Here is a 57671-nt window from a genome sequence, read left to right on the forward strand (position 1 = left end):
AAATCGCCAAAGAATATAATGTGCCGGTAATCGCCCTAGCTGGATATGTTGATGATAAAAGCTTTCTTACCCATGAAGCAGGAATTGATGCTATCTTCTCGATTATCAATTACCCAATTACAGTTGAACAAGCAATGGAACCAACGACAGCAAAGATGTTCCTAACCAAAAATGCTGAAGAAATCTTTAGATTGATAAAATTAATTACAGATAAACATGAGGATGAGTGAATGAAAATGGCGATAATTACAGATGAACAAAAACAAATGTGGTTAAAAGCATAAAAGTGGGCACTTTACAAAATACAATTCATAATAAAACAAATAGGGCTATCAAGCAGCCCTATTATTTTTTAATAATATGTCCTCAATATTTTTATTTTTGATTTTGTCTGTATCTCATAATTCTTGATCGTCGTAGGAACTAGTAAAGTGTCTCCAGCTTGTAATGCAATAGTTTCAATTTCTTGACCTGCAATCAATGTCCCTTCACCTTCAGCAATAATCAATACATCAGGATTTCCTTCCTTTCCTAATTGCAGTTGATATGCGGTATTTTCAAGTATTATTTTCTCTATCACAAAGTAATCGCTTTTAACCAACTGTTCATGTGAAATGGAATCCGTGGCAACTATTGAATGCCTCGTTTCGTCCTGTGTCGTTTGATCAGTATAGTTTATTACATCAGCTGCTTTTTCAATATGTAACTCTCGGCCTTTACCATTTTTATCGACACGATCCCAATCATACACTCGATAAGTAATATCTGAAGTTTGTTGGACTTCAATTAAGATTGTCCCAGATAATAAAGCATGGATCGTTCCTGATGGAATATAGAGCAATTGATCCTCTTCAATCTTTTGATAATTTAAAAAGTCTTTTATTTGTTTATTTTCAATAGCAGACTTATATTCTTCTTTATTCTTAAAATGATGGCCAAAGATAACTTGACCATTTTCTTTCGCACCCAGAATGTACCACGCTTCCGTCTTACCATAATCCCCTTCTACTTTTAAGGCATAATTATCATCTGGGTGTACCTGAACCGATAAATCATCATTAGCTTCAATAAACTTAATTAATAACGGGAAACGATCTTGTGGTGAATTACCCAAAAAAACTTCTGGATATTGTTTTGTTAGGTCGACCAAACTTTTACCCTTTAATTCACCATTTACAACTATACTTGTACCATTTGGATGACCAGAGAGAACCCAGTACTCGCCAATCGGCTCCTCACTTTTTTCTTTGAAAAGTGCCTTTAACTTATTCCCACCCCAGATCCTTTCTTTGGGTATTGCTGCAAATTTTACTGGATAAAAAAGCACACATATCTCCTCCAACTATAACCTACTCATTTTTTTCATACACAAAGTCATATCGATCAAATTTTGATTATAAGCTTATTTTATCGCAAACATTATTTCACCTTCAGCCACAAGTTTATCACCAACAAAAGCCGTTGCTTTACCTTTACCCATTGGTCCTTTAATTCTGATCACTTCTACTGTTAAAGTTAGCGTATCCCCGGGTTTAACTTGAGCTTTAAATCTAAATTTATCTATTCCAGTGAAAAAAGCCAACTTACCTTTATTTTCTTCTTTGATTAACATTGCCACGGCTCCAACCTGTGCTAAAGCTTCTACGATCAACACACCTGGCATAACCGGATACTCAGGAAAATGCCCTTGAAAAAACGGTTCATTCATCGTCACATTTTTTATACCTACTGCCTTTTTTCCTTCCTCTAGCTCAATTATCTTATCAACTAATAAAAAAGGGTAACGATGGGGAATAATTTTCTTAATTTCATTTATATCTAACATAATTCGACTCCTTTCTATTTTCATCATGCTTTTAATGCCGCTCTATCTCATCTTATATCACATATTTTATTTTACCTACCTTCTCATTTCAACCTCCCTTTTCCGATGATTCTGAACAAATATGTCCATCAATCATCTAAAGCAGAGCATTGGCGAGTACATTAATCAATAGAGCGCAGGGGACTTTAGAGTAGAATTTTCATTGTTTGAGCCATTGGCGAGTTTTGAAAATTCCTAAAGTCTTCGAGCTCATTCAAATAAGCTTGTCTGAGACATGCATTGCGTTGATGATGATGGACAACATATTATTGTCAAAACATGCATTGCGTTGATGATGATGGACAACATATTATTGTCAAAACATGCATTGCGTTGATGATGATGGACAACGCATATTACAAAAATAAATTACTAATACTAAGAATAGACTGTCTAAATCATACAGTAAAGGAGTTAGTTCCATTGAGACAATTTGAACATTACGAGCTTGAAAAGGATGGCGACGAATATACGCTTGTGATCTACCTTGATAATTTCCATCAAGAATTTAGTAAAGATTTGGATAAAAGAACGGAAATAACAAATAACAATTTATTTAAAGATATTAAAAATTTTATTAAAGAAAAATTCCCTAATTTAAAAATCAAAGCTGTTAAATTGATGATCGGAGCCACACTGATTAGTGCTATTCCTTTAGGCTCCGTTCTTGCAGCTACTGACAACACTTCTAGCAGTTATACTGTTCAGTCGGGAGATTCGTTATGGAAAATTGCTAATCGTTTTGGAGTTTCTGTCAGTGAGCTGAAGAACTATAATCGATTAACATCTGATACTCTATATGTTGGACAAACGATAAGAATTCCAACCACCTCTTCCATGGACGTCACCATTAACATAAATGGCCAAGTCAAGGAAATTGTTCCCGAACCGATGATTATCGATGGAACAACTTATATCCCCATTAGGGCGATTGCCAATTCCTTAGGGGCTACAGTATGGTGGAACGAATCATCAAATACAGTTGGAATTAATCGTGATGACATAAAAATAGCTTTTGTCATTGGTTCTAATACTGCAAGGGTAAATGGAAACAAAATCACCATATCACCAGCTAAGATTATGAATGGTACCACTTACGTCCCAATTCGCTTTATCTCCGAAACATTTGGTTATAATGTTAATTGGGATGCTAAGACAAGAACTGTTAATATCACGACACCAAAGCAGACAACCTATACCGTCGTTTCTGGAGACACCCTTTGGAAAATAGCTAGTCGTTTTGGTACGTCAGTTTTAGCCCTTAAACAGATTAACAATTTAACATCAGATAGGATCCATGTAGGACAAAAACTAACGATTCCCACAGTAGAAAATACAGCTACTCAAAACAAAGGAACTCAAGAAACTTACACCAAGCCAACTGTGACATATATTACTCATACTGTTTCCAAAGGAGATAACCTATGGGATTTAAGCATAAGGTATGGAATTCCTTTCACAGAATTATTATCAGTTAATAAACTTACTCAAAACAGCACCCTTACTTTAGGACAAAAACTAACGATTCCAGTCCATCATATTCCCGTTAAACCTGTTGTTTCCGAGAAACATGGGGAGCTTTTGGACTGGTGGACTGAAGCCCAATATGTCTTTCCAATTGGAAAAGTGGCTAAGGTTACCGATTTTCAAACCGGAAGAACATGGTATGTTAAACGGACAATCGGGGCTAATCACGCTGATAGTGAACCCTTAACTGCAAAGGATGCTGCAATTATTAAAGAGGTTTGGGGAGGCACATATAACTGGAATAAACGGGCAATAATCATTGAGGTTGACGGAAGAAGAATAGCGGCTTCAATGACTTCAATGCCTCATGATATTCAATATATTAAAGACAATAATTATAACGGCCACTTTGATATTCATTTCCTCAATAGCACTCGACATAAAGATGGAAAAATGACCGAAAGTCATCAAAAACAGGTTCGAATAGCAGCTGGTGTAGAATCACTTTAGTTCGTAATATTTTCCTGCATAAATTAAGGTTTCCGATTTAGAATATATAGTGTCCCCACTACCACCTTGGGTGGAATAGGGTTAACATAAAGGAGCACAGCCAACTTAACGCTGGTTGTGCTCCCTTACTATAATCCTTAACTTTAAATTTCTAGTTCCTTATTAGCTCTTCTAACTTCAATCAAGTAAACCATAGATGTGAGGAATGAAAAAGCTACAACGAAGGATAAAAACTCAATATCATAAGGTAATTGAAAAGTAATCATTAAAATCGCTATGTAAAAGAGAACCGTTGTTGATTTACCAAGTTTGTTAGCAGGTACAGTTTTTTTGCCCTTGACATGAAAAAAAATCGCACTGAAGATCATTCCTATTTCTCTAAAAAAAACTAATCCAGCCACAAACCAAGGGATCTTACCTACAATTAATAATGAAATGATTGCCGTTAACATCATTAACTTATCTGCTAAAGGATCTAACAATTTCCCCATCTCGGTAACTAAATCATACTTTCTAGCTATGTAACCATCAACTATATCGGTTAAACCGGCTAATAAAAACACCACAAAGGCAACGATCTCATACTCTAGAAAAAAAAATACAAATAAAAAAATAGGTATCAGAAAAAAACGACTGATGGTTAAGATATTCGGTAAATTCAAGGCTGAATACCTCCTAACTTTGCAACGACCTAATACTAAAATATATGTCCTTAATCCTCGTTTTACTCCAAATACTTATAAAAGAAATAGTCATCCTCAATTTAAGGGAAGATGACTGATTTTTTTAGCCAAATATCAAATTATACACGTGTAACCATGTATTTATATCAAAAACTTCCATCCCATTCCTCTTACCCAGTACTCCATAACCAATCATCAAACCTACGATAAACATGATAATTGAAATAGCTAACACAAAAAGAAACACAGAAAGGGAACTTCTCTTTCTTCTAGATGAAGTACGTCTCTTTTGGGAACTGTTTTTAGTACTAGAACTTCTTTGACTTCTTGATTTTATAGCAATTTGCTTAGAACTCATTTGTCTCAACCCTTTTTCATCGGTTATTCAATTACAATAATCATCTTTATAATAATATTAATTGACTAACCTTTCAAGTTATTAGCTATTCCCATCATTTGGTCAGAAATTGATAACCCCCTTGAAAGAAATTGATAAGCCCGTTGTGTATCAGTTAATTGAGTCATTTCTTTAACAAGATCTACGTTTGATCCTTCAAGACTTCCTTGAACGATTGAGTATTTATTGGCGTAGTTTTCTTCAAGTATATCAAACTCTTCATCCACCACTATTACGTCCCGCTCAATTAACTCTTTAGGTATTTGATACTGATTGTTACCGACTGTTTCTAGGACTTTTGGATTTATCATCCTAGTTATTTTAAGATAACCTAACTCTTCTATTTCACCATCAGGATATTGGATTGTTATCCTACCCTGCTTGTCCACATTAAAGGTCGTATTCTCTGGGATTTGTATCTTTTCATCGTCAGTGTTCAATACGTAATCTCCAGTACTCGTAAGCAAATAACCATAAGCATCTAACTGGAAATGTCCGTCCCGTGTGTATCGTACATCGTTAGATTCAATAGGATCACCATCAGCTGGTATCACAGTAAAGAAGATGTCCTCACCACGCAACATAAAATCAGTTGCTAAGCCAGTATCCAATTGTGTTCCTTGTGTGAAGTTTGCTAGTGTTAAGTTTATCTTGGCACCAAATCCCTGTTCTAACCCTAGATTCGTCTTTCTACCTGAAGAAGAAAACTCCTTCGGTTGGTTTAACTTTTGGGACATGATCTCAGAAAAAAATACTTCCTTCCCCTTATACCCTACTGTATTAATATTCGCTATATTATTAGCAATTGTGTCGATTTTCTTTTGTAACGTTTGCATACTAACCAATGAGCTGATCATCGAGTTATTCATCAGTACTCTCCTCTTTCAATCCAATTATCTCTCTACTAATGTCTTATACCCTACCGACTTCATTTACCGCTTTTTCTAAAGTTCGATCAATTGCTTGAATTACTTTTTGATTTGATTCATAAATTCTTAAAGCAGTCATCATCTCAACCAAAGTTTGAGTAGGATCTACATTGGATCGTTCAAGTTTTCCTTGTAATAATCTATAATTTTCTTCCTCATAGTTATCTTCAAAATCTAAATCAATTATCTCTTCATCATCTATTTTAAAAACCCCATTATCTTGTTTTACCAGCTTATAAGGATCCTTTACTTTGGTTAATTGAATCCTTACTTCTTCTCCATCAGAGAAGAGGATTTTTCCCTTCTCATCTATGGTAAATTCTCTACCTTTCACTTGGATTGGATTATCCATATCATCTAACAACATATATCCCTTTGGGGTTACTAATTGTCCCGATGCATCTTCGGTAAACAAACCACTTCTTGTGTATAAGATGTTATCATTTTCATCCTTTATAGTAAAAAATATTTGCGGTTTTTTTCCTGTCTCTTCGTCAACTTGCAAATCTGTATCCCAGATTGCTATATGATTAGACAAGCCGGTATCGATTATATCACCTTGTGAAAAAATTGGCACACTTTCTTCAACAAAAACTCCCTGATGAATTGAGCCGATTCTCTTAGTCTTCCCTCCAGATGATTGATTGATAGCTTGAAGCAAAACTTCCGGAAAAGCCCTAATTGTTCCCTGATATGACTTATACCCTGGAGTATTAATGTTTGCCAAATTATTGGTTAAGATAGTTTGACGTTGTTGTTGAGTAATCATACCTGACGCCGCAGTATATAATCCTCTGATCATCGTTTTTCTCCTTCAATCCGTTATTTTCAACAATATTTTTTAAAATCAACTTATCTTTTTTTAGTTAATTTATCTAAATTCTCAAGCATAATTCCTGTTCCCTTTACAACACAAGTCATCGGGTCGTCTGCTATCAATACGGGAACTCTTAATTCTTCAGATAGCAGCTGATCAATTCCGTGAAGGTAAGCTCCACCGCCTGTTAAGATGATCCCTTTATCAATGATATCTGCTGAAAGCTCGGGAGGAGTCTTTTCTAAAACAGACTTGGCAGCAGTGATGATTGCAGAGATTGGCTCTTTAAGTGCCTCACATACTTCATCAGAAGTTACAGTAATCGAGATAGGTAATCCTGTAACCAGATCCCGTCCACGAATATCCATCGATTCATTCCTACTACCTTTAAATACCGTACCAATGTTTATTTTCATTTCTTCTGCCGTTCTATCACCAATTAACAAGTTATACTTTCTTTTGATATAGGTCATAATAGCTTGATCGAACTTGTCCCCAGCAACTTTAATAGAAGCGGCGGTTACGACATCTCCCATCGATAAGACAGCAATATCAGTCGTTCCTCCGCCTATATCAATGACCATATTTCCACTAGGTTGAAAAATATCTAACCCGGCACCGATTGCAGCAGCTTTAGGCTCCTGTTCTAGAATAATTTCTCCACCGCCACTTTTTTGAGCAGCTTCACGAATAGCCTTATGCTCAACTGAGGTAATCTCCGTTGGAGCGCAGATTAAAATCCTTGGCTTACCAAAAAACCCCTTTACACCTGCTTTGTTAATGAAATGCCTCAGCATCGCTTCTGTAATTTCAAAGTCAGCAATCACACCATCTTTTAATGGACGAATTGCCACAATGTTACCCGGAGTTCTACCAACCATTTGTCTTGCTTCTTCTCCTACCTTAAGAACTTGTTTGGTTTCATTGTCTATCGCCACAACTGAGGGCTCATTGATTATTACACCGCGTCCTTTAACATGGATCAGTACATTTGCAGTACCCAAGTCTATTCCGATATCCTTACTAAACATATTCATCCTCCCTGCCGCTAACTTTAACTACGGAAATCCCGAATATTTGTTCGTAATCGTCCGAATAATGTCATTAGTTACATCTATTCGCTAAATATTTCATAAATCCTCTTTTTTATCTATAAGTTCATACTTATTTTACAATTTTAATAATAGATTAAAATTGCAAATAATAGCAAGTAATTATCCGATTTTTCTAGCATGGGAGTAATGGGGTATCCTCTTTTAGGCGTTCTTACTTTCTCTTTTATATTTAATCTTTGTAGCTTCCCCCCCTCTGATATGTCTTATTGATTTGTGGTATTCCAAAATTTCTTTTACCTGGTTGGCTAATTCTGGGTTTATTTCAGGCAGTCGTTCCGTCAAATCTTTGTGCACCGTACTTTTTGATACTCCAAACTCTTTAGCTATTGCCCGAACCGTATTTCTAGTCTCCAATATATACAGACCTACCTTTAAGGTCCTTTCCTTGATGTAATCGTGCACTCCCCTCGCCTCCCCAATTCAAAATCATCTGTTACATTATATGAGAAGGATAGGCATATATTCTTTTGTTCCAAGCCCTGACAAGCTAATTCACAAAATTTTTTAAGAAAAAACGCTCACACACCTTTGATGTTACAAAATAGATGATTCACTTTTTTACTAATAAAGATTGTATTTTGTATAAGTGCGGCTTTTGGGAGTGAACCAAAAAAAAAAAGGCTACCAAGTTTTTAACTTGGTAGCCTTAGCCATTACATTAATTTGAATCTTGCACTGAACCATCTTCATCCTTTACAACTTGACTAATGTCTCGGTTTAAAAACTGCTGAGGATTTTGAACTACCTCGTCTTTTCGCACTTCAAAATGAAGATGAACCCCTTGATCTTTTTCAAAAATATTTCTGCTTGCTACTCCTAAAATATCTCCTTGACTAACGGTATCTCCTTTTTCCACCTTTAACTCAGCGATACTAGAATAGTAAGTAACAAGACCTTGATCATGGGATAACTCTACCACATATCCTACAACTGGATCTTTTTCGGCCCTTACAACTTCTCCACTTAATGCTGCAACAACATTAAATGCCTCACCATTCTTGGAAACGATATCAATTCCTGTATGCGGTAAGAGCTCATTTTGGAAAGTTACAATAGCATTCTCCATTTCCTCAACGGTCGCGTTTTTATCAAAAAATCCCATACTGATTGCGACTTCATTTTGATCTTCCACTGGCCATTTCATAATGTTGACTGAATTCGTTACAGCGATTGCTTCACCTAGGTCCTCGCCTAACTTTTTGGCGATAATGTTGTCACTTAACTCACCTACCGCCACAGGATTAATCTCTTCCAAACCTAAATCGTCACTAGTTAATGGATATTCATTTGGATCCTGATACCACCACATTAGTGCAAGAATAAGTGCTGCAGCAATTAAATAAAGTGCTGGATATGTCCATTTTTTTGCTAATAATTTTTTCCATTTAAAATTGGCACTCATTTATACATCACCTCAGCATCCATTCTGTCCATTTTTTACCTCTTTATACCTTGACAGAATAAATTTTCTGCTCAAAGTGCAATATCTTGCTGAGATGAGTAAATACTTATGAAACTGGTTTAATCCATTGCCCAATGTCAGTTATCTCTACTCCAGTATAATAGTATTTGATTATCTCCTGAGCTGTTCTACCCTCTTTAGCCATTCCATTTGCTCCATATTGACTCATACCTACTCCATGACCATACCCTTTAGTATAAAAAACTACTTCATCACCTTTAGTCTCAAAGGTAAAACTTGAGGAACTTAGGTTAAATAGTTCTCTTATCTGGCGTCCTGATAAGATTTTGTCTCCTATCCTGATTTTCTTTACCCTTTTACCTGCTGTCGTTTCTAATATTTCTATCCATTTTTGTCCCGTTGAGGCTAAAATGACCGGGTCCACATTTAACTTACTTTTTATTACATCGTAAGAAATAGTTAAACTCGTTTGAAACTTTGGGGATTGGTTATCCCAAGGACTTGCTACACTCCTCAAATATGGTACCTCTTTTTCAAAGTAGTCTTCAGAATTCTCAGTGTAACCATTACTTGTAGAGAAAAACAAGGCATCAATCGGCTTTCCTTGGTATGTTATGACTTGTCCAATCGTTTCATTGATTGCTTTATTGATTTTGGAAATTCTTTCGGTATAGGCGATCCCCCAAATTTTCTTTAATTCATCATCGGATAAAAAAACTTGGTGTTTTACGGTATCACTTACCACTGCCCCTTCTGGCACATCTGAAAAATCCTTCTCAGCAATTCTTTTTACTATGTAAGTTCTTGCTGCAATTGCCTGAGCTTTTAGTGCTTCTAGTTCAAATTCCGTTGGCATTTCTGCAGCGACCACGCCACGCACATATTCTTCTAGAGGATATGTCTCGATTTTTTTAGAATTAGCTCTATATACACTTATCGGAACGTTTTTGCTTGGATCTAGTTCTAGCTCAATTTTTTTTATAAAGGCCGTATCAAAAGCTGTTTCATTAGCAACTGGAACATTTAAAAAAATAACAAAGAAAATAGGAATTAAAATCATTGAGGCACCTAACAGGAATAGAAATAATAGAATAATTGGTTTCATAAATAATGCTCCTTCAACCTTGTTTTTGGACAAATTATCCTTGTCTATACAAATTATTGAAGGAGCTTTTATTTTAGAACTGGTTTTTATCTTTTAAAGCTTAGTTTTCTCTTGAACCATTTCTCAAAATCATCGATATACGTATACACAACCGGAACCAATAATAGTGTTACTAAAGTGGAAAAACCTAATCCAAAAACGACGACTGTTGCAAATGGTGCTTGGGTCTCTGCTCCTTCTCCTATCCCTAGAGTTAATGGAATTAGACCTAAAATAGTAGTTAGTGTTGTCATTAAGATCGGACGCAATCGATTAGGACCGGCAATTAAAATGGCTTCCGACCTCTTATTACCTTTTTTTCTTAGGTTATTAATATAATCTACTAGTACGATCGCGTTATTAACAACGATTCCAGCTAACATGATAACACCAACAAAAGCCGCGACGCTCAATGTTCGACCAGTGACAACCAATCCTACCACGATCCCGATGAAAGTTGCTGGCATTGAAAACATTATAATAAATGGATATGATACTGCCTCAAATTGCACTGCCATAACCATATATACTAAAAAGATCGCTAATATCAAGGCATATACGAGACTACCGAATGATTCAGCCATATCCTCAACTTGACCACCAATCTCTACTATATAACCTTCCGGGATTTGAATTTTTTTCAGTCTATCTTCAATATCTTTGGTGATACTTCCTAGATCTCTATTGACAATATCACTTGTTACGTTAACCTTTCTCCTTTGATCTTCTCGTTCTATTTGAGCTGGTCCCTTCACTTGAACCAACTCAGCCACTTCTTTTAATGGAATTGCTGAACCATATGGAGTTTGAATTAAGATATCTTCAACCTGTTTCATATCTTGCTTATATTCTTCTGGTAGTGTAACTCTAACATCTATTTCTTGTCCTTGACTTCGGAATCTAGTAGCAACTTGCCCATTAAATCCTGTCTTTACTGTGGACATAATCTGGCTAAAATTAAGACCATACATTGCCGCCTTTTCTTGATCGACAATGATTTGCATTTCCGGTCTTCCTTCTTCTGCCGTATTTATAACATTTCTAGTGCCTTTTACTTGTTCAACTTCTGCTTTTATCTGTTCGGCTAAATTATTTAGTACCTTTAGGTCTTCACCTGTAATCGTAATAGAAATTGGGGCTGAACTACCAAAACCACCACTTTGGATCTGGGAGACATTTATCTCCGCACCTGGAATCTTTTTCGTCAACCGACGAATCTCTTCCATTACTTGATCGGTAGAACGTTTCCTTTCCGATAATGGTACTAATCTTACATATATATTACCAACGTTAGTATTAGATACTCCCATTGAAAAGACTCCACCGCTTCCAGCACTTGTGAAGATAGTATCTACCTCTTTAATTTCCCATAGTCGTTCGACAATATAATCGATTGTTTTATCTGTTTCTTCTAACAGGGTTCCTTCTGGCAATGTAATATCAATATTAATCTCTCCCTGATCCATTTGAGGAAGAAATTCTGTTCCAACCATTGGGACCAAAGCAAATGTAGCTAGGATCAAGGCAAGAGTTCCAAAAACAACTGTCTTTCTATGGTTTAAAGACCACTCTAAGGATCGTCTATAGACTGAATATACTGAACTCATGATCTTAGATTGTTCTTTTTGTTTATTTTGCAATAGATATGCTGATAGCATTGGGACAATTGTTAATGAAGCTATTAAAGAAGCTATCAAAGCAAAGCTAACCGTTAATGCCAAAGGACGAAATAATTCCGCTGCCAACCCCTCTACAAATACAATAGGTAAGAAAACGGCAACTGTGGTTAATGCTGAAGCAATAACCGCTGAACCAACTTCCTTTGCGCCTTCTTTGGCTGCCTCTATCCTGTCATAACCAAGTTCTTGATAGCGAAATATATTTTCTAAGATAACGATCGAACTATCCACCATCATTCCAATGCCTAGTGCTAAACCACCCAATGTTAAAATATTTAAACTTTCGCCCGTGAAGTAGATGAGATTGAATGTTGTTATAACAGCAATCGGCATCGTAATTGCAATAACTAATGTAGATCTTACACTGCGTAAAAAATAGAATAAGATTATAGTTGCAAGACTTCCACCTATGATTAAATTACGCACTACATTATCCACAGATTGACGAATAAAAATCGAGAGATCATAAACAATATCTATTTTTACACCTTCAGGCAAAATTTTTTCAATTTTTTCTAGAGATTTATATAGTTCGTTTGCAACTTTAATTGTATTACCATCCGATTTTTTTGAAATATCAAAGCTTAAGCTAGGTTTTCCTGACACCTTAGTAATAGTATCGCTTTTCTTATAATCTTCGGTGATATTAGCAATCTCATCTAGTTTCACCGTTCCACCAGTAGGTAATGGGATCAATAAATTTTTTATTTCTTCAATGCTACTAAACTCACCATTAATCCTTAAAAGAAGCTCTTGATCGCCTCTTTTTATATTACCAGCAGTAGTAGCGATGTTTTCACCAGCAAGTACTTGGATAATTTGATTGATTGAAAGACCGTAACCATTAAGGTAAATAGGCGCTACTTCTACTTTAATCTCCTTTTCTTTATTACCAATTAAATCAACGTTAGCAACTCCTGAAGTTCTTTCTAACCTTGGTTTAATAATATCTTCAGCTATATTACTTAAACGACTGGCTTCCATATCTCCAGAAACTGATAAACGAACGATTGGAATCGCAGTTGGATCCATTTTTAATACAAGGGGTTTAGATACTTCATCTGGTAAGATGTTTGTGACCAGATCGAGTTTGTCTCTAATACTATTTATCTTGGTGTCCATGTTAGAACCCCAATCAAATTCTAAAATGATCAGTGATTGTCCCGGAGCAGAGATTGATCGGACTTTTTTTATTCCTTCAATCGTTCCCAAAACACCCTCTAGTGGTTCACTAACCATTTTTTCAACTTCTTGGGGAGCTGCCCCTTCATAATCTGTAACTACGATGGTAATCGGCAAATTTATTTCCGGATATAGATCTATTGCTAGATTTTTTAAAGAAATAGTTCCCATCAAGATAATAGCAATAACGATCATGATGACTCCAATTGGTCTTTTTACAGAGACATCAACTATTTTCATGAAGATTTCCCTTCTTCCATAATAACTTCAACGATTATCCCATCTTCTAATCCATATTGTCCTTTGATGATGATTTTATCTTGCCGGTTAAGTCCTTCACTGATAATAGTTTCTTCTGATGTCATATCCTTAACTTTGACATTTTGTTTTACAGCTTTTCCATTTAGATAGACAAAAACATATGTATCAGCACCAGTTCCTAGAACCGCTTGAGTTGGAACTACCACGTATTTTTCATCCTCTGAATCTGTTACTTGTACTTCCACAAACATCCCTGATCTTATTCGCTGGTCTAAATTTTCAACTTTAATCTCGATTGGAAAAGTCAATGTTTGGCTGTTGGCTGCAGGTGCAATAAAGGTAACTTCTCCTTCAATTTTTTCATCTATTGCCGGAACATAAATAGCTAATTTTTTACCTAGTTCAAAGTTTTTCAATGATGATTCTGTAACATTTAACCCTACCAATATTTGATCTTGATTCACAATCTGTAATAACGGTAATTGTGGCGAAGCTATTTCACCCTTTTCAATATTTAACACGGCTATTTGGCCTGTGATTGGGGCAACGATTTTAGTATTTGATACAGCACGTCTCGCCTGTTCAACTCCAACTTTTGCCTGTTCAACTGCAGATTCAAGGGTATCAATATTGGCATCTGAATTAGCTTTTTCTAAGGTATCTTGAGCAATCTTTAGTCCATTTTCTGCTTGTAGATATGCTGTTTGTGCTTGCTCTAATTGTGTTTTAGGAATTGCTTCAGCTTCGTATAACTCCTTAATTCGTTCTAAGTTTTTCTTAGCTTGCATATAAGCATCTTCAGCTTGTTTAAGTTGGGTTTCTGCCTGTAAAATTCTTGAGCTTCTTCCTTCTTTCGCTTGGACAAGATTCGCCAAGGCTGATTGATAAGCTGCTTCTGCTTGATGCAAAGCATCAGTTACATCTTTATCGTCGAGTTTTATCAACAGTTGTCCTTCTTTAACCATATCACCTTGGTTAACGTAGATCTCTTTAACTGTACCTGCTATCTTTGATAAAACCATAATATCTTGAACCGCTTTAACTTTACCTATGTATCTTTTTGTTTGTTGTACTGATTTTTCTTCAACTTGCTTTATTACTACCGGAGTAGGTTCATCTGATTGGGTTTGTTCTTCTTCTTTATTTATAGAACAGCCAGATAACGAAACTATCATTAAAGTAGATAAAATAATCAAAAGGATAATTTTAGTTTTTCCCACAATACCCCTCCTTACCTTTTTAGCATACATTTACAATCATATCTCTTTTTTGCTTTAAAATAAAGCTACCAGTAAGTTATAAACGTAAGAGTATTTTGTAAAAGTGCGGCTTTAAAATACTATTTTTGACTTATAATCAAAAAAAATAACCCCGGTTCAATACCGAAGTCATCAAGTTCAAACATTAGCTTTTTTTATTTTAGAAGTTGTTTACTATTAAAAATATATAAATATTTAAGTGTATTTTTGAATAATTAAAAAAATTTTATAAACTAAGAATGCCATAAATGGTGGGACCAAAATAACAAAAAGGCTAAAAATAATTTTTTCATCATAAGACAATGTAGCATCTTTCCATGTATCAATTATTACTATTGGGATGCCTATTGCAAAAGATAAGATAAAAAACCATTTGATAAACAAATTAAACTTCCAATTAGACATGAAACATTCACTCCTATTTTATTATGCATAGGATTTTGAACATTTTTGATAAAAATAACCTCATACTATGTAGTCTAGCATGAGGTTAATCTTCAGTCTGAACAGAGTATATTTAGATGTTTAGATCCATAATGGTTGTAAATCTTGGGCTGATTCTTTTTTCTTTTCGTCTATTCTTTCAATATCCGCCCCAAGACTCTTTAGCTTGCCAACAAGATCAACATAACCACGATCAATGTGATGAAGTCCTGTTACTTCTGTTTCACCTTCGGCAACTAATCCTGCAAGAACTAGAGCTGCCCCTGCTCTAAGATCAGTAGCTTGCACTTTCGCACCCTTTAGTCTAGCATTACCTTCAACGATTGCAGTCCTACCCTCGATTTTAATATTGGCATTCATTCTTTTAAACTCTTCAACATGCATAAAACGATTTTCAAATACTGTCTCAGTTATAATACTCGTACCTTCTGCAGTAAGAAGTAGGGCCATCATCTGAGACTGCAAATCTGTCGGGAATCCCGGGTGTGGAAGTGTTTTGAGATCTACTCCTTTAAGTTGTTTATTCATTTTTACACGGAGACCATTTTCTTCTTCTTGAATATCTACACCCATCTCTTCTAATTTTGCAATGATCGGCTTTAAATGATTAACAATCGCATTTTCAATCAAGATATTGCCACCAGTCATCGCCGAAGCAACCATAAATGTTCCCGCTTCTATTCTGTCAGGAATAACTGAATGGCTAGTAGAAGTAAGTCGCTCTACACCCTGTATCCTTATTGTTCCCGTGCCTGCTCCTCTAACTTTAGCTCCCATTGCGTTTAAAAAGTTAGCAAGATCAACTATTTCTGGTTCTTGAGCAGCGTTTTCAATTGTTGTTGTTCCTTCAGCAAGTGTTGCCGCCATAATGATGTTCTCTGTTGCTCCCACACTTGCATAATCCAAATATATCCGAGTTCCTTGTAATTTGCCATCCACTTTAGCATCTATATAACCTTGGCCAATGTTGATTTTGGCACCTAATGCCTCAAAACCTTTAAGATGCAGATCTATAGGACGACTTCCAATTGCACACCCACCAGGCAAAGCTATTCTAGCATGGCCTTCTCTTGCTAATAATGGTCCCATAACCAAGAAGGACGCCCGCATTTTACGAACTAAATCGTAAGGTGCTTCAGTTTTTAAAATCTCCGGTGCTCTTGTTCTTACAGTGTCATTTTCATAGTGAGTTTTTACCCCAATAAACGATAATACTTCTAAAATGGTGTTGACATCATCTAAGGCTGGGACATCTGTAATAATACTTTCCCCTTCTTGCCCTAGAATTGATGCAGCAAGTATTGGTAGTACAGCATTTTTCGCGCCATGGATCTTAACACTACCAATCAATTGCTTTCCACCGCGGACGATAATTTTTTCCAAAGTCCTTCCCTCCGCGTATCTTGATTTTTATTCCCATGATTATTAATATTCAATCGTTATTATAGGCGTTCCCATCGTTATAATAGTTTTTTGCTGAAGATTACTAACATGGGTTGCAATCTGAATATTCATCTTTTTGTCGCCTGTCCAAATCGAATTTGTAATCTTAGGCGAATAAGCAGAAATACTTTTAACCAAATCTGTATCCAATTTTTCAATTTCCTTTGCTTCTAAAGATGCCAGTAATTCTTCAATTAGGACAAACTGGTCTACATTACTAAGTTTATCATCTATATTTCCTTGGACACAAGAGTTAATTTTAGGATATAGATTATTTTCATCAAGAATTTTTTCGAGCAAATTATAATATTTTAGCAGATCATCTGTCGAACTATTTCCTTTTAAATGGAAAAGCAGATATAAGTCGTTACTCTGTTGACTATACTTTTTAATTTGCAATTCGACTTCCGTTCCGTCTCCCCAAGTACCTTTACTTGAATAAACTTTTTGTGCCCCAATTATAATAAGTTCTTTGGCCACCGGAAGCTTAAATGAGCTGCTAAGTCTATTTCCGATTTGTAGTAGTTGTTGGTCATCTTCATATTTACCATATGGAATACCAAAATTCAGCCAGTATGTATCCATTTTGGCACCTGTTTTATTAAAAGCTTTAATTAAATATTCTACATCCTGCCCGCCATTACCTTTAACGGTAATACCTAAACTAAAAAATAAGGCAAATAATAATACCACAGCGATTATAACTTTGTTTTTCATTTTATAATTCTCCTCTCTGTTCCTTCTATATTAAAAATTCTTTCTTTTTGTTAATCATTGTTCACAGATTTAAATTGAGTTATACCTTAATTCTTACACATATCCAAATACGACTTATTTTTTTAATTTAGGGGAGGAGACAAAAAAAAACACCAGCATTTTAAGCTGGTATTTCAGAAATACACTTATCAAAAGAGATTTTTTAAATTATAGGACCATCCAAGATAGTTGATCAAAAATTGTGCTAATTGATAACCAATTACGATTGAGAGGATTACTTGTAATGCTTTTGCTCTTGCACCTTTTGGATTTTGGGTAAACAGGTCAAACTTGAAAGCCTGCAAAGCCCACCATGTTACAACTATACTTGCAAGGGATATTGTTATTCCCATTAAACTCGTATATGCGAAATATGATTCCATCGCAATCATCCTTATCATTAGTAGTTATTATAGGTATTCTTTATTATATTTTACAATTATTGTGGTTGATTTACTTGTTCAGTTAGCTGTTCCGAACTTTCCCGTAATTCAATTGGTTCGATGTTTCTCACTCTATCCAACAATACTACAAATTCTGCCCTTGATGTATCACGCTTTGCTCTAAATGTTCCATCTTCGTACCCATTTATCCAACCGAATCTCTTAAAGGTATTTATTTCATTATAACCAAAATCTCCAACATTAACATCCTTAAATAATGGCTCAATATCCAATATTACTGGTAGATTAAAAGCTCTAGAAAGGATAATGACCAACTCATCCCTTCGAATAGGTTGATCAGGTCTGAAGGTATTATCTGCATACCCCATCATTATCTTCGCTTGATAAAGTTTAGCTAACACCGGATAGAGTTCGCTTTCTTTGTTGACATCAGTAAAAGGTGATTGATTGCCATCAGGTAATTGTAATACTTTACTGATTGCCAAGGCCACCTCGCCTCTGGTGATGGGTTGGTTCGGTCTGAAAGTGAAATCTTGATAACCTTCAATTATCTTTTCTTCATATAACTTCACGATCGAGTCCTTAGCCCAATGACTATGGATGTCATAAAAATTACCATCTAATTCAATTTGAATTACTTCAAAGTTGTATTTAACGTTTGACTTAGTGGAATAAAACCTCAAATAGTAGGTGCCTTTTTCCATCATGTTATTTCTTTCCCACTTTTTAGTCTCGTTTAGCCAAATCACTTCTAAATCACTATTTAATATAGCTGCTTCAATATCCTCATTTGCTTCAAAATTGATGGTGGTAAAGGTTGGTTCTTCTATTTTAAAGGTGTACCAATCATAATCAGAATTATCGGAGATCACTCCTTTAATTCTTTGATCAGTTAAATCTAACAATTTAGCCATTGAAGAAATATCATTTGGTTCATTGGTATCCCCATCTTCCGTTTTAAAACCTAATTCTAGATAATACTCACCATTGACGGCATAATTGTTATAATCTGTTATTCTAATATAGTAATCACCTGGGGTTATATTAATATATCCGAACTCTTCTCTACCAGAACCTTGGTAATCAAATTCTTGTCCAATACCTCCTACTGGTTGCAAAAATAACACTGGGTCTAATCGTAAAGTATCTACGGAAACCGTGACAGATAAGGTACCCTTTTTATTTAAATGGATTTTAAACCAATCCTGATCATAATCTTCATTTAATGTACCTGTAATTGGAGTATTAATGTTATCAATTACATAAGCTTCCCAAGGTTTATCATTTTCTTCAAAAGGGTCGTCATAAATCTTGAATTGATTACTTATGGTGTATTTAATTGATTTAACCTCTGTCTGTAATTGTTCAGGCGCAAACTGAATTTTTATATAGTAGTCTCCCTTTGGAAGATCGAAATCTAATGTTTGCTCTCCCCTTATTTGATAGACCATTTTGTCCGTATTATCTTGTTCTGATGAAGTATTTTCTTCTGTTTGTTCTTCTCCACTTTGAAAAGTTTGTTCTTCTTCATTTTGAGATGTTTGTTCTTGATCGCTTTCAGAATTTATACCATCTTCATCTTGAGAAGATTCCTCCTGTTCAGGCTGAGTGGGTGCTTCTTCTAGATCTAGTTCTTGCTCTTGCTCATTTTGTTGCTCTGTAACTTCTGGGACAACTTGGTCAGAAGGTATGATTTCAAGTAACACCCCATATTCTAGAAGTTGATCTAAACCTAGAGAAATCCTAAACTTTCCATCATAGGGTAATTGAAAATAATACCAGTCAATATCTTCTTCTGTAAGTTGGGCATTAAATCTATCTCCTAAAGGAAAAATATGAGCGGTTTGGATCGTTTGATTAGGTTCATATCCATCTATTAAAGTATCCAAAGGCATTGATAGGGCTTTGTTTACATTAATTCTTCCGTATCCTGTTTTTATATCCCAGCCAGGTTCTTCTACATCATCAGCAGAAAATCTAATTATATCTGCTACTTCCCTTGGAGTTAATTCAGGATACTTTTGTAAAATCAATGCTGCTAAGCCAGCTACTTGAGGAGCAGCCATGGAAGTTCCAGAATTGGAGGTGTAACCTCCACCTAATTTGGTAGTAAATATTCCTTCCCCTGGGGCAACAACATCTAACTGTTGCCCATAGTTAGAATAATTGGCATAGTTATCTGTGCTATCCACTGCCCCAACCGATATTACATTGGAAAAAGCTGAAGGATAATTTAGCCTATTTCCTTCATTACCTGAAGCTGCTATAACTAAAACACCCTTTGATTCGGCATAATCAACAGCTTCTTTCATCAAAGGTGTATAACTAGATTCTCCTAAGGAAAGAAGGATGACCTTCGCTCCATTATCCACCGCATAGCGGATACCCAATCCAACAAAGAAGGGATCACCTTCTCCTTTATGATCTAGGACCTTAATTGGCATTATCTTAGTGTTATTAGCCATACCACTTATGCCAATTCCATTATTACTTATCGCCGCTATAATTCCAGCCAGGTTAGTTCCATGTCCGTTATCATCTTGAGGTGGTTCATCCTTATTTAATAGGTTTATCCCTTCAACTATATTATCCTTTAAATCTGGATGGGTTAAATCTATCCCCGTATCTAAAATAGCAATGATAATTTCATTTGCAGATGTCGTATCTGTTTCGAATATGCCCTCAGCTTTAATTTGTTGTAGATAATATTGATCTTCAAAATAGGTATCATTAGGTGTTTGGGCAATACGAACTTTATAGCCTACCTTAGGGTAGGACATCACTTGGTCGTTCTGTAAATATTTGTTTTCTACTAGCATCCCTATACTAGTCAATATAATGGTTATAACCATAATAGCTATGATTTTATTTAATAGCTTAGTCACTTTAATCCTCTCCAAAGCATCTATTAGAATGCGCTAGTTAAGGTCTGATACTTAGAAATATCTTATCATATTAAGGATAAAAAATCGTTATCTTTTCTCCATCATCCATGATAATAATTTGTGGAAATAATTCCTTTATTTTCGTTGTTTCTAAATAGGTGCTCCCATTTATTATTGTTGTATCAGGGTTACTATCTGTCTGTAGTTTAAGGGTTTCATCTTCAAACTTAATAACTATTTCTCTTAATTTTGGATCCCAATTAATTTCGCCACCAATATACTCGATTAATTTTCTCAAAGATATAAGGTTTTTATCTGCTACTTTAATCCACTCTTGTCCCAACGTAGGTCTGAATTGCTTATCTTCGGTCAAACTTAATATTGCTGTCGACAATTGTAAGTCAGGTTGTAGCACTTCAATATCTGGTTTTACCCCAATTCCGTTCATTTTATTTTTATTAGGTGTAAAGTATTCATTGACTGTCAACTTGAGATATCCCCCGTTTTCTAACGGTACTAGCGTTTGTACTGTCCCTTTTCCAAATGACCTTTCACCTATAATAATCCCTTTTTTGTAATCTTGTAGCGCTCCGGCCAAAATTTCTGCTGCACTTGCTGATCCTTTATTGATTAACACCACCATTGGTAAATCCCATGAATTTCCGTTTTCAATACCCAATTCTCTCTCTTTTTGACTTTTATCTTGTACATAAACAATAGGACCTTTTTCTATAAAATTCTTTGCAATCTCCAATACAGAATCCAAGTAACCGCCTGGATTTCCCCGTAAGTCTAAAATTAGCTTCTTCATCCCACTGTCTCTTAACTGCTGGAGATGCGTTTTGAATTTCTCCGGAGATTGATTACCGAAAGTATATAATTTCAGATAACCTATGTCATCTGTTAACATTTTAGATTCAACGATAGGAAGAGAAATTTTTGCCCGTTCGACCTCAAAAGTAATAAGCTGCTGCTCCCGCTTGATTGTTAACTTTACAAGCGTACCTTCCTGTCCCCTAATAAGATCTGCTGCTTCCTCAATACTCTTACCTGCTAATTCGGTATTATCGACAGCGATAATTATATCGCCAGACTTAATTCCCACCTTATCAGCTGGTGAATTTGGTATTGGAGCTTGTACCAAGATAACTCCGTTCTTTTCTTCAACATATATTCCAATGCCGGTAAAGTTCCCATCTAAGTCATCTTTGAACGAATTAAATTCTTCATTAGTAAAGAAAGTAGTGTAATCATCTCCAGTAACTTCTAACATTCCTTTAATCGCACCTTGTGCCAGAGCATCTGGATCAATATTGTTTATATGATATTCTGAAATAAGTTCATATACTTCTTTTATCATATCTAATTGTTTCTGAAATTGACTAGTTGCTTGGGTGATACTTGTAACATAAGAGAAAATCACCACTGTTAAGATGACGATGATTGCAGTATTTTTATAGCCCGTCCATTTCTTCATCTGTATTCCTCCCTATCCCTTATAAAGTTACCTTTTCGACATATCTGGGAGATTTCCTTTTTTCTTGAGGGACTAAGTATGTTGTATTTTGTATAAGTGCGACTTTTGGGAGTGTAACGGACAAGGTGAGCACGTTACAAAATACAACTTCTGACTTATATAAAAATATAAAAGCCCACTAAAAGGTGTGACCCTTTAGTGGACCATTTTAGGACTACATCATTTATTTATCTTTGGAATCCAACTGTGAATAAATCAGCTAAATTGAAATTCTGATAGATGAAATCCAATAAGGTATTTGGGAAAATACCAAGTAACAATACTCCCAAGAATGCTAACAAAATTACAAATTGCAAACTGTTTGAAACTCTCAATTTTGCTTCGGTACGTCCTGGACGCATATACATTTGTCTAATGATATTAAAGTAATAGAAATATGAAATTACACTTGTTACAACCATGATACCTGCTAACCAGTATGATTTTACAGTAATTGCACTAACGAAGATGTTAAACTTCGCAATGAATCCTGCAGATACTGGTAAACCTGCTAAAGAAATTAGGAAGAAAGACATTGCTACTCCTAATAATGGATTGCGATGATATAATCCTCTAAATGAGGTAATATCCTCAGTGTCAGCATCACGATTAACTATTGTAACAACAGTAAATACTCCTAAGTTCATGATTAAGTAAACCACAAGATAGAAAATCATATTAGAAATATCTATCGACATTGTCAAAGGACTTTTCATTGAAGCAAGTGGTATTAAAATGTAACCAGCATGAGCAACACTAGATAATGCTAATAATCTTTTCGCATTTGATTGGAAAATAGCCATAGTGTTACCAATAATCATTGTTAAAGCTGCTATTATCGCTAAATATGTTGTTGCTTCAAAGAAGAAGAACTCAGTTTGTGATGGATCTGCGAAATTATATTCGGTCACAATCGGTACAAAGATTGTAACTAAAATTCTTATAATAATCGCAAAACCTGCTGCCTTTGAGATTACCGCTAAAAAGGCAGTAACTGGAGTTGGTGCTCCTTCATATACATCTGGTGCCCACATATAAGAAGGAACAGCAGCAATCTTATAACTTAATCCTACTAGGATCATAAAGAATCCAAGATAAACATAGAAGTCAAAACCGTTTGTAAATGCTTCTGGTAAACGCTCAGAAATCACTAATAGGTTTGTGGATCCAGTTAATCCATAGATAAACGATACCCCATATAAAAATACTGTTGAAGAAATTAACCCTGTGATAATGTACTTAAAAGCCGCTTCATTAGACTTAAGGTTTTTCTTCCTAATTCCTACCATTATATAGGATGAGAAACTTAATAACTCTAATCCAATATATAACGTAATAATATCAGCCGAAGAAGCCATAATCATAGCTCCAACAAGAGCCGTTAAAAGGAGGTAATAAAATTCTCCATCATGTGGTATTTCTTCCTTATCAATATAGTTAATTGACATAATAAATACTATACCTGTTCCGACTAGGAAGATTAGTTTAAAGAGACTCCCGAAACTATCTACTCGATATGAGTTCTCTAATAAATATTCAACAGGTGATCCTAATTGTTGTAATGTGAAGTAGATAGCAATTACAATCCCAACAATACTTACCCAGCCAAATATTTTACGATCTCCTTTATCAGACATGACTAGATCGGCTATTGTAATGACCGCTGCCAATATAATTATTGTAAGTTCCGGAGCGAGTAGCCCCCAATTTAACTCTAATAGATTCATCCGGCCTACCCTCCTATCCTAGTCAAAAACAATTGTAAAGTCGCTTGTATTGGTTCGCTGAGTATAGCTGGATATACCCCGACTAAAATAACAAATCCAACTAAAACAACCATTGGTATCATCTCAACTGAGCGTGCATCGCTAACATGTGTTAGCTTCTCAGCAGTTGGTCCGTAAGTTACGTTAAGAACTGAACGTAATAGATAAACGGTAGTTAAAACTACACCAAGCGTTGATATTGCAGCTAGGATTGGTCTGTTTTCAAATAATCCTAAGAATGTTAGGAATTCGCTGATAAACCCTGACATACCTGGTAATCCTAGGGAAGCCAACGCTCCTGTTAATAAAATACCACTTGTAAATGGCATTGTTTTGGCCATGCCACCCAACTCTGAAAACTTCGTTGTATGAACTCTGTTGTACATAACTCCTACGATGTAGAAGAATAGGGAAGCTAACAATCCATGAGAAACGATTTGGAAAACAGCACCTTGGAATCCAAATGAATTCATTGCACCTAATCCCAAGATAATGATTCCCACGTGACTGATACTTGAGTATACAACAACCATTTTCATATCTTCTTGAACAAATGCTAAGATACCACCATAGAATAAGTTGATTATTCCCAAAATAATTAACAATGTTGAAAAGGTTTCAGTTATTTCTGGGAAAAATCCATAATTCATTCTGAAAAGACCATAAGCACCGATTTTTAATAATACCCCAGAAAGGATCATACTCATTGGAGGTGGTGCTTGATAGTGCACTTTTAAAATCCATGAATGGAATGGGAACAATGGTACCTTGATTCCAAATGCAACTAGTAGTGCAAAGAAAACTCCATATTTAATTGCATCACTTACTCCAACGCCTAATAACTCATATGGTGAAGCACTATTATTTAAATTAAAGATTATTGTTTGAATATCAGTTGTAAAGATCGTGGTTCCATTTGCCCCTTCGTAATAACCTGCACTCATCAATAAAACAACGAAGGAAATAAGCAAAATTGCTGAACCCAATCCATTATAGAGCAGGAATGTAAATGCAGCATCTTCCCTCTTATCAAGTCCCCAAATTCCAACTAAGAAGAACATAGTAATTAACGTGATTTCAAAGAAGATAAAGAATAGGAATAGATTTTGTGCTGCAAATACGCCATATAATCCTACTTGCATTAAAAAGAATAAGATGAAGTATTCTTTCCAACGCTTTTTAATCATATTAACTGCTGCAATAGCTGACATACTTGCAACTATTGCTGATAATACGACTAAAGGCATTGATAAACCGTCAACACCAAGACTGTACTTAAATTCAATCATTGCATTATCTGCTAATGGTATTTGTATCCAATCAAAATCTTCAACGAATTGCATACCATTGATAGTTGAATCAAAACTTGAAAACATCACGAAGGACAAAATCAATGGTATAAAAGATACTAGTACCCCAATTAATTTAATTGTGCCAGCCTTGTTGCTTGGGACAAATGCTAACAATAGGACTCCCAATAATGGCGAGAAGGTGATAAGTGTAAGTAATCCGATTGAGTCCATCATCCTAACAACCTCCCTGCCGTCAAGCTAACAAGTAATAGTACTAATCCGATAATCGTAATCAGCCCATAAGCTTGTACTTGACCATTTTGTAATCTCGAACCGATTTTACCAATTGCTTTTGAGAACCATACAGATAATTGTACTAAACCACCAATTACATATTTATCAAAGAACTTTAATACGTATCCAAAAATTGTGTAAGGACGAACAACTACCGTACTATAAAGCTCGTCGATATAATATTTGTTAAATAATAACTTGTGCAATCCTCTTGGTTCTCCAGTTTTAACTTTATTATCACGTCCATACATTAACCACGCTAGAGCAATGCCACCGAAAGCCGCTATGATTGATAAATACATGATCCACTTTGGTCCTTCGACTTCTTCTGCGATAACGCCGTTGTTAGTGATCCACTCTCCAAATCCGAAGAACTCAATGTATCCAGCGAAGATTGCTAATAATGATAAGATTATCATTGGAATAGTCATGTTCTTTGGTGATTCGTGGACATTAGCATTATGACGTGGTTTTCCGCTGAATACTAAGAAGTATAGACGGAACATATAGAAAGCTGTCATAACCGCTGCGATTAACGCCATCCAGAATAATGTAACATGTCCACTTTCGTAAACTGACATTAATATTAAATCCTTTGAGAAGAATCCAGCTAGACCTGGGAATCCTGAAATAGCTAAAGCACCGATTAAAAATACTGCTCTGGTGATTTTCATTTCTTTACCAAGTCCGCCCATCTCTTTGATGTTCTGTGTATGAACTGCATGAATTACACTACCAGCAGTAAGGAATAGTAATGCTTTGAAGAAAGCATGTGTAAATAAATGGAATACTCCAGCAATAAACCCTGCTGATCCAAGTGCTAGCATCATGTATCCTAACTGACTGACAGTTGAATATGCCAATACTCGTTTAATATCATTTTGTACTAAACCGATTGAAGCAGCAAAAATCGCTGTAAAACCTCCGACAGTTGCCACAACGTACATTGCTGTTTCAGATGCTTCAAACAATGGGAATGTACGAGCTACTAAATATACACCGGCAGCAACCATTGTAGCGGCGTGGATCAAAGCTGATACAGGTGTAGGACCTTCCATCGCATCTGGTAACCATGTATGCAATGGAAACTGACCGGATTTACCGATTGCTCCGATAAAGATCAGTATTGCCGTTAATGTAATAAAGCCAGGCTCAACTAATCCTTGTTCTACAGCTTCAAAGACACCAGCGTACTCAAATGTACCTACTTGCCAGAATAACAATGAGATACCGATTAATAGACCCAAGTCACCAATTCTGGTAACTATAAATGCCTTTTTAGCAGCTGACCTTGCTGATGGTTTGAAGTAATAAAAACCGATTAACAAGAAAGAAGCTGCACCAACTAACTCCCAAAAAATAAATGCTTGAAGCAAGTTAGGAGAAATTACAAGACTTAACATTGAAAATGTGAAAAGTGATAAATAGGTATAAAATACTGGGAATCTTTCATCCCCATGCATATATCCCTTTGAATAGATGTGAACCATCAAGCTTACTAATGTTACCACAAATAACATCAATGCATTTAATGGTGTTATTTCAAATCCAACTGTTAATGTTTTGTCACCAATAGTTAACCAATTAAAGTTTTGAATATAATTTTCCGCATCATGACCTAGTCTTTCAAAAAGTATACCAAGTGCCACTATAAATGAGGATAGTAACGACACTATACCAACATATGCTGCACCTTCCTTGAGCTGACGACCAAAAGCGACTAACAGCACGAAGGAGATGAGCGGAAAAAGAGGTACTAACCATGCATTTTCTAACATTTAATCACCATTCCTTCACTATTTTATCGCTTCATAATATTTAGATCAGTAATACTAATGGTCCCTTTATTACGGAAGATCGCAATTAAAATCGCCAGTCCAACAGCTGTTTCCGCTGCCGCCACTGTGATCGTAAAAATCGTAAAAATTTGTCCTGTAATATTTCCATAAAAACCAAATCGAGAGAATGCAATTAAATTGATATTAACCGCATTTAACATCAATTCTATTGATAATAGAACGATAATCCCGCTTTTTTTGTTTAAAACGCCAAACATTCCAATAGAGAACATGATTGCTCCCACTGCTAGATAAGCATTTAAGGGTACCATTACTTATCACTCTCCTTTTTCGCAAGCACGATTGCTCCCATTAATGCAACTAATAAAAGAAGGGAAGCAAGTTCAAAAGGAATGACATGTTTTGTAAACATCGCCATACCAATCTCAATTACATTATCTTCACCAAGATTAGCAGCTTCATTTGGCCAACTTGTAGTACGAATACCATTTAATAAGATAAGACCGATAATAGTAGCTCCTAAAATTGCGAAGATAGTGTGCCCTTTTCTTTTAAGCTTTTTATCTTCTTTGTGTTGAGATGTCATCATTGTTCCTAAGGCCATCATTATCGTAATCGCACCAGCGTAGATTAATATCTGAACAAAAGCTAGGAATTCTGCTTTTAATAGTACAAATAGTCCCGCTACTCCAATGAATGATAACCCAATGGAGAGTACCATGTGAATTACGCGATCAAGATTCAACATCAATACTGCTCCAGATATAGCCATAAGAGCAAAGATGAAGAAAGCGATATATTCTCCAGTCATTAATGATTCGCCTCCCTCACGTTAGTATTATTATTTTCTAGCCATTTTTTATCTTTCAGTAAGTTATCACGGCTGTAACTAGCTAATTCGAATTTATTAGTCATTTTTATCGCCTCAGTAGGACAAACTTCCGTACACAAATCACATAATATACAGATCTCAAAGTTAATTTCGTAAGTGTCAAGTACTCTACCCTTCTTTTCTGGGTCAGGATTTGGTTTTCCTGATAAAGTAATACTATTAGTTGGGCATATCCTTGCACACTGGTTACAAACGATACATTTTTCAGGATCTAGATATTGAATTCCACGAAAACGATTTGGTAGGACATATTCTTCATCTGGATATTGAATAGTCACTTTAGGCTCTTTGAGATACCTAAACGTTAAGCCTAGTCCTTGTAATAAACCTTTTCCCCACACGTTTATTTCACCCCGCTTCTTAGTAAACATTTAAAATTTTAAGCACTGCAGTTAACAATACGTTAAACAAAGCTACTGGGATTAACACTTTCCATGCAAACCCCATCAACTGGTTTGTTTTTACACGTGGGAAGGTAGCGCGCACCCAGAATAGATAGAATACTAGCAACATGAACTTCAGGATGAACCAAATAATTCCTGGAATAAAGTCAAGTCCAAATGGTGCATCCCATCCGCCTAAGAATAATACTGTCATTAAACTTGCCATAGCAAATACATATACATATTCAGTTAAATAATAAAATGCAAAACGGAAACCACTGTACTCAACAAAATACCCAGCTACTAGCTCATTCTCCGCCTCTGGCAAGTCAAACGGTGTACGGTTTAACTCTGCATTTCCCGCGATCAAAAATGTTATGAAACCAATGATTTGTGGGAAGATAAACCAGGTGCTATCCTTTTGTGCTTCAACAATATCAATTAAATTTAGACTTCCAGTCATTATTACTATTCCCAAAAAGGACATGATCAATGGAACTTCGTAACTGATCATTTGTGCTACAGAACGCATTCCACCCATGATAGCATACTTATTGTTTGAAGCCCATCCACCTAACAGAATACCTGTAATTGTTATACTAGATAACGCTGCATAATACAGTATTCCGACATTGACATCCGCAAATTGAATTTTTTCAGAGTATGGAATAACTGCAATAACCGCAAATGCAGGTAAATAAGCGAGCATTGGTCCTATTCGGAATAACGCTTTATCTGCCTTTTCCGGAATGATATCCTCTTTAATCAATAACTTAAAAACGTCTGCTACAGTCTGTAATAGTCCCTTAGGACCAACACGGTTAGGACCATAACGTATTTGAATCCATCCGATAACTTTACGTTCGAAGTAGATGGCATACGTAACGAAGAATAAAACGATACCTAACATGATCACTGCTGCTAGTGAAATGTATAGCAGATTCAACCAAGAAAAAGGTCGCGTTAATAAATCTGCCATTATGCATCAACCTCCCCTAACACGATATCGATAGCCCCCAAGATTGCTGGAAGATCAGCCATTGTGTTTCCAACCAATAGATCTGAGAAGATTTGTAGGTTGATAAAGGAAGGTCTTCTAAAGTGTAAACGATAAGGTTTGTCTTTTCCTTTACTTACAAGGTGTATTCCTAATTCTCCCTTAGAAGTTTCCATCCTAGTGTATACCTCTCCCTCAGGAACTCGAAGAACCCTTGGTAATTTTGCCTGTATTTCACCTTCTGGAATTTGATCAACGGCTTGTTCGATGATCTTAAGTGATTGTTCCATTTCCTTCATGCGTACCATGTATCTGTCAAAAACGTCCCCATTTTCTCCAACTGGGATCTCAAATTCAAAGCGATCATATATGGAATATGGTTGATTTTTACGAATATCAAATTTAACGTTGGAGCCACGTAAATTTGGACCAGATAGTCCGTACTTGATAGCTGTTTCTCCGTCGTAAACAGCTAGATTCTTAACCCTAGCTAGGAAAATTTCATTTCCTGTAACAAGTTGATGATATTCTTTTAACTTTTTACGCATATATGGAATAAAATCACGAACTTTTTCAAGCCATCCTTCTGGAGCGTCCCATTTAACTCCTCCAACTCTCATGTAGTTGAAAGTCATTCGCGCACCAGATATTTCATTTAATAGATCTAAAATAAGTTCACGGTCACGGAACGCAAAAATAAATGGTGTTGTTGCTCCTAGGTCAAGAACCGCTGTACCCCACCATACAAAGTGACTTGCTAAACGACTTAATTCCATGACGATAACTCTTAGGTACTCTGCACGTTCAGGTACTTCAATGTTCATTAATTCTTCAACCGCCTGAACTAGTGCATAGTTATTTAGCATTGAAGATAAATAATCTAAACGATCTGTATATGGGATAATTTGGGTATATGTTAAGCTTTCAGCTATTTTTTCTGTACCTCGATGTAAATATCCAACTACAGGAGTTGCTTCAACGATTTTTTCTCCATCAACTTTTACTACAACACGAAAAACCCCGTGAGTACTAGGATGTTGAGGTCCAATATTAAGCAACATTTCTTCAGTGCGTAATTCCATTACCCCTACACCTCCTCATCATGTGGCACGTAATCTTTCCGTAATGGATGTCCAACCCAATCGTCAGGAAGTAAGATACGACTAATTTCACGTCCAGTAAACCCGATTCCTAATAAGTCGTATGCTTCTCTTTCCTGCCAATCTGCTGCTGGCCAAATATCGATAACAGTGGATACGCTTCCACCGTCCCGTTCTGTCTGAACTTTTACAGCTAAATATTCATCACGTGAGAATGAATAGAAATGATATGCAACTTCCATGTATTTTTCGTAGTCTACCCCAGATAGGTTCATTAGGTAGTTAAATTGCATATTCTCATCATCACGAATTACTAAAGCTACATCATGCCAATATTCTTTATCAATGATTAATGTTGGTCTATGTGAATTAGGTTCGTTGATATATGCTTCTTTTATCGCATTCTCAGATACTTTTTCGGAAATTATCTTTACATAAGTATCTAGAACTGCTTGCTTAGGAGAAGACGCTTTAATTTCATCACTCATTATCTACTAGCACCTTCTTTCCGGTTTTTGCTTCATAGCGGATTTTTTCTTGTAGTTTATTTAATCCATAGATAATTGCCGCAGGGTTTGGCGGGCAACCTGGAATGTAAACATCAACAGGGACAATTTTGTCCACGCCTTTAACTACTGAATAGGAATTAATATACGGACCTCCAGCAGTTGCACAAACACCAATTGCTATTACCCACTTTGGTTCTGGCATTTGGTCATATAGACGTCTTACCAATGGAGCCATTTTCTTTGTTACTGTTCCAGCAACCATCATTACGTCTGCCTGTCTTGGTGAAGCACGGAAAACCCCGGAACCAAATCTATCTAGGTCAAAGTGTGCAGCTCCAGCATCCATCATTTCTATGGCACAGCAGGCTAGACCGAATGTTAAAGGCCATAATGAATTACTACGAGCCCAAGCCTTAACTTGCTCAAAGGAAGTCATTATGACACTTCTTTCTAATTCTTGTTGTTCTTCTGGTGTAATACCTTCTAAGTTTACCATGATAACACCTTCTTCTTCCAAGCGTAAGCAAGGCCAATAATAAGCATGAAAATAAAGATTGTCATTTCAATTAATACAAATACACTGTACTGACTTAACCTCTCAAAGGCAGCTGCCCAAGGGTAAAGGAAAACTGTTTCGACATCAAATACTACGAATAACAACGCAAATAAGTAGTATCTGACATTAAATTGTACCCTAGCGTCTCCTGTTGGAAGAATACCACTTTCATAAGTGACACTCTTTTCTTTAGACGGTTTCTTTGGGCTGATTAACGGACTAACCATCTCGATCGCTGCTACTGGCAGCATAATACCCAACAGTATGAAGATAGTAATGCTAAGGTAACTGTTGCTATAAATGTAGTCCATGAACACTTCCCCTCCATTTGATGATATTTTGGAACACAATGCTAGAATATATCCAAATCTAACTATGTATCCCAATGGATTAAATTTTGTTCACTAATCCGCACCATTTTGTCAACTGCGTATTTTTGAACAAAATGTGACTTCCCATATTATATAATACTAAATATTCATTTTTTTTCATAGGCGTTTTATCATTTATTTTGTGTATTTTATCACATAACTTTTACTATAAAAAAATCTTAAAGTATTGTATTTTGTATGAGTGCGACTTTTGGGAGTGAAACGGACAAGGTGAGCACGTTACAAAATACAATTTTTAAAAACGGATGAAAAAAAAGCTGATCAAAACATCAATTTAGCGATGTTTTGAATCAGCCTCCCCATTCTTATCGTCTCTCAGCGACCCTAATACGATTTAGTGCACGCTGCAATGCTAATTGAGCACGTTTGAAGTCATATTCTTCAGCACCACTATTAGATAAGCGTTGCTCGGCTCTTTCTTTTGCAGCTAAGGCACGATTAATATCTATTTCTTCTGGTAACTCTGCTGTTTCAGCCAAAATTACAGCCTTATCTGAACTAACTTCTAAAAATCCACCGCTTATGGCGATAAGTTGTTCTTTACCGTCCTTCTTAATCCGTACAGCAGAAATTACAAGTGGAGTTACTAAAGGAGCGTGTTTTGGTAAAATTCCAAGTTCCCCTAACTCTCCTTTAACAATTATCATATCAACGTCTTCACTGTATACTTTACGTTCCGGTGTAACGATCTCTAATCGAATCGTACTCATCTAAACATCCTTCCCTTCTTCAGGGGTCAACTTACATTTTTTTAGCTTTTTCCACAGCTTCATCAATTGTACCTACATAAAGGAAAGCTGCTTCAGGTAAATCATCATGTTTACCTTCTAAAATTTCTTTGAATCCACGAACAGTTTCTTTTACAGGAACGTATTTTCCAGGGAATCCTGTAAATTGCTCTGCAACGTGGAATGGTTGTGATAAGAAACGTTGAATCTTACGAGCACGTGCTACTGTTAATTTATCTTCTTCAGATAATTCGTCCATTCCTAAGATAGCGATGATATCTTGTAATTCTTTATAACGTTGTAATATTCTTTGTACTTCACGTGCTACTTGATAGTGTTCTTCCCCAACAATTGCTGGTGAAAGGATACGTGATGTTGATGCTAATGGGTCCACTGCTGGATAGATACCTAACTCTGCAATTTTACGATCAAGGTTAGTTGTTGCGTCTAAGTGAGCAAATGTTGTCGCTGGTGCAGGGTCAGTATAGTCGTCAGCAGGAACGTAAATAGCTTGGATCGATGTAACTGAACCATTTTTAGTTGAGGTAATACGTTCTTGTAGTTGTCCCATCTCTGTAGCAAGGGTTGGTTGATAACCAACGGCAGATGGCATACGTCCTAATAACGCTGATACCTCAGAACCTGCTTGAGTGAAGCGGAAAATGTTATCAATGAACAACAGCACGTCTTGTCCTTGTTTATCACGGAAGTATTCTGCCATTGTTAGTCCTGTTAATGCAACACGTAAACGTGCTCCAGGCGGCTCGTTCATCTGGCCAAATACCATTGATGTTTTGTCAATAACGCCTGAGTCTTTCATTTCATGGTATAAGTCGTTACCTTCACGGGTACGTTCACCAACTCCAGCAAATACAGATAAACCACCATGTTCTTGAGCGATGTTGTTAATAAGTTCTTGAATTAATACAGTTTTACCTACTCCAGCACCACCAAAGAGACCGATTTTTCCTCCCTTAACGTATGGTGCTAATAAGTCAACTACTTTAATACCTGTTTCTAAGATTTCTTCTTGTGTAGATAATTGTTCGAATTCTGGTGCAGGACGGTGAATTGGATGAAATTCTTGAGCTTTAACATCTCCAGCTTCATCGATTGGTTCACCTAGTACATTAAATACGCGACCTAATGTAGCTTCTCCAACTGGAACTGAAATTGGTTTTCCAGTATCTTCGGCTTCCATACCACGCACCAATCCGTCTGTTGACGCCATCGCAATACAACGAACGATGTTGTCTCCAAGATGAGTAGCTGCCTCAACGATTAAGTCAATATCTCTCTCACCTGCAGACTGCGCTTTATGTTTAATGGTAATCGCATTATATATTTCAGGTAAAGATCCACTTTCAAACTGAATATCTACTACTGGACCCATAACCTGAACAACGCGTCCTTTATTCATCGATGTACCTCCTTACATATTCAAATATTAAGACAAGGCATTGGCTCCAGCGACAATCTCTGAAATCTCCTGTGTAATCGACGCCTGTCTAGCTCGGTTATATGTTAATGTTAATACACTAATCATTTCATCTGCATTATCTGTTGCATTACCCATTGCAGTCATTCGAGCACCGTGTTCACTCGCTTTAGCATTTAACACCGCGCTATATATTAATGTTTCAGCATAACGAGGTAATAAAACATTTAATACACTTTCAGCGGAAGGTTCGAATTCAATCGGTGTAAATGAATCCTGATCTTGTGACTCAAGATCAACTAATGGTAAAAGTTTTTTCTCAGTCGGATTTTGTAAAACTGCACTAATAAATTCGTTGTAAACTAGGTACAGTTCATCAAATATCCCTTCTGCATACATTTTTACTACAGTATTAGCAATGTTTTTGATATCTGCAAAAGTTGGGTTGTCTGATAATCCAACTATCTCACCGATTATTGGGTAATCACGTCGCTTTAAAAAGTCCCGACCTTTACTTCCGATTACAAATATTGCATATTCATCTTGAGACTTATGACGCTGTTTTATAGTCTGCATTAGCTTACGAAGAAGGTTTGCATTGTACCCACCAGCTAGCCCACGATCTGAGGTTATCACTAGGTAACCTGTCTTTTTGACTTCACGAACCTCTAAAAGTGGGTGTTCAATATTTTCAGTTCTTGCCGCAATTGATGTGATAACTTCTTTCATCTTTTCTGCATAAGGACGTGACTCTTCAGCACGCTCTTGGGCACGACGCAATTTTGCCGCTGCCACCATTTTCATGGCTTTGGTGATTTGTTTAGTATTTTGAACACTTTTTATCCGACGCTTAATCTCACGAGTTCCTTGCATTCTTCTTCACCACCTTTACAAAGCACTACCCAGTGCTTTACCTCGAAGAAACAATTATTATTTAGAAACGACAAAAGTTTTCTTGAATTCATCAATTGCCTTAGCTAATTTTTCTTCTGTTTCGCTAGATAAATCCTTTGTTTCACGGATAGTTTCGAAAATATCACTATGATGATTGTCCATATACGTCAATAGCTCTTTCTCAAAACGTTTAACATCACTTACAGGTATATCGTCTAAGAATCCTTTAATTGCAGCAAAAATTGAAGTTACTTGCTTTTCTACAGGCATTGGTTGATATTGATCCTGTTTAAGGATTTCCATCGTACGCTCTCCTCGGATTAGACGAGCTTGAGTAGCTTTATCCAAATCAGATCCGAACTGCGCAAATGCTTGTAATTCACGGTATTGTGCCAAGTCTAGACGTAATGTACCTGCAACCTTTTTCATTGCTTTAATTTGTGCTGATCCACCAACACGTGATACTGATAAACCAACACTCACCGCAGGACGCATTCCTGAATAGAATAGATCTGATTCTAAGAAGATCTGCCCGTCGGTAATGGAAATCACGTTTGTTGGAATATATGCTGATACGTCACCAGCTTGTGTTTCAATAAATGGCAACGCTGTTAGGGAACCTCCTCCTAATTTATCACTTAACTTAGCTGCACGCTCTAATAAACGTGAATGTAAGTAGAAGACGTCACCTGGGAATGCTTCACGTCCTGGAGGTCTACGTAATAACAGTGAAAGTTCACGGTAAGCAGCAGCCTGCTTGGAAAGATCATCATAAATTACTAATACATGCTGCCCTTTATACATGAAATATTCACCCATAGATACACCTGCATATGGAGCAAGGTATAACAATGGTGCTGGGTCAGATGCACTTGCTGTTACCACGATGGTATAATCCATTGCACCGTGTTTACGTAGTGTTTCTACTACACCAGCAACAGTTGATTGTTTTTGTCCAATAGCTACGTAGATACAAATCATATCTTGACCTTTTTGGTTAATGATTGTATCAATCGCAATTGCTGTCTTACCAGTCTGACGGTCACCAATGATCAGCTCACGTTGTCCACGTCCAATTGGTACCATTGAGTCGATAGCTTTAATTCCTGTTTGCATTGGCTCATGAACCGATTTACGATCAATAACACCTGGAGCAGGTGACTCTATCGGACGGTATTCAGTAGTATTGATTGGACCTTTACCATCTAAAGGTTGTCCTAACGGATTAACTACTCGCCCTAAAAGCGCTTCACCTACAGGAACTTCCATGATACGTCCTGTACGCTTAACTTGATCTCCTTCACGAATCTCTGTGTATGGTCCAAGAATAACTGCACCTACGTTGTGCTCCTCAAGGTTTTGAACCATACCCATTACACCATTAGAAAACTCCAATAACTCTCCTGCCATAGCATTTTCCAAGCCATGGATACGAGCAATTCCGTCTCCTAATTGAATAACGGTTCCGACATCAGATACTTCAATCTCAGACTTATATGATTCGATTTGCTTTTTAATTAGCGAGCTGATTTCTTCAGGTCTGATACTCATAATTCCACCCCTATCTTTAAACTCGCGATGCCGTAAGGCTTCTCTTGATTACTTGTAGTTTAGTATTTATACTTCCGTCGTAGATCCTATCACCGATTCTTATAACCATTCCACCAAGAATCGTTGGATCAACACTATTCTTCAAACGAACTTTTTTGCCCATCTTATCACTAAATGATTTAGCAATTTTTTCTGTAGTAGCATCATCTAAAGGTGTTGCTGTAATCGCTACTACGTCAACAATTCCCCTTACTTCATTAGCTAATTTCACATAATGATATAAAATTTCTTCTAATACCTCTACACGATTTCTATCGATCAATTGATAAAATAGGTTTTGAGCGATCTCTGAAATGTTATTTTTAAAAGCAGAATCAATTATATCCTTTTTAACATTTCCACTGATCTGTGGATTTCTTAAGAAGGTCATAAAATCTTCTGTCTCTCTGGAGATTTTTACAATAAGTTGTAGATCTTGTTCTACTTGGTCAAGTAGACCCTTATCTTTGGCAACTTCAAATAACGCCTTTGCATAACGTTTTGCAACTAAACCTTCCATCATAGGCTTTCCCCTACTTGTTTCATGACGTCATCAATCAACTTAGATTGTTCTTTGACATCTAGTTCCTTTTCTATCATTTTAGAAGCAATTAATACAGACAAGGTTCCTACTTGTTCACGTAACGCTGCTACTGCCTTTTCCTTTTCAAGCTGAATCTCCATAACAGCTTGTTCTTTGATGCGTGTTGCTTCAGCCTTAGCTGTCTCAATAATCTCTTCAGCTTGCTTTTCACTTGAAACCTTTGCACGCTCAATAATATCTTGAGCTTCTAAACGAGATTTTTGTAAAGCTTCGTTTTGTTCTTCAAGTAATCTTTCAGCTTCTTTACGATTTGCTTCAGCACTATTAATTTGGTCTTCAATCTGTTTTTGACGCTTTTCCATAACATCAACTAATGGGCCAAAAGCGTACTTTTTTAAGATAATAAATAATAAAGCAAAAGCAAGAATTTGAAAAAAGAAATTACCCAAATTTAATTCCACACCGTTCACTCCCTTCTTGCTAAAAGACAAAAGGAAGGCAGGGGATGTCCCTATTCCCCCCCTGCCAGGCTTATCTAAATGTCAACTTATCTAGTAAATAGGATAATAAATGCGAATACTACAACAAGGATAGGTAATGCCTCGATTAAACCTACACCAATAAACATTGTTGTTTGTAATGCACCACGTGCTTCAGGTTGACGAGCAATCCCTTCTGATGTACGTTGAATAACCCATGCGTTTCCAATACTAGCTCCTAAAGCTGCTAAACCAATAGCGATAGCTGCTGCTAATAGTTCCATAAGTAAATCCTCCTTTTAATTAATAGCTTTTTGTTATTTATTAATAAATTGTTATTAATAACCAAACTTCATTAAATATTAGTGTGAGATTTTTTGTGAAATATATACCATACTCAATATCGTAAATACGTATGCCTGGATGAATCCTACAAAGATACTAAATCCCTGCCAAATTGCAAGCGGAACGATACCTGCCATCCCCATCAACAAAATAACACCAATTAATACTTCTCCTGCAAAAATATTACCGTAAAGACGGAAACCTAATGTTAAGGTTTTTGAAAAGTCCTCAATAATATGCAGTGGGAAGAATAGGAAATGCGGTTCAAAATAATGTTTAACATAACCTTTAAATCCTAAATATTTAATACTAAATATTTGAGACAGTATAATTATTGAAACGGACATCGCTAAGGTAACATTAGCATCGGCTGTTGGCGATTTCCACCAAGCAACATCCACTACTTTATGCCCATTCTCAATAATTTCAGATTCATTTATCATCTGTTGGGTTACGATATCAATCCCAAAAATAGAGAACGGTTCGTCATGTACCGTAATAAAATTCATAGGTAAACCAAGCATATTACCTACAAAAATAAACATGATCAATGTCAACGCTAAAAAGATAAAATTTGCACCCTTCTTCAATCCAATAGTACTTCCAATAATGCCATAAACAAAGTCAACCAACCATTCCAGCACATTTTGCATACCTTTTGGTACTCCGGTTGTTAACCTTCTTGTTCCGGCTATTGCAATAACAATTACAATTATCGATGTTATGATGGTCATTAATAAAGTAGAAAGGTTAAATGACAACCATGGTAATGATTCAGGAGCCCATACAGGTTGTAAGTGTTCCAAGGTTTCTCACCCCTTTCTTATTGAAGTTATAAGCTGCTTTTGATACTTGTTTTTATTCCATCCACAACTGAAATTATCTGTGCCACAAATAATCCTATCAGCGTGGAAAATAAATTAAATTGTTGGGGGTATTTATACACCACCATTACCGCCAATAATGAAGTTGCCATTCTAGTCGACATTCCAGAAGATATATATCTTCTTCTATTATTTGCATCTTTCACCAATACTAATTCACCAATTTTATTTACTTTATAGGCTGTATACATTACATTAAGTAGACTGATAAATGTACCTAAAGCTAACCCTTTAAAGATAAATGAGAAAGGAGTAAGGGTCCCAATCATCATAACTAGGAAAACGCTAACAGTATAAAAAAATATCCTTTTAACTTGAAGTTTATACTCTTTCAACGAATCCACTTTTATCTATCAGTCCTCTATAAATGGTTTTATTAACCTAATTACAAACCAAATCCCCAAAACAAAACCCGAAAAAATTCCGATAATTAAAAAAATAGGCGATGTTTGAAAGTAACTATCGACTTTTCTTCCTAACCAGACACCGATGATCAGTAAAGTCGCCAGTTCTGTACCAACAACTCCAACTACTGCCATAGCATGCCAAGGATTTGTTTGTTTTTCCTTGCCTTGCTTCATCGCATCTTCCCTCACAAGGGATTTATTTAATAAAAAATCCCATAATTAAATTTCATATGTAAATAAGTCCCCTGACAGTATAACAAAAAAAAAATCATAAATTCAATAATTATTGTAAAAAAAAGTTCACAAAAATTTTTGTAAAAAAAATTACAAAAAATGCTTATTTCCAAGATTTAAATAGCGAAGTAGAGTACAGCAAATCTTAAGCACCAATTGTTATAGTACAATATCACTTAGGGTTTGTCAATCTAGTAAAATTAGTCTGTTTTGTTAATATTCTTAATTTTTTGCTAATAGTATGTTTTAATGTAATTATAAATTGTCTAAGTGAGGAGGTATGGAAATGACCAAAGGAAAAATTATGACATCTATAGATGAGGCAATACATGATATAACTGATGGAGCTACGATTATCGTCGGTGGTTTTGGACTTGTTGGAATCCCTGAACTATTAATCCAAGGATTACGCAATAAGGGAGTAAAAAACCTAACATTAGTTAGCAACACCTGTGGTGTTGATGATTGGGGAGTAGGACTGTTGATATCCAATAGACAGGTAAAGAAAGTGATAGCTTCCTATGCCGGGGAGAACAAAACCGCAGAAGAATTGTTTTTCAATGGTGAAATGGAAATCGAATTATCACCTCAAGGAACATTGATAGAAAGGATAAGAGCTGGTGGTGCAGGTATTCCAGCCTTTTATACTGCTACTGGGGTGGGGACACTTGTGGCTAAAGGCAAAGAACATAAAGAATTTGACGGAAAAACATACATTCTAGAACGAGGAATTACAGGTGATTTTGCCTTTGTTAAAGCGTGGAAAGCTGATCCACTTGGTAATCTTGTTTTTCGTAAAACTGCTCGAAATTTTAATCCATTAGCTGCTATGGCCGGAAAAATAACGATAGCTGAAGTTGAAGAGATAGTTGAAATCGGTGAATTAGACCCCGATCAAATACATACTCCTAGTATCTATGTACAACGGATAGTATTAGGTGATAGCAGCTTAAAACGGATAGAGCGTCGTAAAGTTCGCCAAGTTTAATAAGGAAGGTGGGAGCTATATGTCTAATGCCAGATTAAAAATAGTAAAACGTGCCGTCCACGAGATTAAAGATGGAATGAATGTAAACCTTGGTATTGGTATCCCTACTTTAATCGCAAATGAAATTCCTAGTGATTACAACGTCTTATTACAATCAGAAAGTGGATTACTCGGAATCGGTCCATATCCTTTAGAAGGAGAAGAAGACCCAGATCTAATAAATGCCGGAAAGGAAACAGTTACAGCTATTCCTGGAGCTTCGTTCTTCGATAGCGCGGAAGCTTTCGCGATGATTCGTGGTGGGCATTTAGATTTAACGATTTTGGGCGGAATGGAAGTATCTGAGAAAGGTGATCTTGCTAATTGGATGATTCCCGGGAAAAAGGCAAACGGTATGGGTGGCGCCATGGATCTTGTTAGTGGAGCCAAACGGGTGGTTGTAGTTATGGAACACGTCAATAAAAAAGGAGAACCCAAAGTTAAAAAAGAGTGTTCGCTCCCCTTAACAGGGAAAGAAGTAGTTTCTCGATTAATAACGGACCTTGCCGTCTTTGATTTCTCATCTGAAGGAATGATATTGAAGGAGATTGCCGAAGAAGTAACTATTGATGAACTTAAGAAAAAAACAGAAGCCAATTTTAGCATTAGCCCTGACCTTAAGACATTTTAGCTTATTATAAATAACAACACAAAAATACTATTAGCTAGTATTCTATATAATCACAGAAATACCATCAGCTAATATTCTATATAAGTGGTATTTTGTATAGATGAAAAAACAGGCTAGACTTCTTGCATTCTAAAAAGTCTAACCTGTTATTTTTATAATCTTAATCAAAAGTGTGCTAACATTTTTATTTTTAACTCGTCGTAAATGGTTTCGGTGGTTCTTTTAGGTATCCAAAATAGTGAAGTATAGCATCAGCAATACGTTCAGATGCCTTTCCATCTCCGTATGGATTGGCTGCCTTAGCCATTTTATCGTAAGTCGTTTTGTCGGTTAATAGCTGATTTGCAACACGATAGATTTCTTCTTCATCTGTTCCTACTAACTTTAATGTACCAGCTTCAATACCTTCTGGCCGTTCCGTAGTATCCCTCAGAACAAGTACAGGTACTCCAAATGAAGGCGCTTCTTCTTGTACCCCACCTGAATCAGAAAGAATTAGATGAGCCCTAGCTTCAAAATTATGAAAATCAACAACATCAAGAGGAGTTATTAAATGGATTCGTTCATGTCCTCCTAAGATTTTTTGGGCGGTTTCCTTCACTTTTGGATTTAAGTGAACGGGATAAACAACCGCAATATCATCATGGCTATCAACTAAGCGCCGGATTGCTTTAAACATCCTTTCCATGGGAGCACCAATATTTTCCCTTCTATGGGATGTCATTAAGACCATTTTTTTATCAGCTATCTCATTTAAAACAGGATGTTTATAATCGTCACGAACAGTGGTTTTAAAAGCATCTATCACCGTATTTCCTGTAATATAAATATTTTTCTCTAATTTATTTTCACGGAGTAAGTTCTTAAAGGACCATTTTGTCGGTGCAAAATGGATATCTGCAAGTACACCTGTAAGCTGACGATTTAGTTCTTCGGGAAAAGGTGAGTACTTATTCCAAGTACGCAAACCAGCCTCTACATGTCCTACTGGGATCTGTTGATAAAAGGCCGCCAAACTACCCGAAAAAGTGGTACTTGTATCCCCATGGACCAATACAATGTCAGGCTTTTCCCTTTGCATTACCTCTTCTAGTCCTTGTAATGCACGAACTGTTATACCTGTTAGTGTTTGTTTATCTCGCATAATATCTAAGTCGTAATCGGGAATGATCTCAAAGATATCTAGAACTTGGTCTAACATCTCTCTATGTTGAGCAGTAACACAAACTATACATTCAAACAGTTCTTTTTTTTCTTTCAGGATTTTAACTAGAGGAGCCATTTTTATCGCTTCTGGCCTTGTACCGAATATGGTCATAACCTTAATTTTTTTCATTCTGGCATTCCTCACTTTGTTCCAAATAAACGATCTCCAGCATCTCCAAGTCCTGGAACAATATAACCATGATCATTTAATTTTTCATCGACAGCAGCAACATATATATCCACATCATCATGATCATTTTGTACGCGCTTTACACCCTCAGGTGCGGCAATTAGACACATTAATTTAATATTCTTTGCTCCCTTTTCTTTAAGAAGTTGAATCGCTGCTGAAGCAGAACCTCCAGTTGCTAACATTGGGTCAATAACGATTAATTCACGTTCTTCAATGTCTGAAGGTAATTTTAAGTAGTATTCAACGGGTTTTAGTGTTTCTGGATCACGATATAATCCAACATGACCTACTTTAGCAGCAGGTATGATTTTTAGCATACCATCCACCATACCTAATCCCGCACGTAATATTGGGATCAGACCGATTTTTTTACCTGAAACAACTTTTGTCTTTGCTTCACTAACGGGGGTTTGGATAGTCACCTCTTTTAATGGTAAATCCCTAGTAATCTCATATGCCATTAGTGTTGCTACTTCGTCTACAAGCTCACGAAATTCTTTAGTACCTGTGTTTTTATCTCGTATGTATGTTAACTTATGCTGAATTAATGGGTGATCGAATACATATAATTTAGACATCGCTTTTATCCGTTGACTTATTTTGGATCAATAACCGCATATCACTTCTCTAAGTCAACGTCCTCCTTTTTATTTATTGCGTTTATCGTGATATGCCCTTCAAGCTTTTTAGCTTGGAATACACGTATAGTTCGCCAACTATACTAAAGATTTTAATTAATAACAACTTTTTATTTTACATGTTCACTTTATTCCATACTTTTGTATAAAGGGAACTTCTTAACCAGGTCATCGACCCGCTTCTTAGCCTCTTCATGGATCTGTTTGTTATCTGGATTTTTTAAAGTCATCGCTATTATTTCAGCAATTTCATCCATAGCCCCTAAATCCATTCCTCTTGTTGTAATAGCAGCGGTACCTAATCTTATTCCACTGGTAATAAATGGACTAGCTTGATCAAATGGAACCGTATTTTTATTACATGTGATCCCTATTTCATCTAAAAGATGTTCAGCATCTTTACCAGTAATATTCATGTTTGTTAGATTGATCAAAATTAAGTGGTTATCAGTTCCACCTGAAGCCAGATTAAAACCTTTATCCATTAAACTTTTTGCTAGACGTTTGCTGTTTTCTACAATTTTCTTTGCATATTCTTTAAATTCTGGCTGTAATGCCTCTCCAAAGGCAACCGCTTTAGCAGCTATGACGTGCATTAAAGGGCCACCTTGAATCCCAGGGAATACAGCTTTATCAATAGCTTTTGCATATTCTGCTTTACAAAGTATCATCCCGCCACGAGGTCCACGTAATGTTTTGTGTGTGGTTGAAGTAACGAAATCAGCATATGGAACTGGATTGGGATGTATTCCTGCAGCTACCAATCCAGCAATATGAGCCATATCTACCATTAGTAGAGCTCCTATTTCATCAGCTATTTCTCTCATCTTAGCAAAATCAATAACTCTAGGATATGCACTAGCACCTGCTACAATTAGTTTTGGCTTATGTTTTTGGGCAAGTTCTCGTACTTCTTCATAGTTAATAATTTCTGTTTCTTTATCTACACCATAAGAAACGAAGTTATACAAAATACCTGAGAAATTCACTTGACTACCATGGGTTAAATGTCCACCATGGGAAAGATTCATTCCTAAAACAGTATCGCCTGGTTGTAATACAGAAAAATAGACCGCCATATTAGCCTGAGCTCCTGAATGAGGCTGCACATTAGCATGTTCTGCTGAAAATAGTTGTTTAGCTCGTTCCCTAGCAACTTCTTCAACAATATCTACGTATTCACAACCACCGTAATACCTTTTACCTGGATAACCTTCAGCATACTTGTTAGTTAGCACTGTACCAAGTGCTTCTAATACCGCTTCACTAACGAAGTTTTCTGAGGCAATCAATTCTATCTTTGAGCGTTGACGATTTAACTCTTTATTAATTGCTTCAGCTATTTTTTGATCCTGCTTTTTCAGAATATCCATCGAATACCTCCATTCTCTCCAAATGGACCCCTGCCCATTTCTTTTTACTATCTATATGGTATATTGAGCACGGATGCCTCCAATTAGTTTTGGTCGCGTTTTTGCCATTGTTAGATGAGCTTCACCTATTTGTTTAATAGATGATCTAACTGGAACAGCAACGTGCTTTAAATGCATACCGATAAAAGTATCCCCAATATCTATACCTGCGTCGGCTTTGATAAATTCTACGACAACCGGATCATCCATCTGTCTATAAGCATATGCAGCCATCGCTCCACCTGCTTTTCTTACAGGCACAACAGTGACTATTTCTAATCCGAATTTCTCTGCAGTCTTTCTTTCAACTGTTAGGGCACGGTTAATATGTTCGCAACCTTGAAATGCTATATGAAAGTTGTATTTTTTCTTGGCCTCTATTATTGCGGAATAAATTTGTTTAGCTACATCTTCACTTCCAGCCGAACCGATATGTTGCCCCAATATCTCACTGGTACTAACACCTATTACTAAGATGTGTCGTTCATCCATTGGAAATGCCTTTAATAAATCCACAAGCGCTATTTCAACTTGCGTTTTTATCTTATCATGCATCATGTTATTAATCCCTACTGTTTTCAATTTTTTCGATTTTTTGAATTCTTCTTTCGTGACGCCCACCTTCAAAATCTTCTGATAACCAGATACGAACAATCTCCTCAGCTACTAATACTCCCGTTGTCCTACCTCCTAAGCATAGGACATTGGAATTATTATGTTGCCGTGTTACTCTTGCAGAATAACAATCATGAACCAATGCGGCACGAACTCCTTTAACTTTATTTGCAGCAATGGACATCCCAATTCCTGTTCCGCAGACCAATATTCCTCGGTCCACTTCTTGGGCTGCAACTTTGTTTGCCACTGGTAAAGCATAGTCTGGATAATCTACTGATTCAGTGCTATTTGGCCCCAAATCTTGATATTCGATTCCCATACTATCCATAACTGCTTTAATATGTTCTTTTAATTCATAACCTCCATGATCAGATGCAATTGCAACTTTCATTAATTTCCCTCCATCTTGGCATGTAATTAATCTAAAGTTACTTACAACCTTAAATTCAACTGTAAATTTTGATATTATACCTTAATTTCATATTATACCTCATTTTTTTACCAAAAAAAATGAGAGATAATCATCTCTCAGACCTGAAATTTGTCGATTGTTTGTTTTAATTGATATGAAGATTCCCTCAAAAATTTAATTTTAGTAGCAATCTCCCCGATAAAAGCAGTCTGTTGTTCTGTGGAGGATGTTATTTCTTGAGCTCCAGCAGAAGTTTGATCAGCTACGGCAGCAACATTATTGGCTTCATCTAATGTATGTTGAATATGTCCTACTTGTCTTTGGGCAATCACACTTATCTCTTCTATCGATGCTACCACTTGTTCAACTGACTTTTTAACATTAAAAATTACATCTTTAGTATTTTCTCCACGGTCTGATTCACGATTTGCAAGCTTAACTTGTTCGGCAATTTTATCAGCCACTCTAGCTACTTCCTGTTGCATTTGCCCAATTAAGTCGCTGATGTTTTGTACAGCCTTGGAACTTTGATCAGCAAGATTTCTGACTTCAGTGGCAACAACCGCAAATCCTTTTCCATGCTCACCAGCTCTAGCAGCTTCGATTGAAGCATTTAATGCTAAAAGATTGGTCTGTTCTGCAATATCTCTAACAACCTCGGTAATCGTACCAATTTCATCAGCATTCTCTTCCAAACTCTTGACATTGGATAGAGATTCTTGATTCGTTCTTGTAATCAATTTTAGCCCTTCAATAAGTTCATGTACCGCATCCATGCTTTGATTTAACATTTTCTCCATTTGATGTGAATATTCTTTTGTTCGATCAGCTTTTAGGTTCACTTCATGGGACAAATCGTTAATTTGATTTAATGATTCAACAGTTGAGTTCATTGCAATAGCCTGTGACTCGGCGCCTTTTGCCATCTCGTCAATTGTCTTAGCGATATTTTCTGCTGTATGTACTGCTTCTTCAATAGCTAATGTCAAGTCATTAACGATTCCTTCCGTGCTATTAAAGTTATTATTTATATCCTTAACCATATTTGACAAATTCTCAATCATCTTGTTAAAAGCTATCCCTAATGCTCTTAGTTCATCATCAGATTTAACAATTTTAACTTCTGTCCTTAAATCCCCTGTTGAGGCACTCCTTGTAGATTGCTCTAATTCTGAAAGCGGTTTCGTTAATAGCTTAGAGCCAATATATCCTAAAAGGGATGTCCAAAAAATACCCAATGCTAATACAATCATAATCATCATTTCATATGTTAAAAACTCAAATCTGCTTTCTAGATACTCCCTTAAAACGATTAGAAAGAAGGCACTTGTTCCATAAGTAATTATCGATACTATGATTGCGGATAACAAAATTTTCTTAGTTAATCCATTTTTAAATTTTCTTTTTTCCATGGTTCCCCAATCTCCCATCAGTGTTTTAAAATGTCCAATTTATTAAGTTATCCAAAAACTTAATTTTTCCTGCCAGAATTTTTAAACAAATTTTAAGTTTTAATTATTTTTTTAAGATTTCAATCATTTTTTGGACGGCTAGATCAATTTCTTTTGCTGTCTGGCGATAAACTTCTAAATCACCCCCAAAAGGGTCAACAATATCTGGATAATCATTAAATTCTTCGGTTATATCTTCTTTAGATTCAGATTTAGAAACTATATACTCTTTTAATGAAAAAATTTTATTAGCGTATTGAGGAGCATGAATTAATAATATCTGTTTATGTTGATTGGTCATAGTTAAGATAAGATCGGCCCATGATAGTAGTTCTTCAGACACCCTCATTGTTTTATGTTCATCTGAACCAAAATCTCTCATAATAATCTTAGCATTTTCTGAAGCTTCGCTTCCTTCTACTGCAGCTATTCCAGCAGATTTAACTTTAATATCTAAATTAGCATCCTTAGCTCTTTTTTCTAGAATTTTTGCTGCCATCGGACTTCTACAGGTGTTTCCAGTACATACAAATAAGATGTTCATATCATCTACTCCTTTTCTTTGCCTCAATTATGCATAAGATATACGATAAACATTAATAAAATCCCTACAACTACACCAAATTGTCCCGATAGTCGATTTAACCTGAGACTCTCTGGACCAACCTCTTTAATTACTAAATACCCCATAGCTCCACTTGCAACAGATAATCCAATCGATATCCAATTAGGAATCATTTCTCCAATTAAATTACTGATTATCGTACCAATTGGTATAAAAAATCCAGTAATTAATGGTAATAAAACGACCAAAAGATTTGATAAATTTCCTAAATATAAGGACGAAGCAACCCCTAATCCTTCGGGAATATTGTGTAAAGCTATGATCAATGCCACTCTAATACCGATCTCTTCTTTGGTTTCAAATCCGGCACCGATTGCTAGTCCTTCCGGAAGGTTATGTAATGCTATCGCCAATGTCATAAAGTACCCCATATTGCGATAATGGTATGATGAAGATGAAAATAACACTTTAGATAATAGCCAATCAAAAATTAACATGATAAAAATTCCTGTAATTAAACCAACAAGGGTGCCTTTAATACTTCCATATTCTAAAGATGCCGGTAATAAATCTATTAGGACGACCATACCCATCATTCCTGCAGATAAACCCAAATAGAATCCCAAAACTCTTGAATTAGGATGGCCAAACCAGATAACAATTAATCCTCCTATTCCTGTGGCTAAACCCGATAAAAGACTAATCCATAACAGCTGCCCCATAACTCACACTAGGAATTTGATACCGAAGACTAAAAGTATTATGCCACCAAAAACTTCACCGTAGTCTCCAGCCCAATCTCCAATTTTTCTTCCCAAGGATAATCCTAAGGCCGACATTACAAATCCGGCAAAACCAAATAGGAGGACAACAAACCATAAAACACTAACCGAAAATAACCCAAGGGTAAACCCAACTGATAAAGCATCGATGCTAACACTAAATGCTAGTAATAAAACACCTATTATTGAAGAATAACTAATAATCTGTTTTTCCTCTCCTATAATAGAACTCCAGATCATATTAGCACCTATAATGATTAAAATTATACCACCGGTCGAAGTTGCTATATTACCTATAAAATTCGTGAAATAATAACCTATGACAATTCCAATAAGCGGCATAAACACATGAAAAACACCTATTGTTATGCTTATTCTAGCAATTTGCTTCCAAGATAGTCTTTGTGTGCCAATTCCAATACCAAGAGAAAAAGCATCCATTCCTAATGCTATCCCCATCATCACAAATGTTATAATTTGAGCAAAATTTAGATTCCCCATACATTATACCTCCGTCCTCATCTATCCAAGATATGCGGAAAATTTCCAATTCATGCTTAGCTTTGTCCTAAATTTGAATAAATTTCTCACCAGCGGCTTTTTTTAATCGATTCATTATAGCTAGCCCGATTCCCTTTTCCTCAACAGCTTCCGCTAAAATATAATCAATCCCATTTAAGTCAAAAATTCTGAGAGCCTCATATAAATGTTCAGCCAAAGGATATAGATTATCTTTGGTTCCATAGGCTAATATCAAATCTGCCTCCTGAAAACTTTCTCGATGGTCATTAGTTGTTAAAATACCAACTTTTTTCCCTATAAGTGATTTTTCTTTAATAAGCGAGTTGATTTTTTTAATAATCTCCCGATCATCTCCTTTAACTATCCACATTTCACCTGTTGGAGCATAATGTCTGTATTTCATTCCAGGTGATCGAGGTTGTTCCTTCTGACCAACAATAGCTGGGTCTAACTTTACTTCACCTAAAACTTCTTGCAACTCTTCAATAGTAACGCCACCCGGTCTTAAAACCATTGGAACATCTCCAGTTAAATCAATCACTGTTGACTCAACACCAACACCTGTTGGCCCACCATCTACAATGCCATCAATCTTTCCATTTAGGTCATTAAAAACATGTTCAGCTGTTGTAGGACTTGGTTTTCCAGAACGATTGGCACTTGGTGCCGCAATTGGCAAATTAGCTGCTTCAATGATTGTTAAAGCTATTGGATGGTTTGGCATCCTGACAGCTACTGTATTTAATCCAGCCGTAACGAGTTCTGAAACCATTTCTTTCTTTTTGAAAATTATTGTCAACGGCCCAGGCCAAAAATGTTCAATTAACTTTCTACTATTCTCATCAATCTCCTCTACCAATAAAGCTAATTGCTCCATTGTAGCGATATGTACGATCAAGGGATTATCGCTTGGACGCCCCTTGGCAACAAAAATTTTGGCAACGGCTTTAGCATCTAAAGCATTAGCGCCTAAACCATAAACAGTTTCAGTAGGAAAAGCAATTATTTCTCCTTGACGCAATCTTTTAGCTATTTCAACAATATCAGGATGTTTTATATCTACTTGATGGGGTAATTTCCAAAACATAGTTGTAATTTCTGACATAACTTTTCCCCTACCTTTGTCTTCTTACATATATTTAATCACTTAATATCAATTAAACAAGAATTAATTAGCCAAGTCAAAATATTTGTTTGACATAAACACTAATATAGCTAGTTATCCACAGCTTATTAACATTCTGTTGATAAGCTGTGAAAAAATTGTTGATATTTCGATTTAGGTTATGGAATTAGCTAAATAACAACAAAAAGCTCGATTTCATATATCGAGCTTACCCATTAATCCATTTTGAATTCTGTTATTCTAATCAGATAATCGATTTTAAAAACTCCAGTAGCTTCATAAATAGTTCAAAAATAAAGAACTTGACTTCAACCTCTTCTGAAGACAAATCATCCACATTTTCCACATTGTCTACAGAAATCGCCTTGCCATCAACATTACCTCCCATTTCAACAGCATCAGCTGTTGACATATCCACAAAGCATAAGGGAGGAAATAACACACACCACCAATTTTGTCCTTCCCCTTTACCTAATGTAATTAGTAACGCTTCGTAATCCCCTGCTGGATATACTATCTGCCCATATAGTTTGGTAGGAAAAGGGAACTTACCTAGTTCAACTTTTATCCCCTCTGAATATCTAAAACCACTTTCTTTTACAGTTTCTTTAACTAATTGTTCTAGCTTTGGTAAGTGATCATTTATCACCAATCTAGCTTCATCAATACTCCCCATCGATTCTACCCAAAGATCAATATTTTCAACGACTACATCTCTAACTTTTCGTTTAATCCACTGATCCTCTGGAGAATCACTATTAGCTATAATTCGCAAACGAATAGCTTCGTCAGGAATGATTTCTGTCCTGTTTGCAACGGCTACCGCCATATCTTGTTTGCTAACGTCCCAACTCATTAATAAGATAAAAAATACAAAGCTCAAGTAGATTACTTTTTTCATATCCGTTTCCCCTCTCTTTTTCTCTATCCACAGTATGGACAGAAAAAAAAGAAGATAAACGTGAAAAAAAGACTTTTTTCTTATCTGAAATTTTAATACCACCCAATTGCAATTCGCGGTATATTTTGAAAATCAGGCAGTACTTTAACCTCTTTTGCACCTGATTGATAAAATAAATTTTTAATCATGTCTGACTGATTAACACCAATTTCAAAAGCAATAATTCCCGGAAGTTTTAAAATGCTTGAGCTTTGTTTGAGTATCTGACGGTAAAAGTTAAGTCCATCAATTCCACCGTCTAATGCTAGGGTTGGTTCAAAATCTCTAACCTCTGGCATTAGATCTAAAATGTCCTGACTAGGGATATATGGTGGATTAGATATGATTAAATCTACTTGAATCTGTTTTTTTATCAATGGCAATAATAAATCCCCATGGTGAAAAGTTATATTAGCATGTAGTTTAGCAGCATTGTCTGAAGCTACTTTAATCGCCTCTTTGGAAATATCCACTGTATGAACTTCCCATTCTTCTTTTTCTAAAGCCAAAGTGATAGCAATTGCTCCACTACCTGTGCCAATGTCTACAGCGGTAATTGGCTTTTCTCCCCACAATTTATTTGCTTCTTTAATTACAGTTTCAATTAGAAGTTCAGTTTCGGGTCTAGGAATCAAGACATTTGGCGTGACACGGAATGTTCGCCCATAAAAGTCTTGGGTTCCAATGATATATTGAAGTGGTTCATGCTGAATCCTTCTATATAACCACTCCTTTAATTGTTGATACTTATTTATAGATAGTATTATTTCCAAATTAAGAAAAAATTGACTTCTATCCCAATTATGAAGTGTACGGATCATTACTTCCGCTTCTAAGCTTGGATTATCTATTTTATTTTTTTCTAAAAATGAAGAAGCCCACGAATAGGCTTCCTTAATCGTCATTCTCATAATTATTACTCCATACCAGCATCTTTTAATAACTCTGTTTGAGCATGTATTTGAAGTGCAGAGATGATTTCGTCTAAATCACCATCAAGTATACTATCTAATTTATGCAAAGTAAGTCCAATTCGATGGTCTGTAACACGACTTTGAGGGAAATTATATGTTCTTATACGTTCACTGCGGTCCCCTGTTCCCACTTGACTCTTTCTTTCGCTAGCAAGCTTTGCCTGTTCTTCGGCCAATTGCTTTTCATAAATTCTAGCTCGCAATACTTTCATTGCCTTTTCTTTGTTCTTAATCTGAGATTTCTCATCCTGACATGAAACAACTATTCCTGTAGGAAGATGGGTTAAACGTACCGCTGACATAGTAGTGTTTACACTTTGTCCCCCAGGACCACTAGATGCAAAAGTATCAACCCTAATATCTTTTTCGTTTATCTCGACTTCGATTTCTTCTGCTTCAGGTAGCACAGCTACTGTAGCAGTAGATGTATGAATTCTCCCACCAGATTCTGTTGTCGGAACCCGTTGAACTCGATGAGCTCCACTTTCAAACTTCAACTTACTATAGGCACCTTTACCGTTAATCATGAAGATTACTTCTTTGAAACCACCTATACCCGTATGATTTGCATCAATGAGTTCTATTTTCCATCCTTGTCTTTCTGCATATCGAGTATACATCCGATAGAGGTCAGCAGCGAAAAGAGCTGCTTCATCTCCACCAGCCGCTCCACGAATTTCAACTATTACGTTTTTCTCATCATTTGGATCTTTTGGTAACAATAAAATTTTTAATTGCTCTTCCAGTTGTTCTTTCTTTTCGGATAATTCATCTATTTCCATTTTGACCATCTCACGCATTTCATCATCAAGCTTGTCAGCGAGCATGGATTTAGCATCTTGATATTCTTCGACAACTTTTTTATATTCTCGATAAGTTTGAACTGTTTCCTCTAGGTCTGATTGCTCCTTTGAATATTGTCTAAGCTTCTTAGGATCGCTAATTGTTTCTGGATCCATCAAGAGTTGGCTTAACTTATCATAGCGTTTTTCTAATTCTTGTAAGCGATCAAACACAATACTCACCTCCTAGTTCCTGTCAAAAATACAAGGGTGTGCATAACATTAAAATTATATACCAATATAAAGGTAAAGGTCAAAAATTTTTAAAAAATATACCCCTCTAGATTATTATTCTAAAGGGGTATATCAAGTAGTTACAAATTATTCGATTTTTACCTCATACGAAAATTTGTTCCGAAACGTTTGTCAAAATCACGAAAATCTCTATCATATCGATTAAGCGGTGTACCTTCTCTGATATTGTCTCCCATATCCCTTAAGCGTCCAAATAGATCGGCATCAGATGTAATTTTAATATCGTATTTAGTTGCAAATCTTCTCAATGCATTATACACCTGTTGCTCAACTGAATTCGCTTCATTTGTGGTGACCCTATCTTTAAGATCTAAGGCAACATAAGCATTTCCACCAGCGATCACAACGGTTGCATCATCTACACCTGGAACTTTAGCAGCAATTTCCGCCATTTTATCAGCATCGACGTTAGCAGTTGAAAAATTTCTAGTACGATAATCATAATCCCTAACGCCATACCTATTATCGTATTGATACCTATAATCGCGACGATTATAAAGGTTATCATTACGATAATCTTTATCATAAATGGTGTATGGTGCTATCCCATCTGGTGTAGTGTATCCTCTAGTTAGAGGACGACGTTCACCTACGTTACACGCGCTCAACACAATCACTAACAGACTGACCAAAAGCAATATCGTTATTTTTTTTGTACGCAAATGCGTCACCTCCTCAGGAATTATCTTTCCCTAGAGGAGGTGAAAAAATTTTGCTTATTTATTCCTTACCGGGAATTTCATGACAGTGTCTGCAACGGGCTTCATAACTTTCTGAAGCACCAACTTTAATAACCGGATCATTATAATTGGCAGGTTTGCCATCAATTAAACGCTGAGTTCTGGATGCTGGTCCACCACATTTGACACATATTGCTTGAAGTTTAGTCACGAATTCAGCTTTGGCTAATATGAGAGGCGATGGTCCAAAAGGTTTACCACGAAAGTCTAGGTCTAATCCTGCACATATCACTCGAATACCTTTATTAGCTAATTCATCACATACTTGCACTATCCCATGATCAAAAAATTGAATTTCATCAATAGCCACGACATTAGTATCTGGAAGTACTTTTTGTAAAATTTCATAAGAATTATGTACAGGCTCAGCTTCTGTTTGATTACCATTATGGGAAACCACAGCACTTTCACTATATCGATCATCTATAACTGGTTTAAATACTTGAACTTTTTGTTTAGCGTAATTGGCCCTTTTAATTCTCCTGATCAATTCTTCGCTTTTACCGGAAAACATGCTACCACAGATGAATTCAATCCATCCATCATGTTTATAATACATCATTTTAAAATTCTCTCCTCTTTCCCATTTCATAAGAGACAAAAAGGCAAGCCAAAGCTTGCCTTTTTAAAATTACTTAAGGTTATATTTCTTCTTAAATCTATCGACACGGCCACCTGCATCAACAAATTTTTGCTTACCTGTAAAGAATGGATGACATTCAGAACAAATCTCAACCCTTAAGTTCTCCTTTACAGAACCAGTTTCAAAAGAATTACCACACGCACAAGTTACCGTAGTTAGCTTATAATTAGGATGAATTCCTTCTTTCATATCTTTCACCTCTTTCTGCCCTGAATCATCTGCGAAACAGAGTTTTATCAACACAAAACGTATTATATCACGTTTTAATAATTTGTTTCAACTACAGTTTTTTGTAAAATCTTATCCTGTCATTTTTTTCTGCTTTTTACTTAATTCAGTTATTCTTTCCAATAACTCCTGATTAGTTTTGGTCTCTTTTAACAATTTTATGAACATTTCTGTAAAATCATTATGATCAGACAATAATTTTCTAATAGTCCATATTTTATCTATTTCCTGTTTTGTCAATAACAATTCTTCACGCCTTGTGCCAGATCTTTTAATATCAATCGCTGGAAAAATTCTTCTTTCGGCTAACCTACGATCTAGATGAAGTTCCATGTTTCCTGTTCCTTTAAACTCCTCATAAATAACATCATCCATCCGGGAACCTGTATCGATAAGAGCAGTTGCTAATATCGTTAAACTTCCACCTTCTTCAATATTTCGTGCCGCTCCAAAGAACCTCTTAGGTCGATGTAATGCTGCTGGATCAATCCCTCCCGAAAGCGTTCTTCCGCTTGGGGGAATTACCAGATTATATGCCCTTGCTAATCTAGTGATACTATCCAAAAGGATTATCACATCTTTTTTTGCTTCAACTAGTCTTTGAGCACGTTCTAAAACTAATTCTGCAACTTTAATATGATTTTCAGGTAATTCGTCAAAAGTTGAGCTGATTACTTCACCTTTTACAGATCTTTGCATATCTGTAACTTCTTCTGGTCGCTCATCAATAAGCAATATCAATAATTCAGCATCTGGAAAATTGGTACTAATTGAATTGGCTATTTCTTTAAGTAGTAATGTTTTTCCAGCCTTCGGTGGTGAAACGATTAGACCACGTTGTCCAAAGCCAACTGGTGCTAATAAATCGATTATCCTTGTTGCGATATTGGTTGGTGAGGTTTCTAAGACTAATTTTTTCTGAGGAAAAATAGGCGTTAGCGCCGGGAAATGTAGTCTCTCTGCGGCTAGTTCGGGATCTTGACCATTAACAGCTTCCACATGTAAAAGACCAAAATATCTTTCATTTTCTTTTGGAGGACGAGCCTTTCCTGACACTAGATCCCCTGTTCTTAGATCAAACCTGCGTATTTGGGAAGCAGATATATAAATATCTTCGTCACTTGGTAGATAGTTGATCGGTCGTAAAAAGCCGTATCCATCTGGAATAATATCCAATACCCCTTCCATGAACATTAAGCCAGCACTTTCTGCTTTCGCTTTTAAAATTGAAAATATGAGTTCCTTTTTTTTCATTTTGCCATAATAAGGTATTTCAAATTGCCTTGCCAACTGATAAAGCTCAGTTAACTTTTTATTCTCTAACGTTGCTATAGTTAAATCATCCATTACCTTGACACCTACTTTAATCTTTTTAAAAATTGCCATTAATCCATTCTAAGCTTTTCTTAGGATTTTTATTCAAAAAAATTCATTATACATGTTTGGTTATCACTATTTAATTAACAAATTAGGCTTCTTCTCCAAGCGATGAGTGCCATCAATTACCCTTACAGTCCCACTTTTTGCACGCATGACTATTGACTGAGTGGTTGCTTGTGTCCCATGAAAACGGACACCTTTTAACAATTCTCCATCTGTCACTCCCGTAGCAGCAAAAATAGCGTCTTCCCCTTTTACTAGATCATCCATTTTCAATACTTTATTAGGCTTAATCCCCATTTGCTCACAGCGTTTGATCTCTTCTTCGTTTTGTGGTAAAAGTTTGCCTTGAATTTCTCCACCCAAACATTTTAAAGCCACTGCAGCCAAAACGCCTTCTGGGGCACCACCAGAACCAAACAATATATCTACACCAGTATCTTCAAAAGCAGTATTAATAGCAGCAGCTACGTCACCATCACTTATCAACTTGATCCTAGCTCCAATTCTTCTAATCTCTTGAATCAATTTTTGATGGCGATCGCGATCTAAGACCACAGCAGTAACTTCTGAAATATCTTTATTTAGAGCTTCTGAAACAATTCGTAAATTTTCTTCAACACTGGCATTTATATCTATTTTGCCAGCAGCTTTTGGTCCAACTGCTATTTTTTCCATATACATATCCGGAGCGTGTAAGAGGTTACCTTTATCTGCAATTGCAACAACTGCTAAAGCATTCCATAATCCCCTCGCTACAATATTTGTTCCTTCTATAGGATCAACAGCTACATCAACTTCTGGACCAGTACCTGTGCCAAGTTTTTCGCCTATATAAAGCATCGGAGCTTCATCCATTTCTCCTTCCCCAATTACAACTGTCCCCCGCATTGGCACTGTATCAAAAACCTTCCTCATTGCTGAAGTTCCTGCATCATCCACTTCATTTTTCAAACCTTTACCCATCCATTTAGCAGCTGCTAAAGCGGCAGCTTCTGTTACACGCACTAGTTCGAGAGTTAGACTCCTCTCCATTTTAACACCCACCTTTACCCTTTATCTACTTAATTAATTTATTTCCCCAAATCGCGGCTCATTCCTCCTCGATTACTCTCCAAATCTTTGCACCTAAAGAGACTAGCTTTTCTTCTAAATTTTCGTATCCCCTATCGATGTGATGAATATCTCTAATTTCTGTTATCCCATCAGCTATAAGGGCAGCAGTCACTAAAGCTGCTCCTGCTCTTAGATCGGTAGCTTTGACCGTTGCACCTTGAAGTTCTGTTGGGCCATCAAAAATAGCAGTTCTACCTTCTACTTTTGCTGTTGCCCCCATTCTTCTTAGCTCATCAATATGTCTAAATCGCGATGAAAAAATTGTCTCC

Annotated in this window: 62 protein-coding genes (2 of these 62 cut by a window edge); 4 read left to right on the plus strand and 58 right to left on the minus strand. The window is 36.2% G+C overall.

Annotated features, from left to right (window positions below; genetic code table 11):
- Positions 1-230 carry the 3' portion of a glycerate kinase gene (locus BHF71_RS03495; RefSeq protein ID WP_069656286.1) on the plus strand. Its footprint begins 928 nt before the window's first position, so 230 of the gene's 1158 nt are visible here — the last part of the coding sequence; its start codon lies off the left edge, out of view; its stop codon occupies positions 228-230.
- Between the two features lie 122 nt (positions 231-352).
- Here BHF71_RS03495 and BHF71_RS03500 read toward each other — a convergent pair whose 3' ends face one another.
- Together BHF71_RS03500 and fabZ are read right to left on the minus strand one after the other, a co-directional pair.
- Positions 353-1327 carry a type I phosphomannose isomerase catalytic subunit gene (locus tag BHF71_RS03500; protein ID WP_069656287.1) on the minus strand — a complete coding sequence of 325 codons (975 nt, stop codon included), beginning with the start codon at positions 1325-1327 and terminating at the stop codon, positions 353-355.
- A 75-nt stretch (positions 1328-1402) separates the two neighbouring features.
- Positions 1403-1825 carry a 3-hydroxyacyl-ACP dehydratase FabZ gene (fabZ, locus tag BHF71_RS03505; protein ID WP_069656288.1) on the minus strand — a complete coding sequence of 141 codons (423 nt, stop codon included), beginning with the start codon at positions 1823-1825 and terminating at the stop codon, positions 1403-1405.
- A gap of 462 nt (positions 1826-2287) precedes the next feature.
- Here fabZ and BHF71_RS11465 point away from each other — a divergent pair, with 462 nt between their 5' ends.
- The gene (locus tag BHF71_RS11465; protein WP_176717300.1) at positions 2288-3841 is read left to right on the plus strand and encodes a LysM peptidoglycan-binding domain-containing protein; all 1554 of its coding nucleotides are present in this window, start codon (positions 2288-2290) and stop codon (positions 3839-3841) included.
- Positions 3842-3984: 143 nt separating this feature from the next.
- Here the strand turns inward: BHF71_RS11465 and pgsA are convergent, their stop codons facing one another.
- The 37 genes from pgsA to BHF71_RS03695 form a co-directional block, all read right to left on the minus strand.
- Positions 3985-4503 carry a CDP-diacylglycerol--glycerol-3-phosphate 3-phosphatidyltransferase gene (gene pgsA / locus BHF71_RS03515; protein ID WP_069656289.1) on the minus strand — a complete coding sequence of 173 codons (519 nt, stop codon included), beginning with the start codon at positions 4501-4503 and terminating at the stop codon, positions 3985-3987.
- Between the two features lie 124 nt (positions 4504-4627).
- Entirely contained in the window at positions 4628-4882 is a 255-nt protein-coding gene (locus tag BHF71_RS03520) for a DNA-directed RNA polymerase subunit beta (RefSeq protein ID WP_069656290.1), read from the minus strand.
- A gap of 65 nt (positions 4883-4947) precedes the next feature.
- Positions 4948-5790: a flagellar hook-basal body protein gene (locus BHF71_RS03525; RefSeq protein ID WP_069656291.1), complete on the minus strand. Its 843-nt coding sequence runs from the start codon at positions 5788-5790 to the stop codon at positions 4948-4950.
- A 43-nt stretch (positions 5791-5833) separates the two neighbouring features.
- Positions 5834-6652 carry a flagellar hook-basal body protein gene (locus BHF71_RS03530; protein WP_069656292.1) on the minus strand — a complete coding sequence of 273 codons (819 nt, stop codon included), beginning with the start codon at positions 6650-6652 and terminating at the stop codon, positions 5834-5836.
- Between the two features lie 50 nt (positions 6653-6702).
- A complete protein-coding gene (gene mreB / locus BHF71_RS03535) occupies positions 6703-7698 on the minus strand; it encodes a rod shape-determining protein (RefSeq protein ID WP_069656293.1) in 996 nt (331 codons plus the stop codon).
- 225 nt (positions 7699-7923) lie between these two features.
- Positions 7924-8184, minus strand: a complete 261-nt coding sequence (gene spoIIID / locus BHF71_RS03540; protein WP_069656294.1) for a sporulation transcriptional regulator SpoIIID — start codon at positions 8182-8184, stop codon at positions 7924-7926.
- A gap of 256 nt (positions 8185-8440) precedes the next feature.
- Positions 8441-9184, minus strand: a complete 744-nt coding sequence (locus BHF71_RS03545) for a M23 family metallopeptidase (RefSeq protein WP_069656295.1) — start codon at positions 9182-9184, stop codon at positions 8441-8443.
- Between the two features lie 106 nt (positions 9185-9290).
- Positions 9291-10310 (minus strand): stage II sporulation protein D, encoded by a 1020-nt coding sequence (spoIID, locus tag BHF71_RS03550; protein ID WP_069656296.1) that lies wholly within the window; start codon positions 10308-10310, stop codon positions 9291-9293.
- An 86-nt stretch (positions 10311-10396) separates the two neighbouring features.
- The gene (locus BHF71_RS03555) at positions 10397-13450 is read right to left on the minus strand and encodes an efflux RND transporter permease subunit (RefSeq protein WP_069656297.1); all 3054 of its coding nucleotides are present in this window, start codon (positions 13448-13450) and stop codon (positions 10397-10399) included.
- Positions 13447-14691, minus strand: a complete 1245-nt coding sequence (locus BHF71_RS03560) for an efflux RND transporter periplasmic adaptor subunit (RefSeq protein ID WP_069656298.1) — start codon at positions 14689-14691, stop codon at positions 13447-13449. The genes BHF71_RS03555 and BHF71_RS03560 overlap by 4 nt, the downstream gene beginning before the upstream one ends.
- A gap of 234 nt (positions 14692-14925) precedes the next feature.
- Entirely contained in the window at positions 14926-15135 is a 210-nt protein-coding gene (locus BHF71_RS03565) for a hypothetical protein (protein WP_069656299.1), read from the minus strand.
- Between the two features lie 120 nt (positions 15136-15255).
- A complete protein-coding gene (murA, locus tag BHF71_RS03570) occupies positions 15256-16557 on the minus strand; it encodes a UDP-N-acetylglucosamine 1-carboxyvinyltransferase (protein ID WP_069656300.1) in 1302 nt (433 codons plus the stop codon).
- Between the two features lie 42 nt (positions 16558-16599).
- Entirely contained in the window at positions 16600-17334 is a 735-nt protein-coding gene (locus BHF71_RS03575) for a YwmB family TATA-box binding protein (protein ID WP_069656301.1), read from the minus strand.
- A gap of 188 nt (positions 17335-17522) precedes the next feature.
- Positions 17523-17756, minus strand: coding sequence for a DUF1146 family protein (locus BHF71_RS03580; RefSeq protein WP_069656302.1), 234 nt, complete (start codon positions 17754-17756; stop codon positions 17523-17525).
- Between the two features lie 56 nt (positions 17757-17812).
- Positions 17813-20662: a S8 family peptidase gene (locus BHF71_RS03585; RefSeq protein ID WP_069656303.1), complete on the minus strand. Its 2850-nt coding sequence runs from the start codon at positions 20660-20662 to the stop codon at positions 17813-17815.
- 70 nt (positions 20663-20732) lie between these two features.
- Complete coding sequence (locus BHF71_RS03590) at positions 20733-22139, minus strand: S41 family peptidase (protein ID WP_069656304.1); 1407 nt, start codon at positions 22137-22139, stop codon at positions 20733-20735.
- Positions 22140-22366: 227 nt separating this feature from the next.
- Positions 22367-23905, minus strand: a complete 1539-nt coding sequence (locus BHF71_RS03595) for an NADH-quinone oxidoreductase subunit N (RefSeq protein WP_069656305.1) — start codon at positions 23903-23905, stop codon at positions 22367-22369.
- 5 nt (positions 23906-23910) lie between these two features.
- The gene (locus tag BHF71_RS03600; protein ID WP_069656306.1) at positions 23911-25470 is read right to left on the minus strand and encodes a complex I subunit 4 family protein; all 1560 of its coding nucleotides are present in this window, start codon (positions 25468-25470) and stop codon (positions 23911-23913) included.
- Positions 25467-27308 carry an NADH-quinone oxidoreductase subunit L gene (gene nuoL, locus BHF71_RS03605; protein ID WP_069656307.1) on the minus strand — a complete coding sequence of 614 codons (1842 nt, stop codon included), beginning with the start codon at positions 27306-27308 and terminating at the stop codon, positions 25467-25469. The genes BHF71_RS03600 and nuoL overlap by 4 nt, the downstream gene beginning before the upstream one ends.
- Positions 27309-27331: 23 nt before the next feature.
- A complete protein-coding gene (gene nuoK / locus BHF71_RS03610) occupies positions 27332-27640 on the minus strand; it encodes an NADH-quinone oxidoreductase subunit NuoK (RefSeq protein ID WP_069656308.1) in 309 nt (102 codons plus the stop codon).
- On the minus strand, positions 27640-28140 hold the full coding sequence (locus BHF71_RS03615) for an NADH-quinone oxidoreductase subunit J (RefSeq protein ID WP_069656309.1): 501 nt from the start codon (positions 28138-28140) through the stop codon (positions 27640-27642). The genes nuoK and BHF71_RS03615 overlap by 1 nt, the downstream gene beginning before the upstream one ends.
- Positions 28140-28592, minus strand: coding sequence for an NADH-quinone oxidoreductase subunit NuoI (gene nuoI / locus BHF71_RS03620; protein WP_069656310.1), 453 nt, complete (start codon positions 28590-28592; stop codon positions 28140-28142). Before nuoI ends, BHF71_RS03615 begins: the two co-directional genes overlap by 1 nt.
- Positions 28582-29586, minus strand: coding sequence for an NADH-quinone oxidoreductase subunit NuoH (gene nuoH / locus BHF71_RS03625; protein ID WP_425425377.1), 1005 nt, complete (start codon positions 29584-29586; stop codon positions 28582-28584). Before nuoH ends, nuoI begins: the two co-directional genes overlap by 11 nt.
- Complete coding sequence (locus BHF71_RS03630; RefSeq protein WP_069656312.1) at positions 29583-30683, minus strand: NADH-quinone oxidoreductase subunit D; 1101 nt, start codon at positions 30681-30683, stop codon at positions 29583-29585. The genes nuoH and BHF71_RS03630 overlap by 4 nt, the downstream gene beginning before the upstream one ends.
- Positions 30684-30688: 5 nt before the next feature.
- On the minus strand, positions 30689-31189 hold the full coding sequence (locus tag BHF71_RS03635; RefSeq protein ID WP_069656313.1) for an NADH-quinone oxidoreductase subunit C: 501 nt from the start codon (positions 31187-31189) through the stop codon (positions 30689-30691).
- On the minus strand, positions 31182-31706 hold the full coding sequence (locus BHF71_RS03640) for a NuoB/complex I 20 kDa subunit family protein (RefSeq protein WP_425425374.1): 525 nt from the start codon (positions 31704-31706) through the stop codon (positions 31182-31184). The genes BHF71_RS03635 and BHF71_RS03640 overlap by 8 nt, the downstream gene beginning before the upstream one ends.
- Entirely contained in the window at positions 31700-32077 is a 378-nt protein-coding gene (locus BHF71_RS03645; protein WP_069656314.1) for an NADH-quinone oxidoreductase subunit A, read from the minus strand. The genes BHF71_RS03640 and BHF71_RS03645 overlap by 7 nt, the downstream gene beginning before the upstream one ends.
- A 386-nt stretch (positions 32078-32463) precedes the next feature.
- Positions 32464-32868 (minus strand): F0F1 ATP synthase subunit epsilon, encoded by a 405-nt coding sequence (locus BHF71_RS03650; protein ID WP_069656315.1) that lies wholly within the window; start codon positions 32866-32868, stop codon positions 32464-32466.
- Between the two features lie 31 nt (positions 32869-32899).
- The gene (gene atpD / locus BHF71_RS03655; protein WP_069656316.1) at positions 32900-34306 is read right to left on the minus strand and encodes a F0F1 ATP synthase subunit beta; all 1407 of its coding nucleotides are present in this window, start codon (positions 34304-34306) and stop codon (positions 32900-32902) included.
- Between the two features lie 27 nt (positions 34307-34333).
- Positions 34334-35197, minus strand: a complete 864-nt coding sequence (atpG, locus tag BHF71_RS03660; protein ID WP_069656317.1) for an ATP synthase F1 subunit gamma — start codon at positions 35195-35197, stop codon at positions 34334-34336.
- 57 nt (positions 35198-35254) lie between these two features.
- Complete coding sequence (gene atpA / locus BHF71_RS03665) at positions 35255-36769, minus strand: F0F1 ATP synthase subunit alpha (protein WP_069656318.1); 1515 nt, start codon at positions 36767-36769, stop codon at positions 35255-35257.
- 16 nt (positions 36770-36785) lie between these two features.
- On the minus strand, positions 36786-37331 hold the full coding sequence (locus tag BHF71_RS03670; protein ID WP_084024184.1) for a F0F1 ATP synthase subunit delta: 546 nt from the start codon (positions 37329-37331) through the stop codon (positions 36786-36788).
- Positions 37328-37813: a F0F1 ATP synthase subunit B gene (gene atpF, locus BHF71_RS03675; protein ID WP_069656319.1), complete on the minus strand. Its 486-nt coding sequence runs from the start codon at positions 37811-37813 to the stop codon at positions 37328-37330. Before atpF ends, BHF71_RS03670 begins: the two co-directional genes overlap by 4 nt.
- Before the next feature lie 86 nt (positions 37814-37899).
- Complete coding sequence (gene atpE, locus BHF71_RS03680; protein WP_069656320.1) at positions 37900-38115, minus strand: F0F1 ATP synthase subunit C; 216 nt, start codon at positions 38113-38115, stop codon at positions 37900-37902.
- A gap of 78 nt (positions 38116-38193) precedes the next feature.
- On the minus strand, positions 38194-38982 hold the full coding sequence (gene atpB / locus BHF71_RS03685) for a F0F1 ATP synthase subunit A (protein WP_084024186.1): 789 nt from the start codon (positions 38980-38982) through the stop codon (positions 38194-38196).
- A gap of 26 nt (positions 38983-39008) precedes the next feature.
- Complete coding sequence (locus tag BHF71_RS03690; protein ID WP_069656321.1) at positions 39009-39395, minus strand: ATP synthase subunit I; 387 nt, start codon at positions 39393-39395, stop codon at positions 39009-39011.
- A gap of 18 nt (positions 39396-39413) precedes the next feature.
- Entirely contained in the window at positions 39414-39641 is a 228-nt protein-coding gene (locus BHF71_RS03695; RefSeq protein WP_069656322.1) for an AtpZ/AtpI family protein, read from the minus strand.
- Between the two features lie 346 nt (positions 39642-39987).
- Between BHF71_RS03695 and BHF71_RS03700 the strand changes: the two genes are divergently transcribed.
- Together BHF71_RS03700 and BHF71_RS03705 are read left to right on the plus strand one after the other, a co-directional pair.
- On the plus strand, positions 39988-40689 hold the full coding sequence (locus tag BHF71_RS03700) for a CoA transferase subunit A (RefSeq protein WP_069656323.1): 702 nt from the start codon (positions 39988-39990) through the stop codon (positions 40687-40689).
- A 19-nt stretch (positions 40690-40708) separates the two neighbouring features.
- Positions 40709-41359, plus strand: a complete 651-nt coding sequence (locus BHF71_RS03705; protein WP_069656324.1) for a 3-oxoacid CoA-transferase subunit B — start codon at positions 40709-40711, stop codon at positions 41357-41359.
- Between the two features lie 190 nt (positions 41360-41549).
- Here BHF71_RS03705 and wecB read toward each other — a convergent pair whose 3' ends face one another.
- The 19 genes from wecB to BHF71_RS03800 all read right to left on the minus strand — a co-directional run.
- Entirely contained in the window at positions 41550-42695 is a 1146-nt protein-coding gene (gene wecB / locus BHF71_RS03710) for a non-hydrolyzing UDP-N-acetylglucosamine 2-epimerase (protein ID WP_069656325.1), read from the minus strand.
- 11 nt (positions 42696-42706) lie between these two features.
- Complete coding sequence (gene upp, locus BHF71_RS03715) at positions 42707-43336, minus strand: uracil phosphoribosyltransferase (RefSeq protein WP_069656326.1); 630 nt, start codon at positions 43334-43336, stop codon at positions 42707-42709.
- A 188-nt stretch (positions 43337-43524) separates the two neighbouring features.
- On the minus strand, positions 43525-44769 hold the full coding sequence (locus BHF71_RS03720) for a serine hydroxymethyltransferase (RefSeq protein WP_069656327.1): 1245 nt from the start codon (positions 44767-44769) through the stop codon (positions 43525-43527).
- A 51-nt stretch (positions 44770-44820) separates the two neighbouring features.
- Positions 44821-45366, minus strand: coding sequence for a TIGR01440 family protein (locus BHF71_RS03725; RefSeq protein WP_069656328.1), 546 nt, complete (start codon positions 45364-45366; stop codon positions 44821-44823).
- Positions 45367-45370: 4 nt separating this feature from the next.
- Positions 45371-45817, minus strand: a complete 447-nt coding sequence (rpiB, locus tag BHF71_RS03730) for a ribose 5-phosphate isomerase B (RefSeq protein WP_069656329.1) — start codon at positions 45815-45817, stop codon at positions 45371-45373.
- A 137-nt stretch (positions 45818-45954) separates the two neighbouring features.
- On the minus strand, positions 45955-47250 hold the full coding sequence (locus BHF71_RS03735) for a methyl-accepting chemotaxis protein (RefSeq protein ID WP_069656330.1): 1296 nt from the start codon (positions 47248-47250) through the stop codon (positions 45955-45957).
- Positions 47251-47353: 103 nt separating this feature from the next.
- Positions 47354-47833 (minus strand): low molecular weight protein arginine phosphatase, encoded by a 480-nt coding sequence (locus BHF71_RS03740; protein ID WP_069656331.1) that lies wholly within the window; start codon positions 47831-47833, stop codon positions 47354-47356.
- A 23-nt stretch (positions 47834-47856) separates the two neighbouring features.
- A complete protein-coding gene (locus tag BHF71_RS03745; protein ID WP_069656332.1) occupies positions 47857-48576 on the minus strand; it encodes a ZIP family metal transporter in 720 nt (239 codons plus the stop codon).
- 3 nt (positions 48577-48579) lie between these two features.
- Positions 48580-49137, minus strand: coding sequence for a manganese efflux pump MntP (locus BHF71_RS03750; RefSeq protein WP_069656333.1), 558 nt, complete (start codon positions 49135-49137; stop codon positions 48580-48582).
- A 67-nt stretch (positions 49138-49204) separates the two neighbouring features.
- Positions 49205-50263: an L-threonylcarbamoyladenylate synthase gene (locus BHF71_RS03755; RefSeq protein WP_425425375.1), complete on the minus strand. Its 1059-nt coding sequence runs from the start codon at positions 50261-50263 to the stop codon at positions 49205-49207.
- 265 nt (positions 50264-50528) lie between these two features.
- On the minus strand, positions 50529-51185 hold the full coding sequence (gene spoIIR, locus BHF71_RS03760; RefSeq protein WP_069656334.1) for a stage II sporulation protein R: 657 nt from the start codon (positions 51183-51185) through the stop codon (positions 50529-50531).
- 92 nt (positions 51186-51277) lie between these two features.
- Positions 51278-52135: a peptide chain release factor N(5)-glutamine methyltransferase gene (gene prmC / locus BHF71_RS03765; protein ID WP_069656335.1), complete on the minus strand. Its 858-nt coding sequence runs from the start codon at positions 52133-52135 to the stop codon at positions 51278-51280.
- Between the two features lie 5 nt (positions 52136-52140).
- Positions 52141-53214 carry a peptide chain release factor 1 gene (gene prfA / locus BHF71_RS03770; protein WP_069656336.1) on the minus strand — a complete coding sequence of 358 codons (1074 nt, stop codon included), beginning with the start codon at positions 53212-53214 and terminating at the stop codon, positions 52141-52143.
- A 158-nt stretch (positions 53215-53372) separates the two neighbouring features.
- The gene (locus BHF71_RS03775) at positions 53373-53957 is read right to left on the minus strand and encodes a YhcN/YlaJ family sporulation lipoprotein (protein ID WP_069656337.1); all 585 of its coding nucleotides are present in this window, start codon (positions 53955-53957) and stop codon (positions 53373-53375) included.
- Positions 53958-54015: 58 nt separating this feature from the next.
- A complete protein-coding gene (locus BHF71_RS03780; protein WP_069656338.1) occupies positions 54016-54597 on the minus strand; it encodes a thymidine kinase in 582 nt (193 codons plus the stop codon).
- A gap of 69 nt (positions 54598-54666) precedes the next feature.
- Complete coding sequence (gene rpmE / locus BHF71_RS03785) at positions 54667-54867, minus strand: 50S ribosomal protein L31 (protein ID WP_069656339.1); 201 nt, start codon at positions 54865-54867, stop codon at positions 54667-54669.
- 111 nt (positions 54868-54978) lie between these two features.
- On the minus strand, positions 54979-56292 hold the full coding sequence (gene rho / locus BHF71_RS03790; RefSeq protein ID WP_245683812.1) for a transcription termination factor Rho: 1314 nt from the start codon (positions 56290-56292) through the stop codon (positions 54979-54981).
- 66 nt (positions 56293-56358) lie between these two features.
- Positions 56359-57321 carry a class II fructose-bisphosphatase gene (gene glpX, locus BHF71_RS03795; protein WP_069656341.1) on the minus strand — a complete coding sequence of 321 codons (963 nt, stop codon included), beginning with the start codon at positions 57319-57321 and terminating at the stop codon, positions 56359-56361.
- Between the two features lie 58 nt (positions 57322-57379).
- Positions 57380-57671: the final stretch of a UDP-N-acetylglucosamine 1-carboxyvinyltransferase gene (locus BHF71_RS03800; RefSeq protein ID WP_069656342.1), read on the minus strand. Its footprint extends 968 nt past the window's final position; 292 of the gene's 1260 nt are visible here — the last part of the coding sequence; its start codon lies off the right edge, out of view; it ends in the stop codon at positions 57380-57382.

It is taken from the genome of Vulcanibacillus modesticaldus (assembly GCF_001730235.1).
In the GTDB taxonomy this organism is placed as follows: Bacteria; Bacillota; Bacilli; order Tepidibacillales; family Tepidibacillaceae; genus Vulcanibacillus; species Vulcanibacillus modesticaldus.

Excerpts from the sequence above, each read along its gene's own strand:
- BHF71_RS03755 (WP_425425375.1), bottom strand. The coding sequence starts at position 50,263 with ATGTCAGAAATTACAACTATGTTTTGGAAATTACCCCATCAAGTAGAT.
- spoIID (WP_069656296.1), bottom strand. The coding sequence starts at position 10,310 with ATGAAACCAATTATTCTATTATTTCTATTCCTGTTAGGTGCCTCAATG.
- atpA (WP_069656318.1), bottom strand. The coding sequence starts at position 36,769 with ATGAGTATCAGACCTGAAGAAATCAGCTCGCTAATTAAAAAGCAAATC.
- nuoI (WP_069656310.1), bottom strand. The coding sequence starts at position 28,592 with ATGTTTACTAAGAAGCGGGGTGAAATAAACGTGTGGGGAAAAGGTTTA.
- atpE (WP_069656320.1), bottom strand. The coding sequence starts at position 38,115 with ATGGAACTATTAGCAGCAGCTATCGCTATTGGTTTAGCAGCTTTAGGA.
- BHF71_RS03630 (WP_069656312.1), bottom strand. The coding sequence starts at position 30,683 with ATGGAATTACGCACTGAAGAAATGTTGCTTAATATTGGACCTCAACAT.
- BHF71_RS03700 (WP_069656323.1), top strand. The coding sequence starts at position 39,988 with ATGACCAAAGGAAAAATTATGACATCTATAGATGAGGCAATACATGAT.
- BHF71_RS03520 (WP_069656290.1), bottom strand. The coding sequence starts at position 4,882 with ATGAGTTCTAAGCAAATTGCTATAAAATCAAGAAGTCAAAGAAGTTCT.
- glpX (WP_069656341.1), bottom strand. The coding sequence starts at position 57,321 with ATGGAGAGGAGTCTAACTCTCGAACTAGTGCGTGTAACAGAAGCTGCC.
- BHF71_RS03600 (WP_069656306.1), bottom strand. The coding sequence starts at position 25,470 with ATGATGGACTCAATCGGATTACTTACACTTATCACCTTCTCGCCATTA.
- BHF71_RS03750 (WP_069656333.1), bottom strand. The coding sequence starts at position 49,137 with ATGGGGAATCTAAATTTTGCTCAAATTATAACATTTGTGATGATGGGG.
- BHF71_RS03580 (WP_069656302.1), bottom strand. The coding sequence starts at position 17,756 with ATGGAATCATATTTCGCATATACGAGTTTAATGGGAATAACAATATCC.
- upp (WP_069656326.1), bottom strand. The coding sequence starts at position 43,336 with ATGTCTAAATTATATGTATTCGATCACCCATTAATTCAGCATAAGTTA.
- BHF71_RS03780 (WP_069656338.1), bottom strand. The coding sequence starts at position 54,597 with ATGATGTATTATAAACATGATGGATGGATTGAATTCATCTGTGGTAGC.
- rpmE (WP_069656339.1), bottom strand. The coding sequence starts at position 54,867 with ATGAAAGAAGGAATTCATCCTAATTATAAGCTAACTACGGTAACTTGT.
- nuoL (WP_069656307.1), bottom strand. The coding sequence starts at position 27,308 with ATGTTAGAAAATGCATGGTTAGTACCTCTTTTTCCGCTCATCTCCTTC.
- BHF71_RS03555 (WP_069656297.1), bottom strand. The coding sequence starts at position 13,450 with ATGAAAATAGTTGATGTCTCTGTAAAAAGACCAATTGGAGTCATCATG.
- BHF71_RS03615 (WP_069656309.1), bottom strand. The coding sequence starts at position 28,140 with ATGACTGGAGAATATATCGCTTTCTTCATCTTTGCTCTTATGGCTATA.
- nuoK (WP_069656308.1), bottom strand. The coding sequence starts at position 27,640 with ATGGTACCCTTAAATGCTTATCTAGCAGTGGGAGCAATCATGTTCTCT.
- BHF71_RS03525 (WP_069656291.1), bottom strand. The coding sequence starts at position 5,790 with ATGAATAACTCGATGATCAGCTCATTGGTTAGTATGCAAACGTTACAA.
- BHF71_RS03575 (WP_069656301.1), bottom strand. The coding sequence starts at position 17,334 with ATGAAAAACAAAGTTATAATCGCTGTGGTATTATTATTTGCCTTATTT.
- BHF71_RS03670 (WP_084024184.1), bottom strand. The coding sequence starts at position 37,331 with ATGATGGAAGGTTTAGTTGCAAAACGTTATGCAAAGGCGTTATTTGAA.
- BHF71_RS03720 (WP_069656327.1), bottom strand. The coding sequence starts at position 44,769 with ATGGATATTCTGAAAAAGCAGGATCAAAAAATAGCTGAAGCAATTAAT.
- BHF71_RS03650 (WP_069656315.1), bottom strand. The coding sequence starts at position 32,868 with ATGAGTACGATTCGATTAGAGATCGTTACACCGGAACGTAAAGTATAC.
- rho (WP_245683812.1), bottom strand. The coding sequence starts at position 56,292 with ATGGCAATTTTTAAAAAGATTAAAGTAGGTGTCAAGGTAATGGATGAT.
- BHF71_RS03640 (WP_425425374.1), bottom strand. The coding sequence starts at position 31,706 with ATGGTAAACTTAGAAGGTATTACACCAGAAGAACAACAAGAATTAGAA.
- mreB (WP_069656293.1), bottom strand. The coding sequence starts at position 7,698 with ATGTTTAGTAAGGATATCGGAATAGACTTGGGTACTGCAAATGTACTG.
- spoIIR (WP_069656334.1), bottom strand. The coding sequence starts at position 51,185 with ATGAAAAAAGTAATCTACTTGAGCTTTGTATTTTTTATCTTATTAATG.
- BHF71_RS03590 (WP_069656304.1), bottom strand. The coding sequence starts at position 22,139 with ATGAAGAAATGGACGGGCTATAAAAATACTGCAATCATCGTCATCTTA.
- BHF71_RS03725 (WP_069656328.1), bottom strand. The coding sequence starts at position 45,366 with ATGATGCATGATAAGATAAAAACGCAAGTTGAAATAGCGCTTGTGGAT.
- rpiB (WP_069656329.1), bottom strand. The coding sequence starts at position 45,817 with ATGAAAGTTGCAATTGCATCTGATCATGGAGGTTATGAATTAAAAGAA.
- BHF71_RS03735 (WP_069656330.1), bottom strand. The coding sequence starts at position 47,250 with ATGGAAAAAAGAAAATTTAAAAATGGATTAACTAAGAAAATTTTGTTA.
- BHF71_RS03695 (WP_069656322.1), bottom strand. The coding sequence starts at position 39,641 with ATGAAGCAAGGCAAGGAAAAACAAACAAATCCTTGGCATGCTATGGCA.
- BHF71_RS03595 (WP_069656305.1), bottom strand. The coding sequence starts at position 23,905 with ATGAATCTATTAGAGTTAAATTGGGGGCTACTCGCTCCGGAACTTACA.
- wecB (WP_069656325.1), bottom strand. The coding sequence starts at position 42,695 with ATGAAAAAAATTAAGGTTATGACCATATTCGGTACAAGGCCAGAAGCG.
- fabZ (WP_069656288.1), bottom strand. The coding sequence starts at position 1,825 with ATGTTAGATATAAATGAAATTAAGAAAATTATTCCCCATCGTTACCCT.
- BHF71_RS03740 (WP_069656331.1), bottom strand. The coding sequence starts at position 47,833 with ATGAACATCTTATTTGTATGTACTGGAAACACCTGTAGAAGTCCGATG.
- atpG (WP_069656317.1), bottom strand. The coding sequence starts at position 35,197 with ATGCAAGGAACTCGTGAGATTAAGCGTCGGATAAAAAGTGTTCAAAAT.
- BHF71_RS03745 (WP_069656332.1), bottom strand. The coding sequence starts at position 48,576 with ATGGGGCAGCTGTTATGGATTAGTCTTTTATCGGGTTTAGCCACAGGA.
- BHF71_RS03635 (WP_069656313.1), bottom strand. The coding sequence starts at position 31,189 with ATGAGTGATGAAATTAAAGCGTCTTCTCCTAAGCAAGCAGTTCTAGAT.
- BHF71_RS03705 (WP_069656324.1), top strand. The coding sequence starts at position 40,709 with ATGTCTAATGCCAGATTAAAAATAGTAAAACGTGCCGTCCACGAGATT.
- BHF71_RS03645 (WP_069656314.1), bottom strand. The coding sequence starts at position 32,077 with ATGGACTACATTTATAGCAACAGTTACCTTAGCATTACTATCTTCATA.
- atpD (WP_069656316.1), bottom strand. The coding sequence starts at position 34,306 with ATGAATAAAGGACGCGTTGTTCAGGTTATGGGTCCAGTAGTAGATATT.
- BHF71_RS03530 (WP_069656292.1), bottom strand. The coding sequence starts at position 6,652 with ATGATCAGAGGATTATATACTGCGGCGTCAGGTATGATTACTCAACAA.
- prmC (WP_069656335.1), bottom strand. The coding sequence starts at position 52,135 with ATGAGAATGACGATTAAGGAAGCCTATTCGTGGGCTTCTTCATTTTTA.
- BHF71_RS03545 (WP_069656295.1), bottom strand. The coding sequence starts at position 9,184 with ATGAGTGCCAATTTTAAATGGAAAAAATTATTAGCAAAAAAATGGACA.
- BHF71_RS03565 (WP_069656299.1), bottom strand. The coding sequence starts at position 15,135 with ATGTCTAATTGGAAGTTTAATTTGTTTATCAAATGGTTTTTTATCTTA.